Source organism: Archaeoglobus fulgidus DSM 4304 (genome assembly GCF_000008665.1).
GTDB classification, from domain to species: Archaea; Halobacteriota; Archaeoglobi; order Archaeoglobales; family Archaeoglobaceae; genus Archaeoglobus; species Archaeoglobus fulgidus.
In genome coordinates this window covers 2,089,215-2,143,721 of the sequence record NC_000917.1, presented here as the reverse complement: position 1 = coordinate 2,143,721, position 54,507 = coordinate 2,089,215, and the positions used below count along the sequence as shown (strand labels likewise).

The 54,507-nt window shown below is 46.9% G+C and carries 69 protein-coding genes, 1 tRNA gene and 3 pseudogenes (1 of these 73 cut by a window edge); 18 read left to right on the top strand and 55 right to left on the bottom strand.

Annotated features, from left to right (window positions below; all coding sequences use genetic code 11):
* Positions 1-1,230 carry the 5' portion of a transglutaminase-like domain-containing protein gene (locus AF_RS12105; protein ID WP_010879887.1) on the bottom strand. Its footprint begins 1,281 nt before the window's first position, so only the first 1,230 of its 2,511 coding nucleotides appear in the window; it begins with the start codon at positions 1,228-1,230; its stop codon lies beyond the left edge, outside the window.
* 22 nt (positions 1,231-1,252) lie between these two features.
* The gene (rlmB, locus tag AF_RS12100) at positions 1,253-1,927 is read right to left on the bottom strand and encodes a 23S rRNA (guanosine(2251)-2'-O)-methyltransferase RlmB (protein WP_010879886.1); all 675 of its coding nucleotides are present in this window, start codon (positions 1,925-1,927) and stop codon (positions 1,253-1,255) included.
* A 73-nt stretch (positions 1,928-2,000) separates the two neighbouring features.
* On the opposite strand from rlmB, the gene AF_RS12960 reads away from it, so the two are divergent.
* A tRNA-Trp gene (locus AF_RS12960) sits at positions 2,001-2,136 on the top strand.
* A 69-nt stretch (positions 2,137-2,205) separates the two neighbouring features.
* Here AF_RS12960 and cdhB read toward each other — a convergent pair.
* Positions 2,206-2,733: a CO dehydrogenase/acetyl-CoA synthase complex subunit epsilon gene (gene cdhB / locus AF_RS12095; protein ID WP_010879885.1), complete on the bottom strand. Its 528-nt coding sequence runs from the start codon at positions 2,731-2,733 to the stop codon at positions 2,206-2,208.
* 10 nt (positions 2,734-2,743) lie between these two features.
* Positions 2,744-5,140: a CO dehydrogenase/acetyl-CoA synthase complex subunit alpha gene (gene cdhA / locus AF_RS12090; protein WP_010879884.1), complete on the bottom strand. Its 2,397-nt coding sequence runs from the start codon at positions 5,138-5,140 to the stop codon at positions 2,744-2,746.
* Between the two features lie 204 nt (positions 5,141-5,344).
* On the opposite strand from cdhA, the gene AF_RS12085 reads away from it, so the two are divergent.
* From AF_RS12085 to AF_RS12070, 4 genes are read left to right on the top strand one after another with little or no spacing between them, the layout of a single operon-like run.
* On the top strand, positions 5,345-5,581 hold the full coding sequence (locus AF_RS12085) for a FeoA family protein (RefSeq protein ID WP_010879883.1): 237 nt from the start codon (positions 5,345-5,347) through the stop codon (positions 5,579-5,581).
* Complete coding sequence (locus tag AF_RS12080; RefSeq protein WP_010879882.1) at positions 5,562-6,008, top strand: metal-dependent transcriptional regulator; 447 nt, start codon at positions 5,562-5,564, stop codon at positions 6,006-6,008. Before AF_RS12085 ends, AF_RS12080 begins: the two co-directional genes overlap by 20 nt.
* Before the next feature lie 4 nt (positions 6,009-6,012).
* Positions 6,013-7,716 (top strand): ferrous iron transport protein B, encoded by a 1,704-nt coding sequence (gene feoB / locus AF_RS12075; protein ID WP_209435119.1) that lies wholly within the window; start codon positions 6,013-6,015, stop codon positions 7,714-7,716.
* Positions 7,707-8,009 (top strand): hypothetical protein, encoded by a 303-nt coding sequence (locus AF_RS12070; RefSeq protein ID WP_048064576.1) that lies wholly within the window; start codon positions 7,707-7,709, stop codon positions 8,007-8,009. The genes feoB and AF_RS12070 overlap by 10 nt, the downstream gene beginning before the upstream one ends.
* Before the next feature lies 1 nt (position 8,010).
* Here AF_RS12070 and AF_RS13795 read toward each other — a convergent pair whose 3' ends face one another.
* The 3 genes from AF_RS13795 to AF_RS12055 all read right to left on the bottom strand — a co-directional run bounded on the left by AF_RS13795 (position 8,011) and on the right by AF_RS12055 (position 8,836).
* Positions 8,011-8,271, bottom strand: a complete 261-nt coding sequence (locus tag AF_RS13795; RefSeq protein ID WP_010879879.1) for a DUF5320 domain-containing protein — start codon at positions 8,269-8,271, stop codon at positions 8,011-8,013.
* Positions 8,271-8,471: a DUF5320 domain-containing protein gene (locus AF_RS13790; protein WP_010879878.1), complete on the bottom strand. Its 201-nt coding sequence runs from the start codon at positions 8,469-8,471 to the stop codon at positions 8,271-8,273. Before AF_RS13790 ends, AF_RS13795 begins: the two co-directional genes overlap by 1 nt.
* A gap of 95 nt (positions 8,472-8,566) precedes the next feature.
* Positions 8,567-8,836, bottom strand: a complete 270-nt coding sequence (locus AF_RS12055; RefSeq protein ID WP_081423290.1) for an AMP-binding enzyme — start codon at positions 8,834-8,836, stop codon at positions 8,567-8,569.
* Between the two features lie 181 nt (positions 8,837-9,017).
* Here AF_RS12055 and AF_RS12490 point away from each other — a divergent pair, with 181 nt between their 5' ends.
* A complete protein-coding gene (locus AF_RS12490; RefSeq protein WP_052270500.1) occupies positions 9,018-9,584 on the top strand; it encodes a hypothetical protein in 567 nt (188 codons plus the stop codon).
* On the top strand, positions 9,550-10,068 hold the full coding sequence (locus tag AF_RS12485) for a transposase (protein WP_081423289.1): 519 nt from the start codon (positions 9,550-9,552) through the stop codon (positions 10,066-10,068). Before AF_RS12490 ends, AF_RS12485 begins: the two co-directional genes overlap by 35 nt.
* A 13-nt stretch (positions 10,069-10,081) precedes the next feature.
* On the opposite strand, the pseudogene acs reads toward AF_RS12485, so the two are convergent.
* The 20 genes and pseudogenes from acs to AF_RS11950 all read right to left on the bottom strand — a co-directional run bounded on the left by acs (position 10,082) and on the right by AF_RS11950 (position 26,918).
* Positions 10,082-11,796: pseudogene (acs, locus tag AF_RS12800) on the bottom strand (acetate--CoA ligase).
* 74 nt (positions 11,797-11,870) lie between these two features.
* Positions 11,871-13,025, bottom strand: a complete 1,155-nt coding sequence (locus AF_RS12040; RefSeq protein ID WP_010879875.1) for a cation diffusion facilitator family transporter — start codon at positions 13,023-13,025, stop codon at positions 11,871-11,873.
* 33 nt (positions 13,026-13,058) lie between these two features.
* Positions 13,059-13,493, bottom strand: coding sequence for a methyltransferase family protein (locus AF_RS12035; protein ID WP_010879874.1), 435 nt, complete (start codon positions 13,491-13,493; stop codon positions 13,059-13,061).
* 42 nt (positions 13,494-13,535) lie between these two features.
* A complete protein-coding gene (nrfD, locus tag AF_RS12030) occupies positions 13,536-14,453 on the bottom strand; it encodes an NrfD/PsrC family molybdoenzyme membrane anchor subunit (protein ID WP_010879873.1) in 918 nt (305 codons plus the stop codon).
* A gap of 4 nt (positions 14,454-14,457) precedes the next feature.
* A complete protein-coding gene (dsrO, locus tag AF_RS12025; RefSeq protein WP_010879872.1) occupies positions 14,458-15,006 on the bottom strand; it encodes a sulfate reduction electron transfer complex DsrMKJOP subunit DsrO in 549 nt (182 codons plus the stop codon).
* Positions 15,007-15,016: 10 nt separating this feature from the next.
* A complete protein-coding gene (locus tag AF_RS12020; protein WP_010879871.1) occupies positions 15,017-17,485 on the bottom strand; it encodes a molybdopterin-dependent oxidoreductase in 2,469 nt (822 codons plus the stop codon).
* Between the two features lie 190 nt (positions 17,486-17,675).
* The gene (locus AF_RS12015; protein ID WP_010879870.1) at positions 17,676-18,329 is read right to left on the bottom strand and encodes an MBL fold metallo-hydrolase; all 654 of its coding nucleotides are present in this window, start codon (positions 18,327-18,329) and stop codon (positions 17,676-17,678) included.
* 33 nt (positions 18,330-18,362) lie between these two features.
* The gene (locus tag AF_RS12010) at positions 18,363-19,127 is read right to left on the bottom strand and encodes an Mrp/NBP35 family ATP-binding protein (protein ID WP_010879869.1); all 765 of its coding nucleotides are present in this window, start codon (positions 19,125-19,127) and stop codon (positions 18,363-18,365) included.
* Positions 19,128-19,979: an ATP-binding protein gene (locus AF_RS12005; protein ID WP_010879868.1), complete on the bottom strand. Its 852-nt coding sequence runs from the start codon at positions 19,977-19,979 to the stop codon at positions 19,128-19,130. It lies immediately after the preceding gene.
* Positions 19,976-20,764 carry an ATP-binding protein gene (locus AF_RS12000; RefSeq protein ID WP_010879867.1) on the bottom strand — a complete coding sequence of 263 codons (789 nt, stop codon included), beginning with the start codon at positions 20,762-20,764 and terminating at the stop codon, positions 19,976-19,978. The genes AF_RS12005 and AF_RS12000 overlap by 4 nt, the downstream gene beginning before the upstream one ends.
* Entirely contained in the window at positions 20,761-21,018 is a 258-nt protein-coding gene (locus tag AF_RS11995; RefSeq protein WP_010879866.1) for a hypothetical protein, read from the bottom strand. The genes AF_RS12000 and AF_RS11995 overlap by 4 nt, the downstream gene beginning before the upstream one ends.
* Positions 21,009-21,443, bottom strand: a complete 435-nt coding sequence (locus AF_RS11990) for a NifB/NifX family molybdenum-iron cluster-binding protein (RefSeq protein WP_010879865.1) — start codon at positions 21,441-21,443, stop codon at positions 21,009-21,011. The genes AF_RS11995 and AF_RS11990 overlap by 10 nt, the downstream gene beginning before the upstream one ends.
* Before the next feature lie 47 nt (positions 21,444-21,490).
* Complete coding sequence (locus tag AF_RS11985) at positions 21,491-21,847, bottom strand: NifB/NifX family molybdenum-iron cluster-binding protein (RefSeq protein ID WP_048064575.1); 357 nt, start codon at positions 21,845-21,847, stop codon at positions 21,491-21,493.
* 82 nt (positions 21,848-21,929) lie between these two features.
* Entirely contained in the window at positions 21,930-22,472 is a 543-nt protein-coding gene (locus AF_RS11980) for a cohesin domain-containing protein (protein WP_158296903.1), read from the bottom strand.
* Positions 22,473-22,482: 10 nt separating this feature from the next.
* Positions 22,483-24,003: a cohesin domain-containing protein gene (locus tag AF_RS11975; protein WP_010879862.1), complete on the bottom strand. Its 1,521-nt coding sequence runs from the start codon at positions 24,001-24,003 to the stop codon at positions 22,483-22,485.
* Positions 23,969-24,442, bottom strand: coding sequence for a TolB family protein (locus AF_RS11970; protein ID WP_010879861.1), 474 nt, complete (start codon positions 24,440-24,442; stop codon positions 23,969-23,971). Before AF_RS11970 ends, AF_RS11975 begins: the two co-directional genes overlap by 35 nt.
* Before the next feature lie 159 nt (positions 24,443-24,601).
* Positions 24,602-25,351, bottom strand: a complete 750-nt coding sequence (nadK, locus tag AF_RS11965) for an NAD kinase (RefSeq protein WP_010879860.1) — start codon at positions 25,349-25,351, stop codon at positions 24,602-24,604.
* The gene (suhB, locus tag AF_RS11960) at positions 25,348-26,106 is read right to left on the bottom strand and encodes a bifunctional fructose-1,6-bisphosphatase/inositol-1-monophosphatase (RefSeq protein WP_010879859.1); all 759 of its coding nucleotides are present in this window, start codon (positions 26,104-26,106) and stop codon (positions 25,348-25,350) included. Before suhB ends, nadK begins: the two co-directional genes overlap by 4 nt.
* A 13-nt stretch (positions 26,107-26,119) precedes the next feature.
* Positions 26,120-26,671 carry a diacylglycerol/polyprenol kinase family protein gene (locus tag AF_RS11955; RefSeq protein WP_048064573.1) on the bottom strand — a complete coding sequence of 184 codons (552 nt, stop codon included), beginning with the start codon at positions 26,669-26,671 and terminating at the stop codon, positions 26,120-26,122.
* A complete protein-coding gene (locus AF_RS11950; protein WP_010879857.1) occupies positions 26,664-26,918 on the bottom strand; it encodes a UPF0147 family protein in 255 nt (84 codons plus the stop codon). Before AF_RS11950 ends, AF_RS11955 begins: the two co-directional genes overlap by 8 nt.
* A 55-nt stretch (positions 26,919-26,973) precedes the next feature.
* Between AF_RS11950 and AF_RS11945 the strand changes: the two genes are divergently transcribed.
* The 3 genes from AF_RS11945 to AF_RS11935 are packed head-to-tail and all read left to right on the top strand — an operon-like array spanning position 26,974 to position 30,106.
* Positions 26,974-27,354 (top strand): Sjogren's syndrome/scleroderma autoantigen 1 family protein, encoded by a 381-nt coding sequence (locus tag AF_RS11945; protein ID WP_197030934.1) that lies wholly within the window; start codon positions 26,974-26,976, stop codon positions 27,352-27,354.
* 33 nt (positions 27,355-27,387) lie between these two features.
* Positions 27,388-28,377 carry a tetratricopeptide repeat protein gene (locus AF_RS11940; RefSeq protein ID WP_010879855.1) on the top strand — a complete coding sequence of 330 codons (990 nt, stop codon included), beginning with the start codon at positions 27,388-27,390 and terminating at the stop codon, positions 28,375-28,377.
* Positions 28,378-28,417: 40 nt separating this feature from the next.
* Positions 28,418-30,106 (top strand): long-chain-fatty-acid--CoA ligase, encoded by a 1,689-nt coding sequence (locus AF_RS11935; RefSeq protein WP_010879854.1) that lies wholly within the window; start codon positions 28,418-28,420, stop codon positions 30,104-30,106.
* Here the strand turns inward: AF_RS11935 and AF_RS11930 are convergent.
* The 3 genes from AF_RS11930 to AF_RS13175 form a co-directional block, all read right to left on the bottom strand.
* Positions 30,103-30,669, bottom strand: coding sequence for a GNAT family N-acetyltransferase (locus AF_RS11930; protein ID WP_010879853.1), 567 nt, complete (start codon positions 30,667-30,669; stop codon positions 30,103-30,105). The two genes, AF_RS11935 and AF_RS11930, sit on opposite strands and share 4 nt — an antisense overlap.
* The gene (locus AF_RS11925) at positions 30,650-31,771 is read right to left on the bottom strand and encodes a pyridoxal phosphate-dependent aminotransferase (protein ID WP_010879852.1); all 1,122 of its coding nucleotides are present in this window, start codon (positions 31,769-31,771) and stop codon (positions 30,650-30,652) included. The genes AF_RS11930 and AF_RS11925 overlap by 20 nt, the downstream gene beginning before the upstream one ends.
* A gap of 63 nt (positions 31,772-31,834) precedes the next feature.
* A complete protein-coding gene (locus tag AF_RS13175; RefSeq protein WP_156029616.1) occupies positions 31,835-31,987 on the bottom strand; it encodes a hypothetical protein in 153 nt (50 codons plus the stop codon).
* Positions 31,988-32,148: 161 nt separating this feature from the next.
* Between AF_RS13175 and AF_RS13170 the strand changes: the two genes are divergently transcribed.
* Both AF_RS13170 and AF_RS13940 read left to right on the top strand, forming a co-directional pair.
* Entirely contained in the window at positions 32,149-32,298 is a 150-nt protein-coding gene (locus AF_RS13170) for a hypothetical protein (protein WP_156029614.1), read from the top strand.
* A 175-nt stretch (positions 32,299-32,473) separates the two neighbouring features.
* Positions 32,474-32,584: pseudogene (locus AF_RS13940) on the top strand (PIN domain nuclease); the annotation flags it as partial.
* A gap of 96 nt (positions 32,585-32,680) precedes the next feature.
* Here the strand turns inward: AF_RS13940 and AF_RS11920 are convergent.
* The gene (locus tag AF_RS11920; protein ID WP_048064571.1) at positions 32,681-33,778 is read right to left on the bottom strand and encodes a SufB/SufD family protein; all 1,098 of its coding nucleotides are present in this window, start codon (positions 33,776-33,778) and stop codon (positions 32,681-32,683) included.
* A complete protein-coding gene (locus AF_RS11915; protein ID WP_010879850.1) occupies positions 33,748-34,512 on the bottom strand; it encodes an ABC transporter ATP-binding protein in 765 nt (254 codons plus the stop codon). Before AF_RS11915 ends, AF_RS11920 begins: the two co-directional genes overlap by 31 nt.
* A 102-nt stretch (positions 34,513-34,614) precedes the next feature.
* Here AF_RS11915 and AF_RS11910 point away from each other — a divergent pair, with 102 nt between their 5' ends.
* The gene (locus tag AF_RS11910) at positions 34,615-35,937 is read left to right on the top strand and encodes an AIR synthase-related protein (RefSeq protein ID WP_010879849.1); all 1,323 of its coding nucleotides are present in this window, start codon (positions 34,615-34,617) and stop codon (positions 35,935-35,937) included.
* A 41-nt stretch (positions 35,938-35,978) separates the two neighbouring features.
* Here the strand turns inward: AF_RS11910 and AF_RS11905 are convergent, their stop codons facing one another.
* Complete coding sequence (locus tag AF_RS11905) at positions 35,979-36,464, bottom strand: hypothetical protein (RefSeq protein ID WP_010879848.1); 486 nt, start codon at positions 36,462-36,464, stop codon at positions 35,979-35,981.
* Between the two features lie 52 nt (positions 36,465-36,516).
* On the opposite strand from AF_RS11905, the gene AF_RS11900 reads away from it, so the two are divergent.
* The gene (locus AF_RS11900; protein WP_010879847.1) at positions 36,517-37,392 is read left to right on the top strand and encodes an MBL fold metallo-hydrolase; all 876 of its coding nucleotides are present in this window, start codon (positions 36,517-36,519) and stop codon (positions 37,390-37,392) included.
* 16 nt (positions 37,393-37,408) lie between these two features.
* Here AF_RS11900 and AF_RS11895 read toward each other — a convergent pair whose 3' ends face one another.
* Complete coding sequence (locus AF_RS11895) at positions 37,409-37,813, bottom strand: PIN domain-containing protein (RefSeq protein ID WP_010879846.1); 405 nt, start codon at positions 37,811-37,813, stop codon at positions 37,409-37,411.
* Positions 37,810-38,037 carry an AbrB/MazE/SpoVT family DNA-binding domain-containing protein gene (locus AF_RS11890; RefSeq protein ID WP_010879845.1) on the bottom strand — a complete coding sequence of 76 codons (228 nt, stop codon included), beginning with the start codon at positions 38,035-38,037 and terminating at the stop codon, positions 37,810-37,812. The genes AF_RS11895 and AF_RS11890 overlap by 4 nt, the downstream gene beginning before the upstream one ends.
* A gap of 165 nt (positions 38,038-38,202) precedes the next feature.
* Between AF_RS11890 and AF_RS12955 the strand changes: the two are divergent.
* Both AF_RS12955 and AF_RS11880 read left to right on the top strand, forming a co-directional pair.
* Positions 38,203-38,369: pseudogene (locus AF_RS12955) on the top strand (transposase); the annotation flags it as partial.
* A 390-nt stretch (positions 38,370-38,759) separates the two neighbouring features.
* A complete protein-coding gene (locus AF_RS11880) occupies positions 38,760-39,830 on the top strand; it encodes a tyrosine-type recombinase/integrase (protein WP_081423287.1) in 1,071 nt (356 codons plus the stop codon).
* A gap of 50 nt (positions 39,831-39,880) precedes the next feature.
* On the opposite strand, the gene AF_RS11875 is transcribed toward AF_RS11880, so the two are convergent.
* The 16 genes from AF_RS11875 to AF_RS13225 all read right to left on the bottom strand — a co-directional run bounded on the left by AF_RS11875 (position 39,881) and on the right by AF_RS13225 (position 50,092).
* On the bottom strand, positions 39,881-40,903 hold the full coding sequence (locus AF_RS11875; protein WP_010879843.1) for a transglutaminase-like domain-containing protein: 1,023 nt from the start codon (positions 40,901-40,903) through the stop codon (positions 39,881-39,883).
* Positions 40,893-41,336, bottom strand: a complete 444-nt coding sequence (locus tag AF_RS11870) for an EVE domain-containing protein (protein WP_010879842.1) — start codon at positions 41,334-41,336, stop codon at positions 40,893-40,895. Before AF_RS11870 ends, AF_RS11875 begins: the two co-directional genes overlap by 11 nt.
* 112 nt (positions 41,337-41,448) lie before the next feature.
* Positions 41,449-41,670 carry a hypothetical protein gene (locus tag AF_RS11865; RefSeq protein ID WP_010879841.1) on the bottom strand — a complete coding sequence of 74 codons (222 nt, stop codon included), beginning with the start codon at positions 41,668-41,670 and terminating at the stop codon, positions 41,449-41,451.
* Positions 41,671-41,972: 302 nt separating this feature from the next.
* On the bottom strand, positions 41,973-42,260 hold the full coding sequence (locus AF_RS11860; protein ID WP_010879840.1) for a hypothetical protein: 288 nt from the start codon (positions 42,258-42,260) through the stop codon (positions 41,973-41,975).
* Between the two features lie 103 nt (positions 42,261-42,363).
* On the bottom strand, positions 42,364-42,669 hold the full coding sequence (locus AF_RS11855) for a DUF4406 domain-containing protein (protein WP_010879839.1): 306 nt from the start codon (positions 42,667-42,669) through the stop codon (positions 42,364-42,366).
* Between the two features lie 4 nt (positions 42,670-42,673).
* On the bottom strand, positions 42,674-42,967 hold the full coding sequence (locus tag AF_RS13165; RefSeq protein WP_048064569.1) for a rhomboid family intramembrane serine protease: 294 nt from the start codon (positions 42,965-42,967) through the stop codon (positions 42,674-42,676).
* Positions 42,968-43,376: 409 nt separating this feature from the next.
* Entirely contained in the window at positions 43,377-43,796 is a 420-nt protein-coding gene (locus AF_RS11845; RefSeq protein WP_010879837.1) for a DUF365 domain-containing protein, read from the bottom strand.
* 34 nt (positions 43,797-43,830) lie between these two features.
* Positions 43,831-44,025: a protein NO VEIN domain-containing protein gene (locus AF_RS13935; RefSeq protein WP_394295460.1), complete on the bottom strand. Its 195-nt coding sequence runs from the start codon at positions 44,023-44,025 to the stop codon at positions 43,831-43,833.
* Positions 44,016-46,847, bottom strand: coding sequence for a helicase-related protein (locus AF_RS11840; protein WP_010879836.1), 2,832 nt, complete (start codon positions 46,845-46,847; stop codon positions 44,016-44,018). Before AF_RS11840 ends, AF_RS13935 begins: the two co-directional genes overlap by 10 nt.
* A gap of 4 nt (positions 46,848-46,851) precedes the next feature.
* Positions 46,852-47,001, bottom strand: coding sequence for a hypothetical protein (locus AF_RS13160; RefSeq protein WP_158296902.1), 150 nt, complete (start codon positions 46,999-47,001; stop codon positions 46,852-46,854).
* 110 nt (positions 47,002-47,111) lie between these two features.
* Positions 47,112-47,303, bottom strand: coding sequence for a hypothetical protein (locus AF_RS11835; RefSeq protein WP_048064568.1), 192 nt, complete (start codon positions 47,301-47,303; stop codon positions 47,112-47,114).
* The gene (locus AF_RS11830; protein ID WP_010879835.1) at positions 47,300-47,638 is read right to left on the bottom strand and encodes a hypothetical protein; all 339 of its coding nucleotides are present in this window, start codon (positions 47,636-47,638) and stop codon (positions 47,300-47,302) included. Before AF_RS11830 ends, AF_RS11835 begins: the two co-directional genes overlap by 4 nt.
* Before the next feature lie 8 nt (positions 47,639-47,646).
* On the bottom strand, positions 47,647-49,008 hold the full coding sequence (locus tag AF_RS13330; protein WP_048064566.1) for a DUF1156 domain-containing protein: 1,362 nt from the start codon (positions 49,006-49,008) through the stop codon (positions 47,647-47,649).
* A complete protein-coding gene (locus AF_RS13325) occupies positions 48,998-49,309 on the bottom strand; it encodes a hypothetical protein (RefSeq protein ID WP_048064565.1) in 312 nt (103 codons plus the stop codon). The genes AF_RS13330 and AF_RS13325 overlap by 11 nt, the downstream gene beginning before the upstream one ends.
* Positions 49,310-49,415: 106 nt before the next feature.
* Positions 49,416-49,904, bottom strand: coding sequence for a DUF1156 domain-containing protein (locus tag AF_RS13320; protein ID WP_048064564.1), 489 nt, complete (start codon positions 49,902-49,904; stop codon positions 49,416-49,418).
* Between the two features lie 47 nt (positions 49,905-49,951).
* Positions 49,952-50,092, bottom strand: coding sequence for a hypothetical protein (locus AF_RS13225; protein WP_010879833.1), 141 nt, complete (start codon positions 50,090-50,092; stop codon positions 49,952-49,954).
* Between the two features lie 110 nt (positions 50,093-50,202).
* Between AF_RS13225 and AF_RS11810 the strand changes: the two genes are divergently transcribed.
* Entirely contained in the window at positions 50,203-50,400 is a 198-nt protein-coding gene (locus AF_RS11810) for a hypothetical protein (protein WP_010879832.1), read from the top strand.
* The gene (locus AF_RS11805) at positions 50,393-50,656 is read left to right on the top strand and encodes a type II toxin-antitoxin system RelE family toxin (RefSeq protein ID WP_010879831.1); all 264 of its coding nucleotides are present in this window, start codon (positions 50,393-50,395) and stop codon (positions 50,654-50,656) included. Before AF_RS11810 ends, AF_RS11805 begins: the two co-directional genes overlap by 8 nt.
* A gap of 56 nt (positions 50,657-50,712) precedes the next feature.
* Here AF_RS11805 and AF_RS11800 read toward each other — a convergent pair whose 3' ends face one another.
* The 4 genes from AF_RS11800 to AF_RS11785 all read right to left on the bottom strand — a co-directional run bounded on the left by AF_RS11800 (position 50,713) and on the right by AF_RS11785 (position 54,207).
* A complete protein-coding gene (locus AF_RS11800; protein WP_010879830.1) occupies positions 50,713-51,024 on the bottom strand; it encodes a hypothetical protein in 312 nt (103 codons plus the stop codon).
* Entirely contained in the window at positions 51,024-52,538 is a 1,515-nt protein-coding gene (locus AF_RS11795; RefSeq protein ID WP_148183491.1) for an ATP-binding protein, read from the bottom strand. The genes AF_RS11800 and AF_RS11795 overlap by 1 nt, the downstream gene beginning before the upstream one ends.
* Positions 52,539-52,993: 455 nt before the next feature.
* Positions 52,994-53,224 (bottom strand): ATP-binding protein, encoded by a 231-nt coding sequence (locus AF_RS11790; RefSeq protein ID WP_010879828.1) that lies wholly within the window; start codon positions 53,222-53,224, stop codon positions 52,994-52,996.
* Positions 53,197-54,207, bottom strand: a complete 1,011-nt coding sequence (locus AF_RS11785; protein WP_010879827.1) for a DUF499 domain-containing protein — start codon at positions 54,205-54,207, stop codon at positions 53,197-53,199. The genes AF_RS11790 and AF_RS11785 overlap by 28 nt, the downstream gene beginning before the upstream one ends.
* Between the last annotated feature and the right edge of the window lie 300 nt (positions 54,208-54,507).

Genomic DNA, 54,507 nt, shown 5'->3' with positions numbered 1-54,507 from the left:
TTCCATGTGGTAGAGCGTGCCCGTGAAGTGAGCCTGAACGCTGTACCTCCCCGTTACCTCCGGCACCTTTAGCACGGCCTCAAACTTGCCGTTTTTAACGGGCACAACTCCGGCAAGGATTCCCTCTCTGCTCTTTTTGTCCTTTTTGAGGAAAATCTCAACGTATCCCGAAACATCATTGCCGAATTCGTCCTCAACGTAACCTCTGACGGTAAAGTTCTCCCCCGCCACGAGCTTCGAGTCAATGTATGTTATGGCGGTTGTAGTGTTAATCCCCCTCCCCTCGGGAGCGGGGTCGAACTCCATCCAGCCTTCCTTGAACCTCACCTCCGCCCAGACGTAGGCATCGCTGGCGAAAATGGTCTGATTGGTCTCGACAGGGTCTGCAAGATAGCCGAATACTGCCCTTGCGGGAATTCCTATCGACTGGGCGAGGAGCACAAAGGCGGTGGCAAATTCTCTTGCAGTGCCCCTTTTCGTTTTGAAAAGAAACTCTTTAACGTCGGTTCTCTCGACGTACGTGTTTATGTAGTTGTTTTTGAGATAGCTCTCTATGGCCTTTACCTTCTCGAGGTCGGATGTGGCGTTGGCGGTAATTTTCTCCGCCAGAGCGCGTATTTCGGGATCGGGGTAGCTTGCAGTTCCCATAAAGCTTGTTGGCTTAAAGCTCTTTGCAGTCGTGAAGCCGTAATAAGGAGACCTGGTAGCGTTAATCCTGAAGGTTCCGGTTGCGGCGTTGTAGCACCTTTCTATGTTCTCACCGACCGGGAGTATCCCTTTCGTGTCTTTTGAGACGGGAAGGTAGCGGTTCAGTTCGACGATGGGCGTGAGCTTGAATTTCCTTGCTATTGGTATCGATTCCTGGCTGCAATCTCCTTTATCTTCAACCCACTTCCCGTTCTCGTACCTAGTCGCGGTGTACAGCCTGAGGTAGTTTGTTTCGGGATTCAGCCCCTCCACAAAGAAGAGCGGAACGTTGGGAGGGTTGAACGTGCTTGAGCTGTCGCTAAGACTTGCAAAGCCCCCTCCGCTACCTTCACCTCCGAAAACTTCCCCCTGGGTGGTTGAGTACTGAGGATACTGCACTCCCGCAGAATTCCCGCCTCCGAAATCCCCTTTGCCGATTAGCCCCTCAAAACCGGTTTTGCTGAAATCGAGTGATGAGATGAAGCTCGACAGCAGTGAAACTGAAATTATGATTAGGGCTAATCCTGCAATTTTTTTCAGCATTGGACAGTATTTGGCAAGGGTATTAATATTTCTGTCGGCTGAGGGTGTAAAGGAATATGCCCGCAGCCACGCTCAGATTGAGGCTGTTAACCTTCCCAACACCCGGAATTTTCACCACGAAATCGCACTGCTTCTTCACAGGCCTTGAGACGCCCCTATCCTCCCCTCCTATGACCACTGCTGCCGGAAGAAGGAGCGAGACCGCTTCAAGATCCTCTCCATCGAGGTCTGCAGCCAAGGTCGTGAAGCCGAGCTTCTTCAGCTTTTTTATTGCTGAGGCGAAATTCTCCACTCTCGCAATGGGGATGTGGAAAACAGCCCCAGCTGAAGCCTTTACAGCCCCCTCCTGAATGCTGCCAACCCTTCTCTTCGGCAGAACAACTCCTGCAGCACCGAAGAACTCTGCAGTCCTTATGCACGCACCTATGTTCCTCTGATCAACGACATTGTCGAGGAAGAGAATGAAGGAGCCGCCTGTTAAGGCCTTTTTTACGATGAATTCAAAGTCCGCGTACTTTATTGGAGATACTTCGGCGGAAAATCTCTCACCGTCCTTCCTGTAAATGGGCACTCCTTTTTTCCTAGCAATCTCAAGAATTTCGGATATCTTTGGGTTTCTTTCTCCCGAATGATAGATTCTGACAACCTTCCCTTCGAGCAAAGCCTCCTTTATGCTGTTCACATCCGTGAGCCTCACATCAGTAGTTGGGGCTGCGGTGAAAGAACTTATCCCAAAAAATTTAATATCCTATCTGCGAAGCATTTAACGAGGGGTCGTGGCGTAGCCAGGAAGCGCGGCGGGCTCCAGCGGCGTGATGATTGACGGGTCTGCTGAGCGGTGATGACCCGTTGGAGCTCTGACCCGAAGAGACCCGCCAGTCGTGGGTTCAAATCCCACCGGCCCCATTTTTATTTAAATGTCAAGAAATAGAAGGTTGCACTTTTTTAACCGACGATAAAATAGAAAAAGTAAAATTAAAGCTCTGCCAGAATTTCGTCCAGCAGCTTCAGGTAGTCCTCTTCCTTCTTCCAGAGGTTTCCAAAGCTCATGTCAGCATTGGGGTGGTAGTAGCGGTCTATAGCGAGAGCTCTGATGTGCGGGGCGAAGTTCTTTATCGCTGCAAGCATCTGGGAGCCGTGGTAGTAGATGCTGCCCAGCATGAGCACGAGGTCGTAGTTGCCCTGCCCGTCAAATCCCTTCCAGTCCGGGTCGAGCAGGAACTGCGTCAGCTCGTGAAGGACCGCGTAGTTCACCTTCTCGCCCAAACCAGCATCAATGAACCTCGTGATGGCACTTCCCGTTGCCACAACTGTGATATCTTTCTCAACGAATTTCTTTACTCTCTCAAACATCTCATCGGTCATATCTGGACCAACGATGAGCAGTGGCCTCTTTGCCTTCTTTATCATGTTTGCAACCGGCTTCCCCTTCTCAAGCAGAGTTGCCATCTTTGGCCCAGGAATGTTGGCCACATCAAAGGGCTGTTCCAAAGCCTTGGCCATTTTCACCACCTCACACCGTCATGAATCCATCTCTGAGGCATCTCTCAAGGTTCGTCGGGTTGAAGCCAGCATGGTAGCCCCTGATTGGCCCCTCGACAATCTTCTTCTTCTGCCAGTCAATCTTCCAGCCGTGCTTGTCCTCAAGCTCCTTCAGCAGTTCTTCCTTCTTGGCTAGTGGTAAGTCTGCCTCAGTTCTGACAAAGAGGTGCCAGTCATCTGGCATGCGCTTGAGGTACTTCAGACTGAGGTCGATGTAGTGCGTCAGCTTGATGGACCTTCCCTGAGTTGTGTCGTTCGGCCTGAAGCAGAGCTTTGCCATCAGCGGGATTGCCTCCTCAATGGTTTCAGCGGCAACAAGCAAATCCTGCGGGGCTGGCTCAATTCTGACCTTTTCTCCAGTCCTTGCATCGTAAACCATCCAGTCTTCATCGTTATATGGTCTGCCAAGGAAAGCTCTTCTGTACTTGCTGCCGTGCGGGCCTACAACTGCAGGGATTCCGAGCCTGTTGAAGCCTGTAGCGATTGATGCAGCTTTCTGGCTGTAAGCTCCCCAGGCAACACCGCACGCACCAACTCTGTTCAGGATGTAGTCTGCAATCTCCTCGTAGTTGGCCCTGATGTTTCTCTTGGCAAAGATTCTCGCAACCTTGATTGCAGCTCCGTGAATGTGGGCGTTAGCGACACAGCTACCGATCTGCACGACTCCACCGCCATCGAACCTGTCGTGGTATTTCTCATAGACTGTCTGTCCTTCCTCATCCTTGTAGAGTGCAGCATCAAAGGCCATACAGCCCGTTGTAACCACAATGTAGTTTCTTGATGCAAACTCATCCATTATGGTGTAAGCATCCCTTGTTCCGTTCGGGTAGTTTCCACATCCTATGACAGCGATTATTCCCGGAATCGTTCCCAGAACGATCGGAGCACCAACATTCCTAATTTCTGAATCCCTTATAGGACCTCTACCCCTTCTCAACTTACCTTTCTCGTTCACGATGAGATTCCATGCTGCGTAGTTGTACATGTCGATGATCGGAATGCCCTTTGGACAGACCTGTTCACACCTTCCGCATGCAATGCAAACATCCCACTCCTTCTCCAGCTTGCTCCTGTCTCCGTTTTCAGCAGCCTCCATCGCCTCGCCGATTCTGATTCCCTGCGGGCAGGCAATTGTACAGTTTCCGCACTGCGTGCATGCCCTTGCATACTCCATGAACTGCTCCTCTGTGAGTCTCGGCCCAATATCGTCTCCTCTCTGCTTCCTCCTCGCCCTCGCAACCTCAACCGCAACTTCTCCAACCTTCAGCGGGTCGAGGATGACACATCCCGGATTGCCATCGAGCAGGTACTTGATGATGTTCTTTGGCTCTTCCTTCGTCATGTCGGGCAGAGCGTGCATCGCCTTCTCGTTTGTGCAGATTACCGGGATGCCGAGCTTCTTAGTGTGGTAGAGGATGTCCGCCCTTATGCACTGCTCATCGATAACTATTACGTCAGCCAGTCCAGCCCTGATTACCTTAAGCTGCCTACCCAATGCCGAGACAATCTTTGCCTTCTGGTAGTATCTGGTCATGTCGTTTGCCGTGCAGCAGATACCGCCGAGGTCAACCTCATCCTCAAGTCCATTTTCCTCAATGTAGTCTGCAATGTTCAGCACAGGTGGCGCGTGGTGACCGATGACGAGAATCATGGCCTTGCTTCTGTCCATTACACCCATTCCGACCTCGATGAGGGGCTGGTTGTCCTCACCCTTCGGATAGCCAAAGGCGCAAATCTGGGCTATATCTGCAATCTCCTTTCCAAGAGAGTCGAGCATACCGAGGTGGAGAGCCTTGCTCTCGTAATCGAGGTAGCTACCCTCCTGACCTGTGTGGACTGCATCAACAACCTGCACAATCTGCTCCTCAGCATACCTCAGAGCCCTTTCCAAATCCTCAAGCGTCTTTGGCTTTATTCCCGTAATGAGCTCTGTGAGCGGTGCAACTTCATCAATTTCGGGGCCGAGGTCAACCGGAATCTCGCTAAGCTTCTTGCCCGTCATGTGCTCAATGTCGTGGAGCATGTGCCTTGCGTGGCCAGTATGGGCGGAAACACCAATGGAGCAGGCAATGGTCACAATTCTACCCGTTTGAGCAGCCAAATCGATACCGCACGCTCCCCTCTTGTTCCCCGTCAGGTCACACTTCCCCATCGTACAGAGGCAGCACATGTCGCAAGCGGGGGCGTAGAAGGGCTTGTAGCGCTTCAGCAGGAAGAAGTCCCAATCGCGAAGGGTTGCGATGCCCGGCATTGGCGTTGGACCCATTGGAGCCCATTCTTCTTCCTCTTCTGCTATTTCTCCTATTTTTATGGTGACGTTCCTTAGGTCGTCTACAACAAAAGCTCCCTTTCCGAATTCAAGCACCATTACAAATCACCTCTTTTCTGGCTACTCTTTTTTCCTGTAATTAAGAACTTTTCGATTTATTTCCGAATTTCTCGGAGGATAACACTTTTTCGCAATTTTTTGTTACCAAAAGTAAATTATATAGCATTACAATTTTTGCCATTCCGGAGCTTTAATTTAGGACAACCGAAAGCTTTAATAACATTTAGGTTAACCTAAGAGACGATGACAGTGGTACCGCTATCGGCGCTCAGAGAAGGCCAGGAAGGCAGAGTTGTTGCGATTAACGGGGGCAGGGGCTGTACAGCAAGGCTCATGTCCATGGGAATAGTTCCGGGCAAGAAAATCAGGATTGCCGGGCGGAGAGGTGGGGCTGTTCTTGTTTCGGTTAACGGAACCAAATTTGTCATCGGAAGAGGTTTGGCGATGAAGGTGGCGGTGGATGTTGGGGAGCAGGGCTGAGGACTATCTCGAAGCTATCTACAGTCTGAGCAAAGAGAAGGGTTATGCAAAGGTGATGGAGCTCTCCGAAGTGCTGAATGTCAAGCCCGCAACCGTTTCCGAGATGCTCGAAAAGCTCTCCAGAATGGGATATGTGGAATACAAAAAAAGGTCTCACGTAAAGCTGACGGAAAAAGGTGTCAGGGAAGCGATGAAGCTGAGGGAGAAAAGAAATGTTGTAATCAAGTTCCTCAAGGCGATAGGGGTTCCAGAAGATGTGGCCGAAAGGGATGCGTGCACCATTGAGCACGTCCTGCATCCCGAAACTCTCAGGCAGCTCAGAAACTTTGTTAGATTTGTTGAATCCAGCCCGGCTGTAAATCCGAGATGGTTGGAGCATTTTAGGGAGTTCTGCAGGACCGGAAGGCATCCGTGCAAGCAGAGGTGATTTTTTGAAGATTGCAATGGTGGGAAATCCCAACGTCGGTAAAACGAGCTTGCTGAATGCTCTGACCGGTGGGGACTTCTCGGTCGGGAACTTTCCGGGAGTGACGGTGGAAAAAAAGGAAGGGAAAGGTGTGATAGGTGGGAAAACGGTAACTTTCGTGGATTTACCCGGAATCTACAGCTTTCAGACGGAGAGCCTTGACGAGAAGGTTGCAAGGGATTACCTGAAAAACGAGAAGCCCGACCTCATTCTCAATGTTGTAAACGCCCTGAACCTTGAGAGGAACCTCTACCTCACTCTTCAGCTAACGGAGTTCGGCATTCCAATGATTGTCGTTCTCAACATGATTGACGAGGCTGAGAAAGAAGGCATAAGAATTGATGCTGAAAGGCTAAGCGAAATTCTGGGTGTACCGGTGGTAAAAACCTCTGCTGTAAGAGGTGTGGGAATAGAGGAGCTAAAAAGGGAAATCCTCAAAGGGGGTAGAGTTCCAAGGGCTTTTCGAGGAAACCTTGAGGATATAATCAGGACGACGGAGAAAATTGCAAGGGAGGTAACGGTAGCTGAAAAGCCAGAAAAATCGGAAATTGAGGAAGCCTTTGATGAAGTCTTCATGGATAAGCATCTCGGGATTCCCATATTCCTCTCCTTCATGTGGATGATGTTCGTTTTCACCTACTCCGTTGCTCAGCCGCTCAACGACCTTCTCAGCATTACATTCGATGCTATGGCGTCTTACATTGCCAGCTTCGACGGCTGGTTTTTCTCTATGCTCGGTAACGGCGTTGTTGCCGGAGTTGGGAGTGTTCTTTCCTTCGTTCCGAACATCGCCTTTCTCTTTCTGTTTCTGTCCATGCTTGAGCTGAGTGGATACATGCCGAGAGCCGTTTTTCTGGTTGACGGGTTCATGTCAAGATTCGGGCTGAATGGTAGGGCTGTAATACCGCTGATAATGGGCTTCGGCTGCAACGTTCCGGCAATTCTTGCCACGAGAAGCATAGAGGACAGAAAGGTCAGAATTGCGACAGCTCTAATAAATCCATTCATGTCCTGCTCGGCAAGACTTCCGATTTACGTGCTCTTCGCCGGGGTATTCTTCCCGAAGATGGGTAGTGTTGTGATAATGTCGATGTACCTGATAGGTGTTCTGATAGCCCTGATATCGGCCTTAATTCTGAGAAAAACTCTGCTGAAGGGTGAGAGCGAGTTCATAATGGAGCTCCCCCCTTACATGCTTCCTAACCTTAAGGAGCTGTGGATCATGACGTGGAGCAGGACGAAGCACTTCATTCAGAAGGCGGGGACTGTGATTCTGGCGATGTCGGTTGTTGTGTGGTACATCACCACCTATCCGGGAGGGAGCATAGAGGAGAGCTATGCGGCGATGCTCGGCAAAGCGATTCAGCCCATCTTTTCTCCAATGGGCTGGAGCTGGGAGCTGGTTCTGGCGCTTATATCTGGATTCGTGGCAAAGGAGGTTGTTGTGGCAACAATTGGCGTGCTGAACATCGACATTCGGAGCATAATGACACCCCACCAAGCGTTTGCGTACATGCTCTTCACCCTCCTCTACATGCCGTGCGTTGCTACAATAGCGGCAATAAGGGCTGAAATCGGGGCAAAATGGGCTGCATTTGCGGTCATCTTCAGCTTCTCGGTTGCCTACGTCATTGCCTTAATCGCAACGGGGGTGGGACTTTGGTTGTAGCCTTTGCCTTTACTGCCTTTTTCTCCCTCCTGACAATCCTTGAGGTTCTTTCAGCCCTGAATATCTTTGGAGGGGAAGGGACGCTGATGAACGCCTTTGTGCTCGGAACGATTACTGCAACCTTTGCAAAGGGTGTCGTTGTGAGAAGGGACTCGTATCTTTTCGTTGCCTCTCTGCTTGCTGCAGCCTTCTCGGTTCTGATGATTCTTGTTTATATGGCCTCAGGAAGCTTCAGTTACGGAATCTTCGGATTAGTTACAGTTCCGTACTTGGTTAAAAAAGCAAGAAAATAAATTACTTCCCAAGCTCCCTCTTCAACTCTTCAATCCTCTTTTTGATGTCCTCAAGCTCTGCCTCAAGGTCCTCCTTCATAGCTTCGAGCATTTCAAGCTCATCCTCAGGACGGAGAGCTGGTGGATAGGGTGGATATGGTGGGTAGTCCCAAGGGTGGTCCCGGTATCCCCACCATCTGCATCTCATCCATCCCGGTAGTCCAGTGGCTCTATACCACCACCTCCAGCCTCTGCCACCCCAGCCGGGCATCCACCAGGGCATCACCACCACCTCCCTCTACCAGCTCTACCGGCTCTCCTGCCCCAGAATCTCCTGCCGAACCATCTGAACCATCTTCCACCGAAAGGTGGCCAGACGGAGCGGTTCATGAATCCCGGCATTCTGTAGCCGGAGCAGAATCCTGCTCTTCTGCCAGTTCTCGGCCCCTGACCCCAGGGTCCGGTTCTGTCTCCGCCAGGCATTTTTCTCACCTCCAAAAATTAGTAGCCACAAAGTTGACTTAAAAAATTTTCGGTTAACCTAAAAGTTTTAAGCGAAAAAATAAGAACTAAAAGACTTACTTGCTCCCCTCAATGGCCTGCTCAACGTAAACCAGAGCCTCTGGATTCATAAGCGTCGAAGTGTCGCCTATCTTTGCTTTCGTGAGCTTGGCCTTAACGAGTCTCCTCATGATCTTACCGCTCCTCGTTTTTGGCAGATCCGGCACGAAGTATATCTCATCCGGACGAGCAATTTTTCCGAGCATTTTCGCCACATGCTCTCTCAGCTCCTCCTTCAGCTCGTCCGACGGCTGGTATCCCTTCCTGAGGATGACGAAGGCAACTATATAAGGTGCTTACTCAAGCTTAATCCTAATCTCCCCTCTAACTCCCTTAATCACCAAACTACAAACAATCCAACCCTCCCATCAAAAGAGACATCCAGTAATCCTTCTCCAGCCGAAATAAACCAATCAAAAACCGCAAAAGTTATGTAGGAGGAGGCGTAAGCCTCCTCTGGGTGAAACAATGCAGATCCCGCTTGCAGTCGACCCAAACGACTACAGATGGCAATTACTTGGGAAAATACTTAAGATTTTCGAAATGAGAAAGACGAGGAAGATCATAGCAAAATTCACTTCGCCAATAAAAACTGCAATCAGTTGTATGAAAATCGTTCTCACCTCAATGTTCTTCTCTACCAAAATCTCTCACGTTGTTGAAGAATTAAGGCAAAGACAGGATTTAAGGGAGTTTCTTGGAATAAGGGAAGATGAGGTACCAGAAACTTCCTACATATACTCCTTTCTTTCGAGATTCGGATTAAGCAATTTTATAGCGATGATTTTGAGAGTTCTGAACTCAATAACCAAGAGGAGGGCGAGAAACACTAAGCTAATCGTAGATTGTACCGACATTAGTGTAGACATAAACTGGTTCAGGAAACCTGTTAGGCAGAAAGATTTGCATGGAAAGGATTACAGGTGGGGATACTCCGCGAAAGGAATGTTTGTCGGATTTAAGCTGACTCTGGTTTTAGAATACCCCCTCTCTCAAACCTTTGCTCTTTTTGCTGCATCCTGCAAACAGGCATGAGGCTAAGATCTTCGATCAAATTATGAATGAACTCAGGAGAAGGAGAATTGCAAGGATGGGAGATACTGTGATTATGGATAAGGGATTTTACGCCTACAGGAATTATTTATCGGGGATAAACGAGTACAGGGTTGTTCCCTTGATTTTCCCTCGTTCCAACTTCAATATTCAGAGATTGAGTGGAATGCTCAGCTATCCTCTGAGTATTTTCAGCTCAAAGAATTTGGATGAGGAGAAGAGGAGGTTTAAGGCTTTAAAGGCTAAGCTGTTGAATTTGTTGCAAAGATGGGAGACTTTTAAGGGGGTTAGATCTGTCATAGAGGATGTGTTTAAACTCGCTAAATCATTTGGTTTGAGGAGATTGCATCGTTATACGAGGAGATCTGTGTTTAAATTTGCAACTCTGAATGTCCTTTTGGTTGGCGTGGTTGTTGCTCTGGGATTTAGGGAGAAGAAGGTGTTGCAGAGGTTGGCGGAGATGTGATTTGGTAAGGGCCCTAAACTATAGCCTCTCCCTTAACCTCATGCGGCTTTCCAACAACAGCAGCCTCGCTGACGGCAGGATGACTGACTAAGGCAGACTCAACCTCGCTGTTGCCTATTCTGTGCCCTGCCACATTCAAAACATCATCCAGCCTTCCCTGAATCCAGAAGTAGCCGTCCTCATCAACCCTTGCAGCATCGCCAGTAAGGTAAACATCCTTGAACTTCTCCCAGTAAGTCTTGAAGTACCTCTCCGGGTTTCTCCACACACCCCGCAGCATCCCCGGCCACGGCTTCTTTATGACAAGGTAGCCTCCAACGTTCTTGCCGTAGAGGGAGTTTCCGCTATCATCGAAAACGTCCGCTTCTATTCCTGGAAACGGCTTTGTCGCTGAGCCGGGCTTCAGAGGAGTAACAGGGAGTGGGGTGACAATGAAGTGACCCGTCTCGGTCTGCCACCACGTGTCCATTATCGGGCATCTCTCCTTGCCGATGTGCTTGTAGTACCAGTACCAAGCTTCAGGGTTTATTGGCTCTCCCACACTTCCGAGGATACGCAGGCTGCTTAAATCGTGCTTCTCCACCCACTCCTCGCCGAGGCGCATGAACATCCTTATGGCTGTTGGTGCAGTGTAGAATACCGTGACGCCGTACTTCTCGATGATTTCCCACCACCTGTCCGGCTTCGGATAGTCAGGGACGCCGCAGTAAATCACCGATGTCGCACCGAGAATCAGGGGGGCGTAGACTATGTAGCTGTCCCCGTTATCCATCCTATATCCGCCGTGCACCAGTAAACGTCGTTTTCCTTCAAATCCAAAACGAACTTAAGGGTTGCTGCCGTTCCAACAGCATAGCCGCCGTGGGCGTGCATCACACCTTTGGGCTTGCCAGTTGTGCCAGAGGTGTAGAGGATGAACAGAATGTCGTTCGCATCCATTACCTCCGTCTCGCACTCCTTTGGCTGATTTCTTGTTACATCATCCCACCAGTAGTCCCTGCCCTCCTTCATCGGCACGTCCAAGCCAATTCTCCTCGCAACGATGACCTTCTCCACACTGGGCGCATCCTCCAAAGCCTTGTCCGCATCCTCCTTGAGGTGAATAACACTTCCCCTGCGGTAAAAACCGTCGGCTGTAATCAGAAGCTTCGCTTCAGCATCGTTGATTCTATCTCTCAGCGCCATAGGGCTGAAGCCGGAGAAAACGTCGGTGTGAATCGCCCCGATTTTCGCACATGCAAGCATCGCTATTGGCAGTTCAGGAATCATGGGGAGGTAAATCGCAACCCTGTCGCCCTTCTTAACTCCTAACTCCTTGAGGGCGTTTGCGAGCTTGTTAACCTCCCTGTAAAGCTCGCCGTAGGTTATCTTCCTCACATCCCCGTTCTCTCCCTCCCATATGTAAGCAACCTTGTTCTTCCTCAGCTCAGCCTGCTTGTCAAGGGCATCGTGGACTATGTTGTACATCGCCCCCACAAACCACTTGGCGTAGGGAGGGTCCCACTCAAGAACTTTTTCGGGCTCGGAAAACCACTCGATTCCAACTTCCTTCGCCATCTCACTCCAGAACCACTCCGGGTTCTCCAAAGCCCTTTTTCTCAGCTCATCCTCATCCTTTATGCCGTGCTTGTCCATAAACTGCTTGATGTTCGAGTTTTCGGCGAGCTCTTTGGGAGGGTAGAAAACTCGCTCCTCCCTCAGCAAGGACTCAAGTCCTGGCATGGTCATTTTCTTAGCATTGTTCCAGTTAAACCTTTCGTGGCTTTTCAGATTGGAGTCTAAACTGCTACGAGAAATGTTGTTTACGAAACTGCCATCAAAACATCCTCAACATCCCTCAACCCAGAGTCAATGACTTTCACCAGTATGCCTCTGCTCTTGAGGTGAGCTTTCGCCCCCTCTCCATCCTTTCTCACGGCAACCATGCTCACCCCGTGCTTCTCAAGTAGCTCGGAAATCAGGTACCCCTTCCTCTTCTCAGCCCTGTAGTGCTCATTTTCCACAACCATTCTCTCCCCGCTCTCAAGGTTCACCACGACGAACCTCGGGGAGTCGAGTTCGCCCGTGTAGTGTCCATACAAGTCAACCGGAATTGCGAGAACCTTCGGCTTTGTTACGTTTACGACAGTAACTACGTTAACAACACCCGGAATTCTCTCTTTTATTTCCTCTGAAATTTCCCTCTGCAGTGCAGCGATGGTCTCGGCATCCATTCCGGCATCGACGGTGAGGTGAACCTCAACCACCCTGCTCTTCATCGTTCCCCTTGTCCCTATGAAGTCCACGGACTTCACTCCATCAATCTTTTCAATTACAGACCTAACTTTCAGCGCCAATTCCTCATCAACCCTGTCCATGAGAACGTCTATGGAGTTCTTCAGCACCGAACCGCCAATCTGCAAAATCACAACGGATATTGCTATCGCCACGACGCTATCGGCCCACCAGTAGCCGAAGTAGACGAAAAAGAAGCCGACAACAACAGCTAATGAGGAGAGCACGTCAACTCTGGAGTGCTTTCCCTCCGCAATGAGAGATGTCGAGCGTGTTTTCAAACCGACCCTTATCTTGTACCTCGCGAGGAGCTCATTTGCAACGGCTGAAAGCATGGCTACTGCTACGGCGTAAAGCTCGAAGGTGGGCACGGAAGCGTTGATGACGCTCGAAATGGCTTCATGCATAATGAGGAGGGATGAAAGGATTATTATCAGCCCAACCGCCATCTCAGCAAGGCTTTCAGCCTTGAAGTGCCCGTATGGGTGGCTTGCATCAGCAGGCCTTTCAGCAACCTTTATCCCCAGCCAGACGAGGACCGAGCCGAGAACGTCGACCAAGGAGTGGACACCATCAGCAATGAGAGCCGTTGAATTCGCGAAAATTCCCGCCGCTACCTTGAGGGCGGTTAAAACGACATTGGCAAAAGCTGAGATTTTTCCCGCTCTTAGAGCTTCATCCATAAGCCAATTCGTTTCGGTTACATAAAAACTTCCTCAAAACTTTCTAAGCCCTTTCAACAAATTCACCCTCGGAACTCTTTTCATGTATTCCAAATAGGCGTCTCCAAACTTTTCCACGTTCCTTCTTTCCTCTTCAATCATCGCGAAGTACAGCAGAGTAATCAGAACTGCACCTGTTATCAGGCTCATTGCATGCTGGGCTAAAAGTATAAGTGAGACGATCACGAGAATGTGCCCAAGAAACTCAGGATGGCGGACCAAAGCGTAGGGACCGGAAGTAACGAACCCTCCCCTCCTTCGTGCCCTGCTCGCCCAGAGAAGGAGGATTAGACCAAACGCAAAGGTGATGCAACCCGCATAAACCAACCACCATAAACCCGCAGAGTTGAAAAAGACAACAGAAACCGCTACCTGTATCACGTAGAGGGTTGCGAATATGGCATGTCCAATTGCATGTCCTTTCGTCATATCCTCGTAAAAACTGCCATAAAAAATTAAAAATTTTTGAAATTAGATGCAGCAGGGAATCTGCAGTATTCCCGCCTCAAGAACGACGTACCTCAGCAAAGCTCCGCCAACCAGGACGAATATTGCCGATATCACTGTCACCGCCGTTACTCCCGGTCTTTTTACCTCGTAGCCGAATATGAGCATTATCGGAATGGCGAGGCCCATCAATAGCACTCCTCCAACGAAGTAGGGGGCGAGCCATCCGAAAAGGACTGTGTTCACAGACTCTATGGCAGCAACCGGCCCGTAGCTCCTAATCAGCAGGAATATCGACAGAACTATCAGCTCGAAGATCATTACGAAGCCGTCTGTTTTTGCCATCACGTGAATTTCATGAGCCTCTCTGTCAACCACGAGCATCAGCAGTATCAGCGATGCTAAGCCTGTTGAGAGGGCTGAAATCATGAATATCACCGGTAGAGCAGGAGCGTTCCAGAAGGGGATGTTGAAGACAATTCCTATGAGTATGCCCGTGTATGCAGCAACGCCGATTCCTGTGATGAAGGCAAGCCATCCGAACGCTCTGATTGCAGCCTCGCTTTTTGCCCATGGCACCCATTTGAACCAGCGGAGCATTGGAGCGACAAAGAGCGCTGCGAACAGCATGAACGCAGAGAGAAGCGTTGAGCCTATCACAATCCAGGATGAGGGGTTGAGCCTCGGGCTCAGAAGGACTAAGTAGAACCTCTCCGGATGTCCGAGGTCAAGGATCAGGAAAAGCGTACCGATTAAGACAGCTATCAGTCCGAGCAGCGAACCTCCCACAACCAGCGACTGGCTTCCCTTCTGCCTCCAGAAGTAGAAGCTGATGCAGAAGGCCATCGCTCCCAAACCGCCGAGGAAGAGGTAGAATGCAATCAGTATTCCCCACCAGGGCTGCTGGAGGAGGTAATAATGCTGGGGATTCAGGATGAGCATGCTATCACCTCGGTCTTATATAAAACACCTTCGGCTTCGTACCGTACTCCGCGCCAATAGGGATAGCTCTGTTCTCCGCCACCAGCTTCGCCACCTCGCTGTTCGGGTCATCGAGGTCTCCGAAGATTCGCGCGTTAGCTGGACAAGTCTCAACGCAAGCCGGAAGCTTCCCCTCCTTAACCCTGTGAACGCAGAAAGTGCACTTGTCAGGTGTGTGCCTCTCTGGGTGGATATATCTTGCCAGGTAAGGGCATGCGACCATGCAGTACTTGCACCCGATGCAGAGGTCGTAGTCTATCAGAACTATGCCATCCTCGTTTACGTAGCTCGCCCCAGTAGGGCATACGTGAACACAGCCGGGATGCTCGCAGTGCTGGCATATTCTGTGCATGTACATCGTCGAGACGTTGGGGAACTTGCCGGTAACAACCCTGTGAACCTGGGTTCTCAGCCCCGTCTCGTAGGGAACGTTGTTCTCCTCGATGCATGCCGTAACGCACGCCTCACAGCCGAGACACTTCTCAAGGTCTATGACCATGCCGTATCTTGCCATCTCAACCACCTCACGCCTTGGTAATCCTCACAATTGTCTCCTGACTCATTATTGTGCCACTGAGCGTGTCGAACTGCAGAGGAATCAACCTCATCATCGTCATTCCTCTCTGGGGAATGTTTGTCAGCCTCTCACTGCTTTGACCGAATCCCGAAACCGTGAAAATTGTGTCCTTCCTCACAAGCTCGTTGACGAAGGCTATCGCTTCGGTTTTATCCCCCGTGAAGACCGACTCGACAACCACTCTGTCCCCGTTCCTTATTCCAAGCTCAGCAGCCCTCTCGCTGTTTATCCAGATGCCCTTGTAGTAGAGTTCCGCATCATCTATAAGCTTCGCCAGCAATGGATTGTCCGAGGTTGAGCTGTGAGTTGTGAATGGGCTGCGGCTGTAGGCAAGATAGAACTCATTGCTCCCCAGCTTTCTCTCGCTTACCTTCGGCGGCACCCACTTAATCAACGCATCCCAGTAAGGCTCGCTCGCTTTCGATGCGAAGTTGGCGAGCATGAAGCTGAATATCTCAACCTTCCCCGTTGGAGTTGGAAGGGGTTGCTTGTAAGGCATGTTGTAAACAATTTTGTCCCTCCCTGCCTTCAGCACATAGCCCTTCGAGAGTAGCTCGTTGTAGTTTACGCCCTTTGCCTCTGCCTGAGCCCTCCTTATCCCCGCAACACCTTCTCCGTGGTAGTAGCTTTTCAGCTTCTCAGCATCAACGCCGAGGCCTTTGCTGAGAGCCTTGAAGAAGGTGTCCTCCGTTCCAAGCCTTGAGGCAATCTCAACCATCATCTCGATGACGTGCTTGGTGTCGTAAATCGGCTCTATTGCCTTAACTCTCGTGTGGAATCCGAATGCGGGGGCGTAGGCGATCGGGAAAAGTGGATCATCCTTTTCGATGTACGTTGATTCGGGAAGAACAACATCAGCGTAATACAGGTGGTCCTGCGGGAGAATGTCAACAGCCACCATGAAGTCAAGCTTCTTCAACGCCTCCTCCCACTTCTGCCTCTCGGGCATGTTCATCAGGAGGTTGTGCCCGACGACGAAGAGCATCTTTATCGGGTAGGGGTCTTCGTTGACAATCGCATCGTAGAACGCCTGAACCGTGTGTCCGAGGAAGGCTGTTGCAATCCCCCTCTTCTCCGCCCACATTCTCAGCACGCTTTGGCTTGGTGCCTCGGTTGTTGATTCTTTGGATGTTACAAACTGGGCGAGGCCCGTGAAAAGCAAACCCCCGTCGTTGTTCACAGAGCCGACAAGGGCGTTTACAATTGCCGCAGCCCTCCATGTCAGCAGGCTGTTCCTGTACTTTGGTCCGTGCCATCCGGAGTCGATTACACCCCTCCGCAGCGCAAACTCCCTCGCAATCTCCCTTATCTTCTTCGCTTCAATGTCCGTAATGCCCTCAGCCCACTCCGGTGTGTATTCAGCGACTCTCCTCTTCAGAGCCTCAAAGGCAGGAATTACCTTCTCACCTTCAACCTCATACTCCCCCTCAAGGGCGGGAAGCATCGCAGAGTCGTGCTCAACAGCAGCTCCCTTTGCGAGGTCAAAGACGAGGTACTTCTTCTTGCCATTCTCATCCCACACTTTGAAGGGCTTGCCGTCTTTCAGCAGCATCGGAGCGTTGGAGTACTTTGCAAGGAAGTTGGAGTCGTAGAGCTTCTCATTGATTATTACGTTCATCATTGCCAGAAGGAACGCCAAGTCCGTGCCGGGCTTGATTGGCAGCCACACGTCAGCTTTCGCAGCTGTCTCACTATATCTCGGATCCAGAACGACGAGCTTGAACTTCCTCCTGTTCTGTCCCAGCCTCCACCCATGGACGACGCTTATGCTACCTGCAACGTTTCTACGGAGCATTATGACGTATCTGGCATTCTCGTAGTCCGTCAGAAGCTCCGGATGCGCCCCGAAGCCGTAGGCAGACTTCCAGCCAAGTGCCTTGGAGAGGAAGCAGAGAGCCTCAGGCACTCCTCCTCCATTTGGAGTGCCAAGGGCAGCCAGAAAAGCTTTGAAGAACGGCTTGTAGTAGGTGCAAGGTAGCCAGCCTCCCAGCATGCCGATGTATTCCGGATGCCCCATTTCGCGGTACTCCTTCACCTTGCTCGCAATCAGCGACAAAGCCTCCTCCCAGCTTGCCTCCCTGAAGCTCCACGTGCCTTTCTCACCCGTCCTTATGAGAGGTTTTTTCAGCCTGTCGGGGTTGTAAACCCTCTGCACTCCTGCATTTCCTCTCGCGCAGATTTTGCCGTTGTTTATCGGATGATCGGGAGTGCCGTGGATTCTGTGAACTTTTCCATCCCTGACCTCGACCTGTATGCTGCAGGCTGCAGGACACATTGCACATATGTTGGGTACAAATTTCACCTCACCGCTTGCAGCTGTTGCCTCAGCGTATGATTTTGGCTGAAACTTGATGCCAGCGGAAATGGCAGTTGCTGTTAAGGCCGTAGCTTTGAGAAAATCCCTTCTTGTAACCATACAGTGTTTTTTTGATTTTATTTAATAAGAACTTTGCGGTGCTGATGAAATTATAAATAACGTGGAAATTGCAAAAAGTTTATAGGTTATTACCTAAAATTGAGAATACTGAGTTATATTTAATTGCTAATCACTTAAAAGACAAAAAGAAAATTATTAAATTTGACTGCACTAATCCTTTATTGAGCGCCTAAAAAATCACAGTTCCAGCCTTCGCGTCAATAAATCTGCTACCGAACACGTTCTGGAATATTCTCTTGCCCTTCTCACCTGTACAGTGGCAAGGAGCTATTTTATCAGTAAATTTCCTCAGCTCCATTGCTATACTCTCGATTCTATATTCAGGAGTGCCAAACAAATGCATCCCACCTGCAATCAGTTTGAGCTTTCCAAATCTCTCAAAAGCCACTCTTGCTATCCTAACAATTCCCGGATGAGAACAGCCGATGAGCATAATTTTTTTGTAAATTAAAGCCTGCTCTTCAAAAGGCTCAGTAAAATACAGCGTCTCAATCTCGTCAAAGCTTTGGTTGTACTCTCCTGGGAAAAACACCTCCGTCTTGTCATCAAGCCATTCTAAACCCCCCGTATGGTCAGCATGTCTATGTGAGATGAAACATGCTTTGATTTTGCTTTTATTAACTCCCAGCTTCCTTGCGTTAAAATCGAGTCTTACAGCATCACCACCGGTATCGAAAAGAATTGCACCATCATTAGGGCATAGTAAGGCTGAGAAGCCCCAGCCCGCTTTGAATCCCGGAAGTGCTTCATTGTCGTACAGTATTTTTAATTTCATGAGCACATCAATCGTCTCGGCATCGACGGTGAGGTGAACCTCAACCATTCAGATTTAGCCAGCAATTTATCCTAAAAATAGTTAGAAGGGGGCGCTCTCAAACCAGTCCTTCTCGTACTCCTCAATCCTTCCGCTATCGGCAAGCTTTATCAGCTCCTCCTCTATTGGTATGCTTGTGAAGAATCCGATGTTGTACTTCTTCGCCAAGCTTTCTCCCTTCCCCTCTCCAAATATGTAGCTCTTGTGCCCGCAGTTGGGGCAGACGAAGTAGCTCATGTTCTCTACAAGCCCTAAAACGGAAGTGTTCGTTTCCTCAGCCATGTTTATGGCCTTCTCGACAATTACCGCCGTCAGCTCCTGTGGCGTTGACACAACCACCACTCCCGTTGGCTTCGCATCCTGCATTACTGTGAGAGGTGCATCTCCTGTTCCCGGCGGAAGGTCAATCAGCAAATGGTCAAGCTCCCCCCAGGCAACTCTGCCGAGGAACTCCCTGATCATACCCGCAATCAAAGGCCCTCTCCAGATAACGGGCGTGTTCTCTTTCGGCAACAAAAACTGCATTGACATCACCTTAATCCCGTACTTCTGCGTCAGCACCGGCTCAAGCCCTTCAGCGCTGACAGCAATTCTTGCATTTCTCAAGCCGAAGAGAATGGGGATGCTCGGGCCGAGAAAGTCAGCATCGAGAATCCCAACCTTCTTTCCCTGCCTAGCGTAATGGACGGCAAGCAAGGCTGTGACGGTTGATTTACCCACACCGCCCTTGCCGCTCATCACGGCAATTCTGCTCTTGATTTTGCCGAGCCTCTCCTTAATCTCCTCATCCGTAACCCTCTTCTGCATTCACAACACCTCCCTAAGTTTTTTCCAGATTTCAACCATTTTATCAGCAGCCTTACCGCTGAAGGGAAAATTCAGATTCGCAATCTGCTCAGGAATTGCCTTATCAAACGGAACTCTTCCGGCAAACTCCACTCCGTTTTCAGAGCAGTAACTCTCAATTTCTGAAGCAATGTTAACATTTAAGTCGAACTTGTTCACGACAACGAAAGGCCTGATTCTGAAGTGTTCGCAAAGCTCAAGAATCCTGAGCATGTCGCTCAACCCTGAAACTGTTGGCTCCGTGACAATTATCGCCGCATCAACCCCCGTTAAGCTGGCCATAACGGGACAGCCAACTCCAGGGGCGGAGTCCACGATCAGGAATTCAGCATTACTCTCCTCTGCAATCTCCTTCGCTCTGTTCTTCACCTCTGTAACAAGCCTTCCGGTGTTCTCCTCTCCCGGCTTGAGCCTTGCATGGACGAAGTATCCCCACTCAGTCTTAGAGACGTAAAGGTCCCCTGTTTTCACATTCTCCATCTCTATCGCCCTTTCCGGGCAGACGTTGAAGCAGAAAGCGCAGCCCTCGCACTTTTTCTCGTCCACGTAATAGCCGTCCTCAGCCACAACCGCCCCAAACCTGCAGAGGTCATAGCACAAGCCGCATGAGGAGCACTTTTCCGGCATTATCCTTGCCTTCTTCGAAGCGATGAAGTCCTCTGCCTTCAGAATTTGGGGCTTCAGCAGAATGTGAAGGTTTGGGGCGTCGACATCACAGTCGGCAACCACTCCCCCCTCCAAGGCGTGAATTGTGGCTGAGAAAGTTGTTTTTCCCGTCCCGCCCTTTCCGCTTATCACCGCAACCTGCTTCACGCTATCCCCTCGTAAAGCTGCACGAAGAAATCCTTCATGTCGTGAAGAAGTTCACCTCTTGAGTATTTTTCCGCGATTTCCTTGCTGAAGGGTATTTTTCCGAGAATCTCAACTCCCCCCTCTTTACAGTACCTCTCAATTCCGTCAAAGGGAAGTCCGTGCTTGTTTACAACGACTCCAAATTTCAGCCCCAAATCGGAAACAACTTCAGCTGCAATCTTCAAATCGTGAAGACCGAAGGGAGTGGGTTCGGCAACGAGAATTACGTAATCTGCATCGCTAACGCTCTCAACCATAGGGCAGGACGCTCCGGGAGGGGAGTCGATGATTGCATTCTTCCCCATGAGCTCCTTCACCTGCTTTATCAGAAAAACCGCTGAAGCTTCGCCGATTCTCATCTCTCCGTAGGTAAGAGTGATGTCCGACTTCACCCTCACTATTTTTCCCGTTTGGTAGTCCACCTCCTCCATCGCCTTTTCCGGGCAGAGGTAGATGCATGCTCCGCAGCTGTGGCACAGCTCCGGCAGAGGATAGGCTTTGTCAATGACGTAGATGGCAGAATACTGGCAGACGTCCTTGCACACTCCGCATGCGTTGCAGTTCTCCCTCACCTCAGGAACCTTTCTGTAGGCTGGCCATTCCTCAGCTTCACCCTTTATGAATATGCGGTCGTTCGGCTCCTCCACGTCCAGATCAAAAAGGTCAATGTGGTTGAATACAGCCAGATTCACCGCAACGGTCGTTTTCCCCGTTCCACCTTTGCCGGAAGCAACAGCGATCCTCATATCTCTTCAACTACAAACTCTTCTCCGACCTTTTTAACCCTCACTCGCATTTCCCTGCTTCCGTCAAAACCTCTTCTTCGAAGCTCAGAAAAGTCCGCTTTTTTCAAAAAATCGAGAAGAAGCTCAAGCTCCTCTGCCAGTATTTTCTCCCTCTCTTCATCATCCTCTTTCAGCAGCTCCTGAACAAGCATCTCGTATCTTTTCTTGGCTGAGGTTTCAATGCAGTGGCCGGCGAGATGAAGCACTACCTCCATCTGCCTCCTCCCATGCCACCTCCCATTCCTCTGCCTCTACCGCCGCCCATTCCTCTGCCCATGCCCTTGCCCATACCACTTGACGGAGCTGTAATTTCCTCCAGCTCGCCTTTTAATAGCTTCTCAACAGCATCTCTGACCCTTAGCCCTTCTGCAACAAAAGCTCTTATTCCTGCAGCTCTCAGAACGTTCATGGCTTTCGGTCCAACATGGCCTGTAAGCAAGACCTCCACTTTCTTATCAACCAGCATTTGTGCAGCAGCAATCCCCGCACCGCTTGACTGCGAGGCTGCTCTGTTCTCAACAACCTCCACGTTTTTCACTCCGCCATCGTAGTCCACAATCGTAAACGTTGCAGTTCTGCCAAACTGCGGTGTTACGATGTCATCAATTCCCCCTTTTAGAGTCGTTGCTGCAATTCTCATAACCCTACTTCGCCTTAAAGCATATAACTTTTCGGATTGCCTAAAATTTAGTGGTGATGATGCGAGCAGCCCATCGCCTCATCCGCCTCAACCAGCTTTCCCGCAAGGAATTGCTCGATTGCATCTCTCACAGTTCCGCTTGCCCCCATGTAGACCTTAATCCCGAATCTCCTGAACATCGCTATCGCCCTCGCCCCCATTCCGCTGCAGAGTACAACATCAGCACCGGCAGATTTTATCAGCTCTGGAGGGTAGCCAACCCCGCCAAAATGCTCGCTCGTGTTCCTTACAACCTTAACTTCTCCCGTCTCCGTATCGTAAATCGTGAAGCTTTCAGCCTTGCCAAAGTGCTCGCAAACGTAATCGTCCAATCCTCCTCTGTAACTCGGAACGCACACCTTCATGTTTGCAAGCGTGACCTCAAGACTTTTAGGCTTTTCTAAAAAACGGAGGATTGTTTAAAATTTAAAAAATAAAAATAAAAAACTAACCAATCTTTTTCCTAAATAGCCCAACAGCAATCAATGCGGAGACTGCTAAAAGAAGCTCGAACCCTGGTGTGGATCCAGTTGTTCCTGCCCCACCTTTCACAGCTTCAAACTTACCGTTATCTGCCTTTACGGGAATGTCGACATGTGTGTTTACGTCATAGGCCTTTACACTCTGAATCGTTAGGTCAGTTGACCCGGCTTTAAGCACTTGAAAAGTGATTACTGCAACACTCCCCTTTCCGTTAATTCCCTTGGAATCAGCCAAGCTTATTGCCACCATTCCCTCTCCTGTGTTCGAGGACAGCAGTCCCTTGTTCAGCTCACCTTTCCCAACATTTTGAACCTTCAGGATGGTTGGGTCGTAAACTATCACGATATCCATGCTTCCGAGGTTCTGTGCATTCTCAACCTCAACTGGAACTTCAACAGTCCCACCAACGGCCCCGCTGGTATCCGGGATTTTAACAACCATTTCAGCTGAAGCAACACTCATTGTGAGGATAAAGACAACGAGAGTTAGCAGAAGAAATCGCCTCAAAACCATCACCTCACTTACCCAGTAAGCCATTCTGGCTTATAATTTCCGCCGTTCTTCTGATCATCATGTCTGTTGCCATCTTCATGATTTCAGTGGCATCCTTCGCAAGCACCTTTCCATCCCCATCCATATCTGCTACAGGGTTCGGCTCAACCTTCCCGATTGACATCTGAAGTGCAAGCAGAGCGTCGAGACTGTTTATTTCTCCATCTCCATTCACATCTCCCTTGTTTGCTTCTTCCTGAGAGACAATCCTGAAAGTCCCATTTATCGTCGCAACCTTTACAGAATTCCCATCAATGTCGTAGATTTCGATCCCTTGAAGGGTGAGAGCGTGAGAGTTTCTGAGTGTGATTTCAGAGAGCTGTTGGCCCAAGCCCCTAAGTTTACCTTTAACGTTTTCTGCCTGCTCCGCTTTTTCATTGCCTGTAACTCTGAACTTTACGTAGAACAGCGAACCGTCGCCGCTAATCCCGTTACTGTCCGCGATGCCAACTTTAATTTGATTACCTTCAACATTGTAATCGAAAAGTGAGTTCTGAGTTAGAGAGCCCTGAAGCACATCCTCAACCTCAAGCACATTCGGGTAGCTCAGGATGAGATTTATGCTGCCCACTTTGTCAGCATTTTCGATTTTAACAGGCACCTGGATATCACTTCCTTGGGGCGCTTCGGCAGAACCGGCAATGATGGTAGTTTTCGGAGGAAGCATAGGTTGGAGGTCCAAGTTGAGCATCGGCGGAATTGTCACACCTTCTCCCTTAACGAGTGCGAAGATTCCGAAACCATTTGTTTCGTTGTACCCCCTGAACACAATTACGCTTCCATCGTTGTTCGTGAGTGATAAGCCTGTATGGACATTGTATGTTCCCAGCATCTCATAACTTCCGTCGTTGATATCTATCTCGTAAAGTGAGAACTTGTATTCAAAGAGGTCATTGTACAGGCAGTAGAGCTTCTGACCGTCTCCACTTATCATCGGGTTACAGAAGTGCAAATCGCTGTTGAGAAGCATTATGTTACCGTTCTGGTAGAGGAAAACTCCTTCTCTTCCCTTGCTGTCTCCCTCAAGGTAAAATGCAACTTTCCCATCGTTGCTGACCGAGAATTGCCTCACAGCTCTTCCCTCGCTGTCGGAGTAAATAATCTTAGGCGGTTGACCTACACCACCCACGTAAAGCTCGGACACCCTTTGTTCCCCTTCTCCACGAACGGTCGAGAAGGCAATTTTACTCCCATCCGGGGATCTAACCGGGCCATATACGTACTTCCCCAATTCTATTCCCCCAATTGCAGAACCGGTAGCTGTGTAAGTCCCGATGAAGTTTGGCCAGTTGAAGTCATCTAAATACACCCAGTAATTGACAGTAATGTGGTTTCCGTTTTCATCCAGCAGCGGGTCGAAGTAGAATTTGCCGGGGTCGTCGATGAGGTGGCGGCCTTGCTGCCAGTTGTTGGACTGACTGACAACATAAACGTAATGTCGTGTATCTTGTCTAAAATTGTAACCGTTCGCTCTCAACGAACGCAATCTTTGAACCCTCAGGAGAAATGGTCGGGTAGCTGTCGAAGTAGATGTTCCTTGTTACTCTCGTTACCTGCTTGGTTTCGAGGTCCATCAGAAATACTTTTTCGTCCCAGTGTGTGGCGTAGCTCCCATCCGTGTGTTTGGAGAAAACTATCTTAGTTCCATCTGCTGTCATCCCTCCTGGTCCAAAGTGTGAGGGGTCATCTACCAGCTTCACGAAAGACCACTCTTCTGCAGCAGCTGTGGTCAGAAAAATCAGGGAGACAGCAGTATTCCGAACCTTGTCAAGATGGTATGTGACAGTATATCCACAAAACCGAAGATACCCACTTTCGATGAAATTTACGAAAACGTGACGGCAGAAATCTGCCCCCAGAGTAACACCACCCCTCATCGCAGGCTTTGCCCTCTCAGAGTGGCTGACCTCTGGGGGCTGTCCCATGTCCGGGTTGCCCCATACTCATCGTAAGGCTTTCGCCTCACTCCTAAGGGGACCTATCGACATGGTGTGTCCCCGAGCTCGCAGAGAAGCTTCATCGTCGGCACTGCCACCTCTGCCTCTTCCCCGATCGGGGACAATAATAGTAGTCAAAACTGATATTTAACCTATGCTCCTAACTTTCCCGAAAAGGTTCCTGAACCTTTTCTCGTTTTTGAAGAACACAGCCGGAAATTCCGACTTTTCTATGGTTATCTCACCATCAAAATCCACGCTCTTCTGCCCATCAGCCACCACAATGGCTTTCTCAGCAATAACCTCAATTTTCCTCTCCATGCTGACCACGTAGGGCTTCCAGCCGAAGCGGAAGGGTGCAATGGGGATGAGGATGAAGCATTCGAGGTAGGGCTCAACTACCGGCCCTCCAGCAGAGAAGGCGTAGCCTGTGGAGCCAATCTGAGTTGCAACAATAAAGCCGTCGCACCTTATTCTGTCCACCTCCACGCCATCGACCCTCAAAGCGACGTCTATCATCTTCGCCGGTTTTCTGCTCAAAACGGCAATCTCGTTGAGGGCAAGAACATCGGGCATTGCGGAGCAGCTTACTCTCGGAAACCTCTCAACCTCAAACTTCTCCACCGCCTTTTTAAGCTCAACCTCAAAGTTTTCAGGGCTGGCGTGGGTAAGCAGACCGACTCTTCCGGTGTTTATCCCGAAAATGGGCGGGCAGCGCTTCAGCTTCTGCAGTATTCTCAGAATTGTCCCGTCTCCCCCAACACTCACAATGAAGTCAAAATTCTCAAGCTCTTCTGAAGGCTGGTTGAAGAGCTCAACCTCAACCTCCAGCCTTTTCAAAGCTTCCTCAATCCTCTTCACGTGACCATCGGTTTTGTAAACCACTGCGGCCCTCATTTAATCAGCTCCAGCAGCTTTGGATGGAGTTTTTCATTTGCGGCGACGATATTGAGCCTTTCCTGCATATCAAATTTTTTATTCCCCAAGCTTTCTCCATCAAGTTCGGTAACCTTTCCTCCTGCCTTTTCTGCAATAAAAACACCCGCAGCGGCATCGTAGATTCTAAGCATCTTTCCGGGGCGGATGTCGAGGAAGCAGTCAAAGGAGCCGTCAGCAAAGAAGCAAAGCTCCGTTGCAGCACTTCCAAAAATCCTCATCCTCTTAAAGGGAAACTTCCTGTCGGGATAGTAGATTATGGCGTTGCAGTAAAGCTCCTCAGCATCGCTCACCTCAATCCTCTCCCCGTTTCTGTAAGCCCCGCTGGAGTCCGCGTAGTATTCATCCCCTGTTGCGAGGTTGTAAACGTAGCCAAAGAAGGCGTCTTTCAGTTTATCCGAATAGGAGAAGCAGAGGCTGACTGAATAAACTGGAATCCCTCTCGTAGCATTGAAGGTTCCATCGAGGGGGTCGAGGGCAACAAAGACATCTCCCTCCCCCAAAACTCCCGACTCCTCTGTAACCACCGTAACCCTCTCCTTTCTCAAAATTTCAAGCGCAGCATCTTCCGCAACTCTGTCGGCTGCCTTGGTTGGAGTGCCATCCTTCCCCATTCCCACGTCCTTTACTCTCTCCCTCAAGGGCATTGACGCAATGGCCTTTCTGACCTCTCCTGCAATCTCCCTCGAAATTCTCAGCGCATCCCTTTCATCCATAATGGGCGTAGGGTTAGGACAATATGTAGTTTACTGAGAAATATACGACAGCAGCAGTTACCGGCACCGTCAGGTTGTCTTGAAGATAGTATCCGCCAATCTTCTCAATCCTCTCAACAATCGCACCTGCAAAACACGCAGCAAAAGATGGGATGGGAGAGAGCAGGGGCAGAGATGCCACAAATGGGACAACAAGCATCGCAAAGAAGGCAATTTCACCCGCTCTCCTTACTGGCAACCTCTTAACAACTCCACCAACACCATCGCCAAGCAGAGCAACGAGAACCGCAGAAATTGCTGCGTTCATCGGAAAAAGCAGCGTAACAAAAAGAACCGCCACGCCAAAGTAGATGTAAGCCCCAACTCTGTTCCTTTCGTAATCCCTCACCAACCAAGAAAGTAGCTTGTACCTCAGGCGAAAAAACTCAAAAATAGCCGCGAAAACCAGCGCTAAAGTCACACCGATAAGCACGAACTCTTTTCCAAAATAAAGGTAAGCCGGAACGTAAACGATTCCGGAAAAATGAATGGATTTTCGGAGAAGCTCTTTCTTTAGCTCACTCAACGGAAATCCTCTCTAACTGACTTGTTAGGTTCCAGATCATCGTTCTTACATGCATCGGCAGGTTCGGATCAGCGGAGATGTCCTCTAAAACCGATATTGCCGAGGCAGCCTCAAGTGAAACTTCATCTGTTGTCGTGAGCTTTTCCTTAATCTCGCTTGCAACTCTTCTTACGTTTCTCGGCACGGTCTCGTCGTGGATGATTCTATCAAGCGTTTCCAGAACCTCTTCAAGCCCTTTCTTCGCCATGCTCCTCACCTCGCAAAACTGGAAAATTTTAATAGCTCGGAATCAAATGGAAATCGTGAGTGATAAAAAAATTTCGGAAAAGGGAATTGCAAGTGCAGCAGAACTTCTTTACAAAGGGGCGAAAATGCTTGCCCATAGCTGCCCGGAGTGCAAGATGCCTCTCTTCGAGAAGGATGGAAAAATCTTCTGTCCTTCATGTGGGAGGGAAGTCGTTATAGAGGAAGATTCGGCAGCTAAGGCCGAATCAGAAGAGAAACCACCGGAAAGCACAAAGCCGGCAGTGAAAGCAGATTATGATGAGGCAGTGGAGAAGATTGAAATGGCCATTTCTAAGGTCTGCGATATGATGGTAGAGTCAAGAAGTGTTGAGGAGGTAAGAGTTCTTTCAGATTCCCTTGAAAAGCTTGTCGATGCGCTGAAAAAATTAAGGGAATAGAAAATATTTTATCCGCGCTGTGCTACACCTTTCATGGACAGGTTCACAGCCCTTGCCATAATCTTTTTGGCAACTGTTCTGCTCGCCGCGGGAGCGATAGCCTACTTCTTCTCCCCGCTCTTCCTCCTCAGATTAATCCTGTTCCTTGCATACCTCGGAGTTGCTGCAATCTCCGCAATAATGGCTGGTGTGCTGATATACGCAAAATCGAAGTACACACTTCCCTCGCTGCTTTCGCTCATCGCCTCTCTTTACGCCCTGTATCAGTGCTACACCTGGGAGAATCCGATGCATGTGGCGTACATCACCGCGGCTTACATCCTCGCCTTCGCCTTCGGACTTTGGTGGATTTCGGAGCCGGATCTGACCCTCTACGAGAGGTTGAGGAGTGCAAAGGCCCTTGAAAATGCCGGCAGATATAGGGCAGCGGCAAGAAAGTACGAAAAGTCTGGAAACTATAAGAGTGCAGCAGAATGCTACCTCAAAGCAGGGATGGAGGAGTCGGCTGCATGGTGCTACGAGAAGGCTGAGGAATTCTCAAAGGCTGCTGAAATCTATGAGAAGCTTGCTGCCGAAAAGGGAGACTCGTACTACTGGAAAGAAGCTTACGAGTTCTACAAAAAGGCCGGTGAAATGAGAAGAGCTGCTGAGTGCCTTGAGAGGTACGCCGAGGAGGAGCCGTGGTTCTGGGAGGATGTCGCGAAGATTTACGAGGAAATCGGAGATTCTGAAAATGCGAAAAAAGCATGGCAGAGGGCATTGGAGTACTACATCGAGGAAGCTGAAGAGGAGGGGGTTTTCTGGGAGGATGTGACGAAGATTTACGAGAAGCTGGGAGAATCGGAGAAGGCAAGGGAGGCAATGCTGAAGTTCGCCGCATACTGTGAAAGCGAAGCTGAAAACGACCCCATGTGGTGGAAGCACGTCGGTGAGGCATACCAGTATCTTGGTGAGGAAGAAAAGGCAAAGGAGGCTTTTGAAAAGTATCATAATTATAAGCAGCAGCAAAAAGTAGATGATTAATTTCGTAAAATTTTTAAGTTAATCACAATTTTTTCGTATCATGAGTGGGATACTTGGTATTGAGGGGCAAAATATTCGAGAGACCGATGGTAGCGGTATAAACAGAATCTGGGTGAAGCACTACGACGAGGGCGTGAGGGACAGGCTCGATTATCCCGTGATGCCCGCTTACAGGATTCTTGAGATGGCTGCTGAAAAGTATGGGAACAAGGTTGGAACAATATTCTTTGGCAATCAGATTACTTACAGGCAGGCAAAGGAAGCTTCTGACAAAGTTGCGGGATTTCTCTTCGACATTGGCATTGAGAAAGGGGATAGAGTAATCTTTGCCCTTCCCAACACTCCCCATGCTGCCCCAATAATGGCTGGGATTCTGAAAGTTGGTGGAATCATAGTGCAGTGCAACCCCCTCTACACTCAGAGAGAGATAAAGTTTCTCGCTGAAGACAGCGGTGCAAAGACGATGTTCTGCATGGATATGCTGTACTCCAACGTTTCTCCGCTGCTTGACGATGGCACTCTTGATACTGTAATAACCTGCAGCCTTCAGGACTTCATGGTTGGCGCTACGATGCCCGACCCGCCTGAGAAGAGAAAGGGGCTTTACTCGTGGAAGAACGTCATGGAGGCTGAGAAGACTGAAAGGAGGGCGGAGATAAATCCGAAAGAGGATGTTGCGATGCTGCAGTACACTGGGGGGACGACCGGATTCCCCAAGGGGGTTATGCTCACCCACTTCAACATTGTAGCAAATGCCTATCAGGCTGCCAACTGGGACCCCAAAGCTTCTTCTGCCGATGTGGGGATTGGCATGCTTCCCGTTTTCCACAGCTACGGGATGACGATGATGAACGTTGGAATTCTTGTAGGTGCGACAATTATCCCCATGCCCGACCCCCGAAACTACCCGATGGTTCTTCAGGCCATTCAGACCTTTAAAGTTACAACCCTCGCAGCCGTGCCGACGATGTACATCGGGATGCTGAAGCTTCTTGAGGAGAACGGCTACGATTTGAGCTCCCTGAGAGTGTGCACGAGCGGAGCGGCTCCGCTGCCAATAGAGGTGAAGAGGAGGTGGGAGGAGCTTACGGGTAAGAGGATTACTGAGGGCTACGGGCTGAGCGAGGCGTCGCCGATAACTCACGGAAACCCCATATACGGGCTGAATAAGGAGGGGAGTGTAGGGCTGCCCTATCCCGACACGATAGCAGTGGTGATTGACGATGAGGGAAACATCCTCCCGCCCGGAGAAGTGGGGGAGCTTGTAATAAGAGGGCCGCAGGTAATGAAGGGCTACTGGAACCGCAAGGAGGAGACAGAGAACACTCTAATCAACGGATGGCTTTTAACGGGAGACATGGCGAAAATGGACGAGGACGGCTTTTTCTACATCGTGGACAGGAAGAAAGACATGATAATCGCTGGAGGGTTCAACATCTACCCGAGGGAAATCGAGGAAGTGTTGTACGAACATCCAGCGGTTGCGGAAGCTGCTGTTGTTGGCATTCCAGACCCCTACAGGGGAGAAACTGTCAAGGCCTTCATAGAGCTCAAGCCGGGATGGAAGGGAAAGGTGACGGAGGAAGACATAATAAAGTTCTGCAAGGAGAGGCTTGCTCCTTACAAGGTTCCCAAGCTTGTAGAGTTCAGGGATGAGCTGCCGAAGTCTCTTGTGGGGAAAGTTCTCAGGAGAGTTCTCAGGGAAGAGGAGATGAGGAAGCAGGGTTAAAGTTTGAGCCTCATGAGGTACCACTGCCTCGCCCCAAAATTTTTTTCCGCAAAGCGGTTGTCGAGCATTTTGGCAACTTCAAAGCCAAATTTTGTCAGAAGGCCAATGCCAGCGTCGTTGTCAACGGAAACGTAGCACTCGATTTCCTTTCCCCCACCCTCCTTCACTCTTTCTACGATTTTTTCAAGCAACGCCGAACCTGCTCCGCTGTTCCTTCTCAGCGGTGAGACGGCGATGAAGTTTATCACCGCCTTTCCCTTCTTAGGCTTGGGGCAGAGGTAGCGGATGAGCATTGACAACTTCAGCCCTTTGACAAATCCAAGCTCCTTTTTAAGAAAATCGGAGATTGGGAGCCTCTGTTTGAAGGAGTAGGATGCGAAGCCGATAATTCTCTCAGCCTCAACCACAAGGCACTCTTCAGTGTGGATGGAGAAAAACTTGAAGAAAAGCTCCCTCGCCAGCTCTGTGTCACCAAAAATCCCGTTCAGCTCTCTGCCAAATGAAAGGACGAGAATTCTTACGGCGTCCCTCGCGTCCTCTTCTCTAAGCTCTCTGACTCTCATACTCCCTGATTATCTCAGCCGCCTTCTTGAGGTTTTCAAGGGAGTTGGCGTAGCTGATTCTCACGTAAGTCTCATTTCCGTCTCCGAAGGGCAGGCCGGGTGTGACGGCAACTCCAAGGTTGATGAGGTTCTCGGCATACTCCATGCAGTCCTGGTTAACGTTTACGAACATGTAGAAGGCCCCTTCAGGCTTAACTACGTCGTATATTTTGCTTAGCTCCGAGTAAAGGTAATCCCTCCTCTGCCTGAACTCCTTGACCATCCTTGAGACGATGGAGTCGAACAACCTTTCTGCCATAACCTCAGCCACTGCCTTCTGGGCGAAAGCAGGAGCGCAGACGCCATTAACCTGATGGACCTTCAGCATCGGGTCGAGCAGCTTTTCATCGGCTATGGTGAAACCAATCCTCCAACCGGTCATGGAGAGGGATTTGGAGAAGCCATTAACACACACAACGTTTTCGTAGCCGGCAAGGGAAGTTGGTTTGACGTCGTAATATATCTGGTCGTAGATTTCGTCGCTCACTACAATTGCTTTATTGTCAGCGGCGATTTCAACAACTGCCCTAGCATCCTTCTCGTCAATTACCGCCCCGGTGGGGTTGTTGGGGTAGTTTAGGAAAATGACGCTCACGTTCCTGTCAATGATTTCGTTCAGCTTCTCGACGTCTGGCAGAAAGCCGTTATTGTGGGTTCTGAGCTGAACGATTTGGCCCCCACACATCTTGGCGTAGGTGAAGTAGCTCAGAAAGTTGGGTGAGGGGATAACAACCTTGCTTCCCTCCTCGATGAAAGCGAGAGATGCGTTAAGCAAAGCCTCGCTGCCTCCAGCCGTAACCATCACATTGCTGGAGTCAACTCCATACCTCTCTGCAATGGCGCTTCGAAGCTCCTCAAGGCCGAAGTTGGAGGTGTAGTGAGTGAAGCCGGCATTCATGGCTCTGCATGCCCTCTCAATGACCTCCTGCGGGGTATCAAAGTCTGGCTCGCCAATTGTTAAGCTGATGATTTCCCTGCCCTCCTTCTTTGCTCTTTCGACAATTTCGAACATCCTTCGAATCATCGACGTGGAAATCTGAGAGAGTCTTGCTGCTTCCCTCATTGGTTTTGTGTGGGGAGTGGGTTATTTAAAGGTGTTTGGTTTTGTTTGGGATGGTGTCAGATACTACACAACTCCAAAAATGTCGGCTACCTCTCCCTTCTTTGTCAGTTCGAGAGTTCTGCCAATCTCAGCTCTTTCTCCACCTTCTCTGTAGTAAACTCCTGAAGTTGCATAGTGTCTGGTGATGCAGAGTAATTTGCGGTTTGGATTCTGCAAGCTTTTTCCTCAATTTTCCTTTAAAGTTAGCTTTATGAAGCTTGTAGTCCCTACTTTTCTCTCAAAGGAAGACTCTGATAAAGTAAGGAATATATCCATGAGGAAGTTGTATTAAATATGCCGAATTGAAAATTAAAATCCCCGAAGACTTAAAGAGGAAGATGGATGAGCTTGGTGTTGATTGGTCGCCAGCGATAAGAAGAATGATTGAAAAGGAAATTCAAAATTTAACCGGAAAAAGATGCCTTAGAGCTTGGCGAGAAAGTCAGCAAATCTATTGCAGAGAGGTTCAGGAAGCATGTTACTGGTGATAGATGCTAATGTATTATTTGCTGCTCTTATTGCCAGAAGTGGGACATTCAGGGTTTTTGCAACTGGAGGTCGTTTTTAATTTTCTGGAAGAACAATTCCGTTTGAAGACTTTCAGGACAAGTATTATGAGGCTAAGGACATTTCTCCTGACCCCGACGACATTCCTTCCTTGCACTCGCATTAAAATTAAACTGTGCGATTTGGTCAAACGACAGGAGATTAAAGGAGCAAAGTGCTGTTAAAGTTTATAATACACAGGAAATACTCCAATTGCTTGAAACTTGAGTTAGAAAAAACTTAAATTCTCCTTTAACAACCAAAAATAGGTGATGAATCTAGCAGGATCTGAGCCGTGGCGATGATGACGGCTGTACTCTCTGATTACAGCAAGTCCCTCTCCGCCATCTCTATGGTTCTCCTTATTGCCTCCTGAAGTGCCTCCGGCAGACCCTTTATCTCTATTTCCATGAATCCCCTGACTATCGCCGAAATTGCTTCGTCTCTGCTAAGCCCCCTCGACATGAGGTAGAATATCCCCTCCTCGGCAATTTTGCCTATGGCAGCTTCATGGCTCAGCTCAACATTTGGATATCTCGCCTCAAGTTCGGGAATTGCGTCAATCAGCCCGCTCTCAGACAGCATCAAACCCTTGCACTCGAGATGTCCCTTAACCTCAGGGGCATCTCCGATGATGTGTCCTCTTGCGATGATCTTCCCGCCTTTGCTTATGGTTCTCGATATGATTTCAGCTCTGCTGTTTTCACCCATCAAAACAGCTCTCGATCCAGAATCGACGACGCTGCCCTCAAGAGCAACAATTACGCTGTTGAATATCGCAGTCGCATCTTTCTCCACATAGGCTGTTGGGTAGGTCTGGACGAGCTTTACGGGATTGAGCAGGATGTAGTTGCTTATGAAGGTTCCACCCTCCTCCACCTTTATCGCTGTTCTTGGCCTCACCTCTATAGTTGTATCCCAGCTGTGTATCATGGTGAAGGAGAGCTTTGCGTTCTTTTTAACAAAAAACTCCGATATACCGATGTGCATTCCCGCCACGCCGGGATGAGAGGTGCAGCCGGAAATGATGTTGAGCTCCGAACCTTCCTCAGCTATCACAATGTTGTGGACTCTCTGCTTCTCAACCTTTTTCAGGTAAAGGCAAGCCTCCACGGGTATTTCAACTTTTGCTCCTGGCAGAGAGCGGATGAAGTAGCCGTTGACGTCCTCTGTGTCGGCCATTCTCGTAAACTCATCCTGATCCTTACGCAGAATCTTCCAGAAGTAGTCCTTAACCCAGTCGTACTTCTCCATTGCCTGCTTTATGCTCATCACTTCCACACCTTCGAAGAAGGATGAGAAAGTCTTAGCATCCTGGTCTTCCTGCAGGTAAACTCCCGACCTCTTGGACTTGTCAAGCTCAATTCCGACTTCCTTCAGCCTTTCCTTATCTACTCCGAGTTCTCCATATTCGCCAGACATTTCGCCAAACACCCCTCATACCCGTGGTTTCTAATCTGGTTCAGAATATCCTTCGGCTCGCCTATGCAGGCAATCCTGCCATTGTAAAGAATGGCCGCATAATCAGCATCGACGTAATCCAGAATGTGTCCCTGATGGGTTATGATTATCCCGGACTTCGTCCTCTCCCCCTCTTCCTTATCCCTTTCGAGGAGAGTTCTGATTGCCTCACCGATTAATGCAACATTCTCAAGGTCAACGCCGCTGTCAGGCTCATCGAGAAGAACCAGGTCGGGATTCATCAGCATTAGCTGCAGCAGCTCTGACCTCTTAACCTCTCCTCCTGAGAAGCCCATGTTGATTTCCCTATACAGGTGGTCCGTCATCCTCATTTTCTCCGCAAGCTCCAGGATTTTGTCCTCTCCGTAACCACCAACTCTCGCGCAGTACCTCAGCACGTCAATCAGCTTTACCCCACTTATTTTTGGTGGATTCTGAAAAGCGATGCCAATTCCAAGCTTTACCCTCTCGTTGGTGGGCAAATTTGTGATATCCACCTTTTTGAACAGGATTCGACCGCTTGTAACCTTGTACGACGGGTTCCCAATCAAGGCATTGAGAAGGGTCGATTTGCCCGACCCGTTTGGGCCGAATAGCACAAAGGTCTCCCCTTCTTTGATGAAGAGATTAACGTTTTTGAGTATCTTTTTCTCACCAACCTTTACTCCGAGGTTAACAACTCTAAGCACACCCATAATGGTTAACGCTTTCCTGAGCTATTTAATGTTTCGTGAGTTTTCCTGGAGTGTAAGGATTGCCTCAGTCAACCTTATTAACACTCAGGAAAAATTGCTTCGATGGACATTGAAGGCTACGCGAGAAGGATGCTCGAAAAAATGGGTGAAGACGAGGTTAAAAAGGTCCTGGCGGAGAGAATAGCCGAAATTAAAAACTGGAGCCTTGAAAGGGCAATGCGATGGGCTGAGGCCGTTATCGTTGAAGTAAAGAACGCCTACGGCAAAACAAACTGGCTTCTGGACTACTACCGCTCAGGAGTCACTATGGGTGAGTTTGGAGTCGGTTCGAGGGGTAGGGGAGACTTCTACGTTCACGAGAAGATTGCGGAGGTTATAGGTGACTCCGGGGCGGTTGTTTCTTCGAAGGATTTGGATGATGCGGGAGTGGTGAAGTTTGGGGACTTCTACATCTCCGTTGCAATTGACGGCATCCATTCGAGGCTGAGCGAGTTTCCCTTTATTGCCGGATTTCACGTAACGAGAGCAGCAATGAGGGATGTTTACGTCATGGGCGCTGAGCCTGTAGCTGTTTTCTCCGACATCCACATTGCGGATGATGGAGATGTCAGCAAGATTTTCGACCACATAGCCGGTATAACAGCAGTCTGCGAAGCTGTAAAAGTTCCGCTGGTGAGCGGGAGCACGCTGAGAATTGGAGGAGACATGGTCATAGGGGAGAGGATGACGGGCGGAGTTGGCTGCGTTGGGGTTTCAAAGCACATAACCCCCCGCAGAAATGTGAGGGATGGAGACGTAATTTTGCTGACTGAGGGGGCTGGAGGAGGGACTGTTGCGACAACTGCCATTTACTTCGGCATGCACGAGATTGTTGAGGAGACAATCAACCTTGACTTTATCAAGGCTGTGAGGGCCATTTTCAAAGCCGACCTCGTCAGAAGAATCCACTCCATGAGCGATGTCACCAACGGAGGAATAAGGGGGGATGCTGAGGAGATAGCCAAGGTTTCAGGTTTAGCCCTTATTTTCGACTACGACAAGGTCAGGAACTGTGTGAATCCGAAGGTGCTCAAAATGCTCGAAGAGCTTGAAATTGACTTCATGGGTGTCTCAATCGACTCTTTGATGGTTGTATGTGATGCTGAGACGGCAGAGCTTGTTAAAAGTGCTGTGAAAGAGGCAGGAGTAAGGATTGAGGAGGTTGGCTGGGTTGAGAAGGGAAGGAAAGGAGCTTTTGTCGTTGAGGGTGGAGAGATTAGGGAGATAAAGCCGAGGTTCAGGGAGTCGGCATACACACCCCTCAAGAAAGTTGTTGGGGAGGAAACACCGCCCGACTTCGAGGAAATGCGCAGGAAGGTGGATGAAGCAGCGATGAAGGCTGTGGAGAAAAAGAAGAGGGTTCTTGAGAGGCTTGGAAGGGTTTGATTCGGGTTTTTGGAAAATTCATAATTCTTTTGGGGTTTGATTCAGGCCTCTTCTCTTATTTCCCTGTTTATCCTGTCCTCAAGCTCCAGCAGAATCTTTAGAATGGTGAAGTAAAGCTCAGCCAGCTTGTTCTTCTCCCATTCAGCGTACTTCATTATGATTCTGTCAAGCTTGCCCTGCAGCTTCCCCATCCTGTAGAGCAGGTAGAGCATGTCCTCAACGCTGTTGCTGAAGGTGAACTCCACACCCCTCTCCCTCTCATAGAGCCAAGCCCTCCTTATAGTCTCTCCAATGGTGCCGTAGTCTATCTGCAGGAAGTCCTTTCGCGTTCTGAAAAGCTCCTCCAGCTCATATCTGTTTGGCAGCACCATATCGTTAATAATCGCCGATAACTCCACGATTCTCGTGAAGAAGATGTAGAAGATTGGGTTGAATATGTTCCCGCTCTTCTTGAGGTTCTTTGCCCTCTCCACAAGGTCGGCATCGAACAGCTCTTTAACCTCTCTTTCAAACTCACTCAGATTCATTCCTGTGATAATCGGGGGAAGGTATTATAAATCTTGCCGGTAATGCGAAAAGGTGCAGATTGAGTTTTACAGAAGGAAATACGGTAGGGGTTGCAGACCCCACCTTTCTCTCTGCATTGAGGGACAGCACTACCACGTCGATACCTCCCCGGCAGATTACGGGATGAACCTCATCACCCACGCCCACACAGACCACTACGGCCAGAGGAACATGGACAACAGCAGGGCAGTAGCGAGCAGAGAGAGTGCGGCGATACTTGAGGCCTGCACAGGCAAAGTATTCTCCGGAGTTACTTTTGAGGTTGGGAGCAGGATAAGGCTCAGCGATACAAAAATTAAAACCTACCCCACCTACCACATGCACGGTTCCGCAGCTTTTTATTTTCAGGATAGCGACATTCTGATTACCGGAGACGTTAAGGACTACTCAAAGCTGCCGAAATGCAAAATTCTTGTCACCGAAGCAACCTACGGCCACCCTTCCCACATCTTTGAAGAAGAGGTGGAGAAGCTTTTGAAGGTCGCTTCATCAAACAAAGCGGTTTTTGGCGCTTACCCCATCGGAAAGGCTCAGAGAGTGGCGGAAATTCTGAGTAAGGATGGGTTTGGATTCTCTGCAGAGGAGAAGATTGCGAGGATTTGCAGTGCAGTCGGCCTGAAACCCTCTGACGGCCCTCTCATCGCCTCACCCCGGAACCTTCCTCTTTACGGTGGTGGATACATCCTCACCGCCCATAAGTTCTACAGGTGGCCGAGGATAACCCTCAGCGACCATCTCGATTACAGGGGGATACTTGAGATGATAGACCACTGCGAGCCAGAGGAGGTCCTTTTTTACCACGGAAAGCCGTCAAAAAGACTACTGGAGCATCTGAAAAATGAAGGGATAGTTTGCAGAACTTTGAACGATTTGCCGGTTATGAAATAAAATTGTCCCAGCTCTCCTATGGAATTACTTCTACACCTCTTGCTCTCGCCTGCCTTCTCAACCTCTCGTCGAAGGTTGCAAGGCTTATTTTTTCCCTACCAGCAACAGCAAGTATCAACTCGTCGTTGTACCTTGAAAGGCTTAATCCCCCACCTACAATTCTTTCCAGTGCTGACAAAACGATTTGCTTATTTTCTGAAACCATTTTCGTTTTATAGTGGTTAAGATACTCCTCCACTTTGTATTTGATTTCTTTCACGTCCACCTTCAGTGATTTGAGGACCCAAACATACTCGTGAATAACTATCGTAGGGATTACCCACACATCAATTCTATCGAGGAGTTGCATGGCTTCCTGATGAAAAACGCTGTCTTCAAAGGTGTCGTAGACTATAACATTTGTATCTATGACGGCTTTCATAAGTTATCGCCCATTCCCTCAGCTATCAGCGCCTCTATCTCGTCCGGCGTAAGCTTTCTTCCCGCTTTCAGCTTCCTTCTCTCTCCACCGAGCTTCCTTATAATGGCCTCTCCCTTCTCCTCGTTGTATTCAACTTCAAGCACATCGCCCAGCTTTAATCCCATCTTTCTCCTAACTTCGGCAGGTATAGTAATCTGAAAATTCCTAGTAACTTTTACTTTCATAGGTCATTTTTTGGAGTAGTAGTTAATAAAGATTACCATGCGAGTTCGTGAAATCTTCTCTCAAACTCTCCAAATTGACTTCTTTACCCTGCCTAAGACTTTATACAGCTTCTCAGCTCTTTTTTCTGAAGTTTTTTGCTTTCTGTAGTCCAGAAAAGTATGAACATTTTGCTGGTTTATCTCCCTCCCTACTCTCCCGATCTGAATCCGATTGAAAAAGTCTGGAAGAGTGTTAAAAGGTTCGTTTCAGAAATATCTCGCCGAGTATAGAAGAACTGAAGGAGACAATTGCTAAAGCTTTCAAAAAGCTGACAGAGTCAATATCGTATGCAATTCTGGGGTGATAAGTTCAAGATTTATGAACTTAACCATAAATTAATTCCGAGCAAATTCATCATTGAAGTCGATGCTCTTGATCAACATCTGATCAATCTAAGTAAGGTAAAGAATCTTTTATCAGCTAACTAAAAGGAGAAACATGTCTCAGCTTTCCTACCCCTAACAAATCCTTAACTTTCACCTACTTTCTACATGGAACGATCTGGAACAAAATCTGAATCATCTTATTCGAAGAAAAATCCGTAAACGACTTTTCAGAAGCCTTAAACAAATTATTGAGCTTTTTTAGAGCTGAACAGGCAGCAAAATTAAGCATATCAAGAGAAAAATGGGCTCGCCCGGATTCGAACCGGGGACCTTCGCCTCGTCAAGGCGACGTTCAAATGGAGGGAGGAGAGCAGTCTGAAGTTGTTAAAGAGTCTTACAAAAATCTATCCGAAAGTGAACATAAAAAACAGTCATCAGGAAGTCTTATGGATGTTGAGCTAAGATATACCAAAGAGGAGCTGGATGCTTATACTGAAAAGAGATTAACGGGAATTTCAAAGAAAACCAAATGGTGGATAGAAAAAGCTTCAGAAACTTTTTGGGAGCAAACTAAAGGAGTTGTAAGCTTTGAAACTCTCAGCAAGTTTAAGGAGTTCACTCTAAATAACTGGGATTCAAGGGATGCATGGAGCAAAGTTCTAAACTTTGGAAAGAGCTTTTTGGGAGAGCTTTCAAAGCTGAGGATGGATACCCGCTATAGGGATTTGGGAGAGCTTTTCCTTGAGATGCCTAAGAGCATCAAGGAGAGGAAAAGAACAACTGATAGAGCAATTACTGAGAATGATGTTAAGAACGCTGTAAGGTATTTCGTGAATAAATGGAAAACTGTAAAGAAGGGGAGAGGGAAGCTCGATTATGCAACTGCACTTTCACATGTAACTCAGATTCTATTTGGAGCTTATACTGGGCAGAGACCTGAAACAATAAGTAAGTTGAGAGTGGAGCAATTTGAAGAAGCCTTAAAGATTAATCCGCCAACGCTCCTCGTTGAAGCCAATCAGGATAAAATCAGAATGGAGCATTACGTTCCCTTGCATCCTGATTTGATTCCTTTCCTTAAGGAATTGCTGAAAATCAGGAAAAAGCAAGGGAGGAAACTGATGTTCGAGCATGAAAGCTGTGGGCAACAGCTTAAGAGAGCTATGATTCCTCTCGAAAAGGGAGAGCTAATCAAAGATAAGAATAAACGCCATTTCGTTCTGGGAGATTTGAGGAAATTTGCAGAGCAAATGGCAGATAAAATCAAATGGGATACTTCAAACAAGAACTACATATTAACCCATAACGTTTCAAGTGTTGATTGGCAGCATTACAAACACCCTCTCCCTGAATTCGTATATCAGATTTACATGGAGAGCTGGAAGGATGTTCATCTGATACCAAAGGAAGCTTATGAATTGGTTTAATTCAGCAATAGCTACCTTAAAATAGGAAAGTAAGAAATCTCCTTATCCTTTTATCTCGTTTTTCCAAAATCTTCCTTTAATTTGCGGTAAATCAACACAACCTCATAACAGAGAAAACATATTGAAATCCCAAGTAGCAATCCAACAAAAACAAAGTAATATTCTGTTTCTCGGTAGAGATTCACTTTAAGTTTCACATACTCACTGCTACTATCTCCAATATGGCGAACTTCTGCACCATACCCTTCGAGAAAATACCACGTTGGCACTATCAGCTCAAATTTGTATATCCTCGTAGCAAGTGCTAAATTAACAGTATCAGACTTGTTCACAGCTTTTGAATAAACTGTTCTCTCCACACTGCCTTTCCATGTTGTTACTTTCAGAATGCCCTTCTCCACATTCTGATCAATTGTGATTGTGACGTTGTATGTTTTCGTGTAGTTGGATGTCAGATCCAAAACACTGCCATTAGGCAAGACGGTTACAACTCTGGAGAAATCTATTAGGTTAGCCCAAGATTCGTTATTGAACCATAATTTGTTCCAGTTAGGATATTTTTCTGGATAATTCACATACAACCAATATACTGTCGGATCAGCTACAACCCAACTGTTGTTAATCTTCACCTCAACCCAAGCATGATCGTATCCAAGATCGCTAACCACTCTCGCTTCAAACCCTGCACGTTTAGCCGCTTCACAGAAAAGGCGAGCAAGCTCTCCACATCCTCCAACTTTGAAGTATGCAATCCATCTGGGATCGCCATTGAAACCTGAATTTTCAAGAGCCCTAATCTTTAGCTCTCCGTTTATCCAGTAAAAATGGTACGAGGGTATTGAAAAATTCGGATTAATACCATATATGTACGCTATATTTTCTCCTTCCCATTTTGCAATCTTTTCAAGTTTTTGATAAGTGCCAGAAGTAGAATTGACCTCTTCAACGATCTTTTTTATTTCAGATTCTCCAACTGGAGCGATAATTAGATAGTACCATATGGTGAAAAAGTTGTAGATTATGAAGGTACAAAAAAGTATGAGCAATATTATAACGAGCTTTTTAGGTTGCATATTCTAAAATCAGCCTATAATCTTCCTCTGGAATCTCTCTCATCGCCTTGCCCATTAAATGCCCACTCCATTTCCGCTTGTTGGTTATGAACTTTAGCTTCGGAATTAGAGGCTTAAATTCAATAGGCCTATCGAAGATTTTCACAGGTTTTAACTTAATTCTCAGCGGGAAAGTCTCATTTCCCATTCCCTTTGGACTTTTGAAAATCCTGCTTGAATCCCTGTAGACTTCAGAAGCTGTCTCGTAAACTGCGACGATTCTGGAAGGCTTAACCTCTCCATTGACATTCTCCTGCTTTATGTAAATTAGCAGCTTATCTCCCTTCTTAACCTTGGCGATAGTGTTCTTGTGCCTCTCCGGAACTCCCCAAATATTCTTTTCCTTAATCACCCTCCAATTATCCTCGTTGGTTATGCAGAGCCAGTAGGCCATGAAATCACCAACAAATAATCAATTTGAAAAGATATAAAGTTTTCATTCTCATCATAGTTTATTCTGTTTTTATCGAAACTTAACAAGTGATAGAAGTTTGCTGTAAATCAAATTAAATCAGCGAATTATTCCTGAGAGCTTCCAGCAAACCAGCCCACACCTCGTTTATCTCCCCTCTCAGCATCCATTGGATTTCATTCAAAAGCAGGCCATACCCCTTAGGGCCGAGAACTGCCTGAGTTTTTGCCAACCCCAGTGTTGCAGCAATTTTGCCAGTTGTAGTAAATGCTGCTCTGTATGCAACCTTTTCCTCTATGAAGTAAAAATCCACCATCAGCAGGAAGAGGTTCTTGTAAAACTCCCAGTAATCCTCATCTCTATCGCTTGGCAGTTTTTTGGCTGATTCGTATAGCTTGTTGTATGAATCGATGAGGGCTGAATAACCAACTGCCTTTCTGATCTCCTGAATTCCTGCAAAGCTCTCCTTAGAGAGGTCAAATTCAGGGAACTGCGTTCCGAATTCTTAAGTGTTGTAATCATCAAAGAAGGTTTCATCAATCGGGCCTATGGCTTTTATTTCCTTGGCCAACGAATCTGCAAGTTTTTTATGTGATTCATTAATTGATTTCTTTTCCATTAGGGCAGTAACATGGAATTTGAGCAATTCGATAATTTCCTGATTGAGTGGATTCTCTTTAATTCATCATATAGGGCGGTAAGGATTTCCGTATTGAATCCCAATTCTTTTGCTTTTTCAATCAACTGTTCTATATCAATATCTTCAATTTCAGTTTGGGTATTTTCCACGAACTGTTTTCCTTCTTCAAAAATTTTGTTGAAGTTGTCAGGTGCAATCTTTTCCACCTGAGAGCAGCCAGTAAGCAACAAAGCAAAGAATATCAGAGAGATGCTAAGAACCTTCATATTTCAAATTTATTTAATCACACATTTAAATTTTACGACAAAAATAATCTTTAGAGAATCACCCTTCCTCCGCTTTGATTTGAGCTTATCGTGTTTCCCTACCTTAAACTATCTTCCTTATTCTGCTTTCTCCCATAATTTTCCTGAAGTGCTCTATCTCCTCCTTCATTCCTTCCGTTATTTCTTCTCCAAAAATCCACAGCTCATCGCAGAACTCCATCAGCCTTTTGTTCATCTCCAGAGCCTTTCTTCTCTCCTCTGGATTGTTGTCATCCATAAACTGGCTGAAGTAGATGTGTGGGGCTAAGGGAATGCAGCCTTTCTCAAGGACAAATCGGCAGTACTCCTTGGCTTTCTCGATGTTTTCCGCTTTGCCCTGAAAGGGAGAGCAGACGAATACTATTCTCATTTTATCACCATCTACGCAACAGCCATGGAATCATGTAACCTGCAAAGAATCCTAAGTAGTGGCCTAAAATGTTTACGAAATTCCTGCCAATAACAAGTTGCTGTGGGAATATCCCAATCATAAAGAATATATACAAAGCTATCAGCAATATTAACTGTATTAACTCTTTTCTGTCAAATTCAACCTTTCTCATCAATATTGGTGCAATCAATACTGCAAATGATACTGATAATGCCCCAAAAACGAAATCCCTGTAAGTTAGAGAGATAACACCAGCACCAATGATTAAAACAAACAAGAAGCTTACTGCGCTGTTCGCAGAGTGTTTAGTTAGAAATATTACAATTGTAAAAGCATACAGCCCGATAAAAGCTGAAACAACTCCGGAGAAACCTATTGAAGACCGATTTAAGAAATAAATTGTGGAAATTGAAGTCAGATATGGTACAAAAATGAATATGAGGGTAAAAGATATCCAGAAAACCCTTTCATATCCGAATTCCTAAAGAAGATAAATGAGAGGAAAGCAGAGACAATATATACAACTATGTTACCTGTAAGGTGATAGAAATCTGAGTGCACAAAATTTGAAAGATAGAGGTTGATGGGTTCGACTGGTAGAGTATTAGTTTGGAAGTTGGTCAAGAAAGCGGCTAAGTTTATCAAAGCGGGAAGTAGCAATACAGAGTATTTGAAGAAAGTTGAGGTCATTCTCTGAGATACTGCCCTCCAACTGGCACGAGCCTCTTTGGCTTGATTGGTTTATCGTATTTCTTGACGTCTTCAAGCTCTATGGCCATCCAGAGCTTTTTCTTTTTGCTTTCTCTTCTTCTTCCCCACCTTTCCTGCGACTTCATGTACTCTTTAAGCTCATCCTTTGTGAGAAAAACTCGATCTCCAAACGTTTCAAAGAACTGCATTGGGTTTTCTGACAGCACAACTCTCTTTATCCTTGCCTCACCAACAAAACCAGTATCTTCGTGTGACTGATAGAAAACGAACTTCATTCCCGGTTTTAGCTCCTTCCAGACGGTTGCTGGCTTTACGAAAACATCCTTTCCTTTCTTGAAAAAGCGGTCCATGAATCGCTTGGGGATAGGATAGGTTACACCCACAATTTTGGACATCTCAACACCTCCAGCAAAATTAAATCTTCATATTTTAAATATAGTTTCCGTAACGCCATACGTAGTAAGGCCTCCACTCGATTTCAAAGGGGAGTTTGTTTGCTGGATCTTGAATTATCTCTATTTCCGAGCAACCAGCCTCAAAAACCCTCTTTACGATGTAGAGGTAGTATTTTTCCCCGTAGAATTTAGCAGCTTTGTACTCGTTCTCTGTTAAAGTTACTTCAATTGGCTCGTTTTGAAGGATTTCACCTCTATTCTCCTCTTCTCTCCCGAATTTGGATCAAAACTCTCAATATCGTATCCTCTTCCGTCTGCAGATACATCCTTGGGAAATCTGCCCCACTTCTCCTCACAGCTCATCACGAGTTTCATGCCAGCAAGCTCAACCTCTCGCTTCCTTTTCCATAATTCGGGATCAAAATCCTCGATTGAGCTCTCTATTTCCTTCAGCAGTTGGCCATCATCAGTTTTTTCTGCAATTTTGTGGAGCATTTCAGTTAGTTTCTCTGGTTTCAGCACCCAGAATTTTGCAATGGGCTCAGAAAGCCTATCATGGATTCTCAACGATCGCCTGTACTCTTTTTTCTTCATTTCCTGAATTTCCTGAAGCTTCTTCTTTGCCTGCTCGTCTGATAGAAACCTCTTGTAGTACTCTTCCTCAATTGAAAGCGCATCGAGAACTTTGTTTACTCTTTCCTTGAGATACAGCCTCTGTTCTTCCTTTACTTCGCTAATATAAGATGAATCACGAATTTCTATTTCTTTGCTCTCCAGATCAGCTGTAAGTTCCTTTTCAATCTCGTCCGAGAGTATAACGGGTTCAAGGGTTTGCAGAAATCTGAAAGGCTTAATAGATCCGTTGAAAACCACCACTGGAATCTCGTATATTGGCTCACCGTAGAAATCAAAGAGTTTCAGCAGCCTGATCTCTCCATATCCCTCCTCATTACCACTAAAAATCGCCTCTCCCCTCTGGCACATTCCTATATAAAGGGCCTTTCTTATCGCTGGGTTGTCAAGCTTCAGCTCCTTTTCGCTAAGGGTGGTTACATCTTTTAGATCGAGAATTTCGGCCTTTGACGGTTTAATCTCGGTAAGAATCTTTTCGGGATGGATTCTGACATCCTTTATTTCAAAGAATGTAAACTCATCGTAGAACTTTCCCTCACCCAACTTTGCCTCACCAAAGTAGAACAGATACTTCCTGAGATCCTCTTCGGTGATGATTTCAACAATCCCCCTATCCTCAAGCAGCTTTTCAGCCCTAACGTGTTTCTTCGCAGCCTCAGCCTTCTCAAGAACCAGCCTTATTTTCTGGAGAACCGATTTGCCCTTATCGAATTTCTTGGAAACCTCTTCTCCAGCATCTTCAATTCTATCCTCAACGTAAGCCCTCCAGATTTCGTTCTCAATGTCCCTTTCGGATATTATCGTGCCAATGATCTCAACACTGCCAATATCGAAATCCTTCTCAATGGTTTCAACCTTCTGGAGAATAACTTCGAGAACCCTCCTTTCAATCTTGAAAACTGGAAGCATACTCTGAATGTAGATGTCCTTTTCCTGCCCGTATCTGTAAACCCTCCCCACTCTCTGGATGTAAACAACGGGATTCCAGGGGATTTCGTAATGAATTACTACGTTTGCAGCCTGCAGGTTGAGGCTCTCTCCAGCAGCATCTGTTGCAATCAGGATTTTTGCGCTATCCCACAATTTGGCAATTCTGTTTTTCTTCTCTTCATGCGTTAGCCCGCCATGTACAGTAACAACACTATTCTCGCCATAAATCTCTTTGAAGGTTCTCTCAAGGTGATCGAGCGTTGCCAGAAACTGTGTAAAAATTATAACTTTGTTACCCTTCTCCATATGCTCATTTACAACCTGAACAAGCCTCTCGGTTTTTTTATCCCTCCCTCTCTCAAGCAATTTCTCTCCGAGGGTTATCAACCTTTCAAGAACTTCCTTCTCCTTTTCAACGAGATCCTTCCTGACAGGAACGGATTCTATGATTTTCATTCTTAGCTTTTCAAGTTTCTCATCATCGCCCTCTTCCTCAGCCTGCTTTAATTCGTCGAGAATGTCTTCAGCATCTTCGAGCTCCTCCGCAAACCCCTCAAATAACCTTCTGTACCTGTTTTTGAGAACCTGAACTCCAGCGTTTATGCTTGAAGAAACAGCCCTGCCAACAATGGTCGCAACAAGCCCTATTGATCTTTTATTCTCCTCCTCAGCCAGCTTGTAGTAGCTCCTTACGTATTTCTCAACCTCCCAGTAGAATTCCTTCTCCTCCTCATCTGGCTCTATCTCTATTGTTAGAGGATACACTTTCTGCGGGAATATTTTCCTTCCTTCGAGATCGAGAACGTCCCTTTTTCTCCTCCTGAAGGTGTATTTCTTTACGAACTCCTTCCAGTTTTGCTCATCAACGTTCCTGTTAATCAGGCTGAGGCGAAAAACGAACTGATCCTCCTTCCCGTCGTGGGGAGTTGCGGTTAAAGCCAGCATGTGTTTGGTTCTATCCCTCAGAACCTGAATCAGCTGGGCTCTTCTGTTTTTAATGGTGGCTCTATGGAGTTCATCAACAACAACGATGTCCCATCTGTGATCTTCAACTCTCCTGAGCCAGTTCTCCCCCTTCAGCGTATCCATTGAGGCTATGAGCCACTTCTGTTTTAGAGGATCCTTGCCCTGTTTATCAGCTTCCGTAAGCAGGGGAACATGCATGCCAAATTTATTTTTCAGCTCATCCTGCCACTGATACTGAACATTTGGAGGGGTTACGATCAGTATTCTTGTATTTGGATTTCTGATTACCATTTCCTTTATGAAAAGCCCTGCGAGAATCGTTTTACCCAATCCAGTTTCGTAGGCTATAAGCACCCTGACAGGCCTTCCGCTATCGGCTATATCCAGCAGATTGAGAAAATCCTCAAGCTGGTATGGGAGAAGATTAATTTTGGAGGCTGCAAGAACGCTTACAGGATCATACTGGTATTTTGTGAAGAGATGGTATGAATCTACTGCCACTCTGAAAAGCGGGTAAAGCATGTTATCACCTCACCGAAATCTCACCAAATTTCTGGCGAAATGCATCTATGATGACGTTGAAATCGTGAGGTTCGAGTTCACCAATACCGTAACCGTCCAGATAATCCTGTATCCTGATATACTTCTTAACTACTGGTTCTCTGGAGAAGATCATGGCTGAAAAATGCACTCTCCATGGATAAGTAACTCTGCTATGACTGAATTCATTCTCCCAAACAGGAGTTTGGTCGTCGTAATACGTTTCTTTAATAACTCCGATGGCGTTTATCTCTCCAGTTTTGCAATTTGAAATACTGCAACATCGAAGGGCTTTATCTGGTTGTATTTTCTGATAAAGCTTCTCCAGTTCTTTTTCTGCTTTTCCCCTGCATCCCTATCCCAGAATCCCCAAATCATGTTTCTGTATCCGATCTCAATGTTCTCCAGAGAGTTAGAGCTGAAAACCCAGTATGTCATTTTACTCCCCACCTTTCGAGCTTCTCATCCAGCATTCTGAGGTGTTCAAGTATCTCTGCCGCTCTATTAGCCTCCCTATCATTCTTCCTTGAGGGATCGAGCCTTATCCTTGCGAGAGCCTGCAGAACTCCAATTACAGCTTTCATTGAGTAGGGAATCTCGCTCCTAACTCTATCAAACCCCTTCATTCCCTCAATATCGTAAGCTCTCAGGGCTTTGTGGATGTAATCAATCAGGCTATTGCCCCTGATAGTATCGTAACCCGCAACCTCGATGTTGGAATCACCTCTATAATAATCCTGCAGGATAACACTTTTCCTACTCCTGCTTTTCACGATCTTTATCAAACCGCTCTTTTCGAGATCTTCTTCCTTAAGCCCCAAGCTTTTGATGAACTATTGGCAGTATCGTAATCCATCGTATCCATGCCGTTCAGGCGGGAGTAAATGTAGAAGGTGGTTACAGGATCCGCCTCCTCCCCAATCATTTTTCTTGTTATGTATCTGGCCATAACTGTTTGAGCTATTTCGATAGCACTCTTCGCTGTTATCTTCCCAGAATAGCTCTTTATTTCAGAGTAGGATGTGAGAACTTCTAAAGCCACTCCCATCGCAGCGACAAGGAGATCAGAGCCTTTCAAACCGTATTTTTCCAGCTCATCAGCTCTCTGGTAAATTTTTTCTTCGATTTCTGGGAGTATTTCTTCTATGATCCCCGTTTTTTCTTCCTTTCTCTTTCTTGCGGTTATGATCAGGCTATGGTAGATTGATTTCTTGCCCCTTGCAACAACGCTTTCCGTGCTTTCTGTGTGGATGGGAAACGTTGCTGTGATGTTGAAGCCTGCCTGTCTTAAAGCTTCGAGAACGAAATACCACGCTTCAGGGCTTTTGTGGGCAAAGAAGAGAACAAGGATACCATCATCATCAAGTAAATCGTGAACGTTCTGCATCGTTTTTATGAAAAGGTTGTTGAAGAACTCCTTATCTCTATTTCCCCCAACATCGAGTTCCTCGGATGTTTCAACCCTATCGTTTCTGAAGTATTTGGATTCCTTCTCGAAAAGATGCCCCACAATTCGTTTATGCCAGATGTAGAAAACCTCGCTAACCTCGCCATAGGGGGTATCATCGTAGTAGGGGGGATCGGTGACTATGATTTTGAACTTTCTTTGAGGTTTCCATGAGGCTGTGGATTCGTTTATGATTTCGATTGTGGCTTGTGTGGAGGAGAGTTTTTCGATGGAGTATTTAAGGGCGTTGAGAACGTCGTTTATGTTGTTTATGAGGGTGCCAGAGGATTTTACGAACGGATTAACTTCAGTATGATCCCACATCATCGAAGGTCTCCTTTTTCCAAACATTGAGGAGATTACTTCATAACCAGAATCCCATGTAGTACCTCTACAGTTTCTGTCAACATGCTTTGCAATAATTGCCGAGAGATAAACACCCATCGCCTTTGCATACTCCTCATCTCTCTCAGCAATTTCATTAACAATTCTTTTTGCCTTTTCAGCAAATTTTACCATCAAAAGCAACTGCCTTGGGTTGAAAAGCTGATAATGCTTTGGCAAATAAAGCGTAAACCTGTAGTCTCTCGGCATCTCTCCATCAGGAATCAACCCCTCACGATAAAACCTGAACCAGCTCTTTTTAAGCTCCTTTTCAGCCTCCTCAAATGCTTTCAAATCCTCATCAGAAGGCACATCGTATTCCTTCCCCCCCCCTTCCTGAGTTTAGCAGAGCAACTGCAAGCATCCTCTCTTTCTCATTCTCCCTTATCTGCTTCACAACCTCATCATTGGGAATGTGAGCTCCACATTTCAAACAAACTCCATCCCCTCTCGATACATTTCCTTCTGGAGCCATACCTTCCTTTATCTCAAGCTTCAGCTCGTCTCCTTCAACCTCATAGGCAAGATAAACCTCTTTACCTCTCTTCGTTTTGGCAAGCTGCCATGAACCAACTAAAGGCGTTTCAAATCCGCACTGGGGGCATTTAACCACCCATGAAAAAATGTATGCAGCGACATCCTTTTCATCATGTTTTGGATAAAATCTGCCGAGCTCTTCTTTCAGCTCTCTGAATATCTGCTCAGCATACTTCTTAACATCATAGTATTAGCTTCATTCCATACTTTTTCGGATATTCAAGGGTTTCTTTTAAAATTAAATATGCGACGGGATTGTAATCCACAGCAACAGCGTTACAGCCTAACCTCAAAGCCTCGAAGGGAATCGAACCTCCACCTGCGAAAGGATCGAGAACTGTGGGAATTTCACCCCACGTTTTGATTATTGCCTCCTTCAAGTATTCGGCTGGAGGATCCTGTGTGTGGGCCCTTGGCCCTTCGTTGATATCTTTGGGTATTCTCAGAATGCGCAGTAAATTGGTTTTTAAATCCCCATTACCAACTATCATCGGTAAATTCTCCTTTGAGATTAAAGCTCCAAGAACCGCAGCCCTTGCAGTAATCAACGGCTTTCTCGCCCACCAGTAGTGGAGGGAGAAGATAGGGGGTTTGGCATTTCCGAGCTTTTCTTTCTTCGCTTCCTCACTTATTTCTTCAACGGGAATGAACTCTTCAATCAGCAACTTCATTGCACCACCTATCTCAGGTTTTCAACATCTGAAATGAGTGCAATCCTTTAAAATGCTCGATAAAGATGTCCAAAAACATCTTCATGCATTTCAGCCTCAAGCTCCTCCCATGAGTTCTCTGTTTTGAGCACACCTTCAGAGCCTTCAAGCTCCTTGGGAATTCTCGCTCTTATCGTTATCTCACCCATATCCAGCACCTGTTTAATATGGGCTTTTAACTTAAAAAATTATTTGGCTTTAAATCTGAATCGAAGCAAATTATTTATCTTCTCAAAGCCAAATAAAGACTGGTGAAACCATGAACGAAGCACTCCTGCGGGAGATTTACAGCGAGGTTAAGAAGATAAGGGAAAAAATTGAGCAGCTTGAGGAACTTATAATACCGGCAGAAAAAGTTTCTGAGGAGGAGCTTCTGGAAATCAGAAAGCTGAAAGAAGAGTCGTTAAAAGGAGAACACGTTGACTGGGATGAGCTGAAGAGGGAGCTTGGTGTTTAGGGTTGTAGTTCACAGGAAAGCAACTCAAGAGCTGAAACGTCTTAAAAAAGCTCATTTAAAGAAATTTGGTGTACTTCTGGAAACGCTCAAAACAGATCCAATTCCTTGGAAAAGATTCGATGTTAAAAAGATTGAAGGCGAGGAGAACACTTACCGTATCAGAATTGGAGATTTCAGAGTGATTTACTTTCTCGATAAGCCAACCAAAACGGTTCACATCTTAAAAGTTGAAAGAAGAGGAAAGGTTTACGATTAAATCAGCCCGTAAAGAACCCTGAACGCATAAGCTCCATTCTTCGTGGATGAGAGCTTCTACGCCCAGAAAAACACTTCTTCAGGTGGGAGATTGAGAACGGTATCCACCAGCTTGTATCTCTGCTCAGCCCTCTTCATCGAATTCAGAACCTTGATTGCCACGTAAATTCTCATTGCCTTCTCAACATCATCTGTTTTCTCCTGAATTTTGAGCTTCTTCATCAAATTCTTTATCGCATCTTTTCTCCATCCAGTAGCGGAGGCTATTTTCATCCTGTAGCTTTTCTCCCTGTTCTGGTAGCTCTCGTACATCGTAATGTACTTTGGAGTTTCAACAACCTCGTAAACGGTATTTTTTATGGCGAGCATTATTCCACCACGAGTGTTTTCTCAGATTTTGTTGAAGTAAGTTGCTCTGCAAATATTCTGAAATCATCATTAACCTCTGCATCAATTTCAAGCTCAACAGAATATTCTGGATTGCTGTCAAGCTCTGCTATTTTCCTCAGTATTTCTTCAATTATGCCTGCCTTTTCAAGCTCTGATGAGCATTTGAAAAATACCCTGCCTTTCAAATCAACTGCAATTTTACCTTTTAAGTTGAGGAACGGTACTGCTCCTCCCAAATTAAGAGCATCCTCTTTAAGGCTATTCGATCCGCTTCCTTTTACCTTGATTCTCTTCACCCTCCTGCCTTCAAAATCCTCAAATCTTTCTATGAGGTCGCTTACCTTAATCTCTTCACCTTTCCTCTCTTCATCCTCTGAAATTTCAGGAGGTTCCCACTCAACAGTTCTGATCTTATTTTTGATCCCCTCAGCATACTCCTTTTTGAAAATGAATTCACCATGTTCAGCATTAAATCCAGATAGAATTTCTTCCTTCTCGCTTTCGCTTAGCTCAGCCCCCTCCTCAACTTTCCTGATCAGTGAAATATCCCCGCCATAAAGTTCAAGCCTCTGGGATCTCTTAACAGCATCCACAATATCTTTTCTGCTCAGATCTGGGAGTTCAGACTCGATGGAGGAGATTTCAGCGTAATTTCTATCTCCAAGAACCTCAAGAATTCTGTTAGCAGCTTCATCTGCTCTCTTCCTCTTTGCAGCCCCTAAAAGCTCTTCAGCAAACTCCTTCTTAACAACATAGTCTGAATCCCTTATCTCGCCAAGCTCAATACCAAGTTTCAGACTCTTGACGATTTCTTCACTTTTCCTGAGGTCAACCTCTTCAGGATCGCATATCTCCCCCCTGTATACTGCAATTTCTCCAGCCTTTACCAGTTCCTTAATGCTCCCCTTCAGATATTTTGCAGGAACAAACGGATAACCTGTTGAGTTTGCTATCGTGTTTATAAGCTCTGAGAGTTTTATGTAGTCTTTTTCCTTGCCCATAACTCCGTAAATGTAATCCTCACTTGCAGAACTCAGAACCTTCCCCCATTTCCTTTCAAGCTCCTCGAAAATCCTTTCAGTGTATTTCGCCTTCTCATCGTAGGTTAGCGGCGAGAGTTGCCCTATCACCTGATCGTTCTTTCGGAAAAATCCTGCATAGGAGTAGAGGTTTATCAATTTCTGAGCGGTCTTGGCATAGATTCTTTCCTGAATTGCTTTTAGCTCCTTGAGGAACTCCTTATCTTTCGATCTCTCCTTCTTGAGTTTCTCGCAAGCAATCAGCTCCTTCACATCACTCATGAATGAGGGAATTCCCCCTGCAACTGGGAAGAGAAGTACAACCGAATTTCTGTTTGGAGCAGTAATTGATAGCATTTGGGAGAAAATTCTGCTGAAGGCTTCCCTGGCAACTACATCTTCAGCCTCACTCTCATACTCCTTCGATCTTTTAAGGTGAGCATAAATTCTGAACACTTCCTCGTAATCAATCACAAAGAGGTTGAGCTTTCCTGGATCCGTATTATCTCTCTTAATCTCTTTCTCGAAGATATTTACGGCAACAACATCCGTTGAGGGTATTATTTTCCCAACCAGCTGTTTTTGCAGATGTAGCTTGACCTCCTCATCCTTAACATCCTTTGCCGCATACCTAACGAGGGCTCTCGGATTTTCCTCAGTTTTGAAGTAATACCTGTCTGTCCCCTCAGCTCTGAAAATGTGGGTTGCAATCTCATCGTAGAGTCTCTCAAGATATGCATCTATTGTTGAAGGATCAAGACTTTCATCGCCCAAAGCCCTGAATATCTGCCTGCTGTTGGCACCCTTCTTGGATTCGTCTGGATAAAGGGAGTAAAGATAAACAGCAGTTGCGATTCTCACAAAGTTTCCAAATCTTATTTTTCCATCCGCTTTCTGAGCATGGGCAGTTCCCTCAGCAGTTGCTATATCTATTTGAACAACCTGATCAAGTTCGCCCCGAATATGCGATCTGTAAGCTTTCTCATTAGCTCAGGATATGAGAGATCAATCTCTCCAGCAGAAATGAACATCGTGGTTTCAGGAATCTCCTCTGCATGTCTTAGCAGATTTACAATAACTCTCGCCATTATCTGGAGTATACCTCTCGTTCTCTGGAAATCCTCGTACATGCCTATTCTGCCAAAAAATATCTCCTCCACAAGTTCTGGGTTAAATGGGTAGCACTCAAACAGCCTTTCCTCACTAACAGCCTCGCCAATACCGAGTTTTGTTGCGTAAAGGTCGTTAAAGCTTTTGCTGCAGCCCTTGCGTATTTTTCATCCACTTCCTTTACAAATCTCTTTTTCAGTATTCGGATTATATCCTCTTTTGCAACAGGTGCGATTTTGGTTGCTCCTCTTTCAGCAATGGCCGTTATATCTCTTAGAATTTCGGATTCCTTCTTGTAAGCTTCGCTTTCTGGAATTGTAAGAATTACAATGGATGTTTTGGTTGCCTCAGTTGCAACAAAAAGTGAGTGAATGAAACCCTTATTCTGGGCAATTCTTGCTTCGCTATCAAGTATTTTTGAAATGTAAATCACAAGCTCATCAATCAGGAATACTACAGGTTTTCCAACCTTTCTTATTGCATTTTCTATCTCCTGAGCGGTTGGAGGGGATTTTCTGGAGGCAAGTGTTTCGTCACCAAGCTGTCTGCCAATCACATTCCAGAGATTCTCATCTGGATCGATATTGTGGCCGTCAATTGCAACAATTTCAACATCTGGAATTGCTGGAATTCCGAGATCCTTGAGAATCTGCTTTATCTCGTGGAAGTTTATTGCCACATCCCTGTTTTTGAAAAGATGGTAGATTCCAATGAGTGTATGTGTTTTACCTCCACCAAAGGTTGTATCGAGGATAATTGCATAGGATTCATCAGAATCGTATGTAACCCTCGATAAAACTCTCTTCAAAATGTTTTTCGCATCCTCTGTGAAATGCGTTTTCTTGTAAAACCTCGCAGGATCGAGATAGTCAGGATGGGCATTTCCACTCAGGAAATTTGAGAACTCTACCTCAAAAATCGCATCATTCACATTTGCGTTAGGATCTGATGCAATCCTCACAAGTTCATCATCGAATACAATCTTGCTTTCAAGAATTGCTTTTTTGAGTGATGGAACTTCACCTGTAACCATGAGCTATAATAAAACTATTCAGAATTAAGTTTTTCCATTTAGTATGAGGTTTATCGTGTTTGTAAAATTGCTAAACTCAAATCAAATTCTTGATGCAGCGTTGATTGCTGATTGATGTTGATTCATTGCTGATTCAAAGCTGATTTGAGTTGATGTTGGGGTTGAATCAACGTAGAATCATTCTGAATCTCGTTGATTTCAGTTGAATTTGATGAATTTTCAGCCACTTCCTGCGGATTTACCACTAAATCGATGATTCAATCTTTGGATTCAACTTGCTCAATTAGGCTTGTGATGCCC

Coding starts and splice junctions, on each gene's coding strand:
- AF_RS12035 (WP_010879874.1), bottom strand. CDS start 13,493: ATGACGAAAGGACATGCAATTGGACATGCCATATTCGCAACCCTCTAC.
- AF_RS13795 (WP_010879879.1), bottom strand. CDS start 8,271: ATGCCCTGGTGGATGCCCGGCTGGGGTGGCAGAGGCTGGAGGTGGTGG.
- AF_RS12020 (WP_010879871.1), bottom strand. CDS start 17,485: ATGGTTACAAGAAGGGATTTTCTCAAAGCTACGGCCTTAACAGCAACT.
- AF_RS11915 (WP_010879850.1), bottom strand. CDS start 34,512: ATGGGTGTGCTTAGAGTTGTTAACCTCGGAGTAAAGGTTGGTGAGAAA.
- AF_RS11865 (WP_010879841.1), bottom strand. CDS start 41,670: ATGGTGGATTTTTACTTCATAGAGGAAAAGGTTGCATACAGAGCAGCA.
- AF_RS12015 (WP_010879870.1), bottom strand. CDS start 18,329: ATGGTTGAGGTTCACCTCACCGTCGATGCCGAGACGATTGATGTGCTC.
- AF_RS11875 (WP_010879843.1), bottom strand. CDS start 40,903: ATGCAACCTAAAAAGCTCGTTATAATATTGCTCATACTTTTTTGTACC.
- dsrO (WP_010879872.1), bottom strand. CDS start 15,006: ATGGCAAGATACGGCATGGTCATAGACCTTGAGAAGTGTCTCGGCTGT.
- AF_RS11810 (WP_010879832.1), top strand. CDS start 50,203: ATGAACGAAGCACTCCTGCGGGAGATTTACAGCGAGGTTAAGAAGATA.
- AF_RS12080 (WP_010879882.1), top strand. CDS start 5,562: ATGTTGGGGAGCAGGGCTGAGGACTATCTCGAAGCTATCTACAGTCTG.
- AF_RS11890 (WP_010879845.1), bottom strand. CDS start 38,037: ATGAAAGTAAAAGTTACTAGGAATTTTCAGATTACTATACCTGCCGAA.
- AF_RS11910 (WP_010879849.1), top strand. CDS start 34,615: ATGGACATTGAAGGCTACGCGAGAAGGATGCTCGAAAAAATGGGTGAA.
- AF_RS12010 (WP_010879869.1), bottom strand. CDS start 19,127: ATGCAGAAGAGGGTTACGGATGAGGAGATTAAGGAGAGGCTCGGCAAA.
- cdhB (WP_010879885.1), bottom strand. CDS start 2,733: ATGGCCAAGGCTTTGGAACAGCCCTTTGATGTGGCCAACATTCCTGGG.
- AF_RS11785 (WP_010879827.1), bottom strand. CDS start 54,207: ATGGTTACAGGTGAAGTTCCATCACTCAAAAAAGCAATTCTTGAAAGC.
- AF_RS11985 (WP_048064575.1), bottom strand. CDS start 21,847: ATGAAGGTGTGCGTTCCGAGTTACAGAGGAGGATTGGACGATTACGTT.
- AF_RS11970 (WP_010879861.1), bottom strand. CDS start 24,442: ATGGGACAGCCCCCAGAGGTCAGCCACTCTGAGAGGGCAAAGCCTGCG.
- AF_RS11990 (WP_010879865.1), bottom strand. CDS start 21,443: ATGAGAATTGCAGCAACGACTCTAAAAGGGGGAATTGATGACATCGTA.
- AF_RS13225 (WP_010879833.1), bottom strand. CDS start 50,092: ATGGGTGAGATAACGATAAGAGCGAGAATTCCCAAGGAGCTTGAAGGC.
- nrfD (WP_010879873.1), bottom strand. CDS start 14,453: ATGCTCATCCTGAATCCCCAGCATTATTACCTCCTCCAGCAGCCCTGG.
- AF_RS11870 (WP_010879842.1), bottom strand. CDS start 41,336: ATGGCCTACTGGCTCTGCATAACCAACGAGGATAATTGGAGGGTGATT.
- AF_RS11935 (WP_010879854.1), top strand. CDS start 28,418: ATGAGTGGGATACTTGGTATTGAGGGGCAAAATATTCGAGAGACCGAT.
- AF_RS12000 (WP_010879867.1), bottom strand. CDS start 20,764: ATGAGGATCGCTGTTGCTTCCGGCAAAGGTGGAACGGGGAAAACGACC.
- nadK (WP_010879860.1), bottom strand. CDS start 25,351: ATGAGGGCCGCAGTGGTTTACAAAACCGATGGTCACGTGAAGAGGATT.
- AF_RS11855 (WP_010879839.1), bottom strand. CDS start 42,669: ATGAGAATAGTATTCGTCTGCTCTCCCTTTCAGGGCAAAGCGGAAAAC.
- AF_RS11895 (WP_010879846.1), bottom strand. CDS start 37,813: ATGAAAGCCGTCATAGATACAAATGTTATAGTCTACGACACCTTTGAA.
- AF_RS11940 (WP_010879855.1), top strand. CDS start 27,388: ATGGACAGGTTCACAGCCCTTGCCATAATCTTTTTGGCAACTGTTCTG.
- cdhA (WP_010879884.1), bottom strand. CDS start 5,140: ATGGTGCTTGAATTCGGAAAGGGAGCTTTTGTTGTAGACGACCTAAGG.
- AF_RS12490 (WP_052270500.1), top strand. CDS start 9,018: ATGCAGATCCCGCTTGCAGTCGACCCAAACGACTACAGATGGCAATTA.
- AF_RS11930 (WP_010879853.1), bottom strand. CDS start 30,669: ATGAGAGTCAGAGAGCTTAGAGAAGAGGACGCGAGGGACGCCGTAAGA.
- AF_RS13170 (WP_156029614.1), top strand. CDS start 32,149: ATGGATGAGCTTGGTGTTGATTGGTCGCCAGCGATAAGAAGAATGATT.
- AF_RS12040 (WP_010879875.1), bottom strand. CDS start 13,025: ATGGATGAAGCTCTAAGAGCGGGAAAAATCTCAGCTTTTGCCAATGTC.
- AF_RS11995 (WP_010879866.1), bottom strand. CDS start 21,018: ATGGAGGTAGTGCTTCATCTCGCCGGCCACTGCATTGAAACCTCAGCC.
- AF_RS13790 (WP_010879878.1), bottom strand. CDS start 8,471: ATGCCTGGCGGAGACAGAACCGGACCCTGGGGTCAGGGGCCGAGAACT.
- AF_RS11860 (WP_010879840.1), bottom strand. CDS start 42,260: ATGAAGGTTCTTAGCATCTCTCTGATATTCTTTGCTTTGTTGCTTACT.
- AF_RS13320 (WP_048064564.1), bottom strand. CDS start 49,904: ATGAAGTTGCTGATTGAAGAGTTCATTCCCGTTGAAGAAATAAGTGAG.
- AF_RS11835 (WP_048064568.1), bottom strand. CDS start 47,303: ATGACATACTGGGTTTTCAGCTCTAACTCTCTGGAGAACATTGAGATC.
- AF_RS11845 (WP_010879837.1), bottom strand. CDS start 43,796: ATGTCCAAAATTGTGGGTGTAACCTATCCTATCCCCAAGCGATTCATG.
- AF_RS11800 (WP_010879830.1), bottom strand. CDS start 51,024: ATGCTCGCCATAAAAAATACCGTTTACGAGGTTGTTGAAACTCCAAAG.
- AF_RS11925 (WP_010879852.1), bottom strand. CDS start 31,771: ATGAGGGAAGCAGCAAGACTCTCTCAGATTTCCACGTCGATGATTCGA.
- AF_RS11920 (WP_048064571.1), bottom strand. CDS start 33,778: ATGTCTGGCGAATATGGAGAACTCGGAGTAGATAAGGAAAGGCTGAAG.
- AF_RS11950 (WP_010879857.1), bottom strand. CDS start 26,918: ATGGCGAAGAAAGGGCTTGAAGAGGTTCTGGAAACGCTTGATAGAATC.
- suhB (WP_010879859.1), bottom strand. CDS start 26,106: ATGGATGAAAGGGATGCGCTGAGAATTTCGAGGGAGATTGCAGGAGAG.
- AF_RS13160 (WP_158296902.1), bottom strand. CDS start 47,001: ATGATCTTCTCCAGAGAACCAGTAGTTAAGAAGTATATCAGGATACAG.
- AF_RS11840 (WP_010879836.1), bottom strand. CDS start 46,847: ATGCTTTACCCGCTTTTCAGAGTGGCAGTAGATTCATACCATCTCTTC.
- AF_RS11880 (WP_081423287.1), top strand. CDS start 38,760: ATGGAGGGAGGAGAGCAGTCTGAAGTTGTTAAAGAGTCTTACAAAAAT.
- AF_RS12085 (WP_010879883.1), top strand. CDS start 5,345: ATGACAGTGGTACCGCTATCGGCGCTCAGAGAAGGCCAGGAAGGCAGA.
- AF_RS11905 (WP_010879848.1), bottom strand. CDS start 36,464: ATGAATCTGAGTGAGTTTGAAAGAGAGGTTAAAGAGCTGTTCGATGCC.